At 70.5% G+C, this 55416-nt stretch carries 51 protein-coding genes (1 of these 51 only partly in view); 20 read left to right on the top strand and 31 right to left on the bottom strand.

From position 1 onward, the window contains the following. The 8 genes from AAG801_RS07900 to AAG801_RS07865 form a co-directional block, all read right to left on the bottom strand. Positions 1 to 1578 carry the 5' portion of a DUF1800 domain-containing protein gene (locus AAG801_RS07900; protein WP_341887904.1) on the bottom strand. 249 nt of this gene lie to the left of the window's left edge, so 1578 of the gene's 1827 nt are visible here — the first part of the coding sequence; it begins with the start codon at positions 1576 to 1578; the stop codon falls past the left edge of the window. A gap of 222 nt (positions 1579 to 1800) precedes the next feature. After that, complete coding sequence (locus AAG801_RS07895) at positions 1801 to 3288, bottom strand: VWA domain-containing protein (protein WP_341887897.1); 1488 nt, start codon at positions 3286 to 3288, stop codon at positions 1801 to 1803. Positions 3289 to 3307: 19 nt separating this feature from the next. After that, on the bottom strand, positions 3308 to 4699 hold the full coding sequence (locus AAG801_RS07890) for an AAA family ATPase (protein WP_341887896.1): 1392 nt from the start codon (positions 4697 to 4699) through the stop codon (positions 3308 to 3310). Between the two features lie 51 nt (positions 4700 to 4750). Then, a complete protein-coding gene (locus tag AAG801_RS07885) occupies positions 4751 to 4912 on the bottom strand; it encodes a hypothetical protein (protein WP_341887895.1) in 162 nt (53 codons plus the stop codon). A 28-nt stretch (positions 4913 to 4940) separates the two neighbouring features. Continuing rightward, positions 4941 to 6290, bottom strand: a complete 1350-nt coding sequence (locus tag AAG801_RS07880) for an amidase (RefSeq protein ID WP_341887894.1) — start codon at positions 6288 to 6290, stop codon at positions 4941 to 4943. A 3-nt stretch (positions 6291 to 6293) separates the two neighbouring features. After that, complete coding sequence (locus AAG801_RS07875) at positions 6294 to 7640, bottom strand: TRAP transporter large permease subunit (protein WP_341887893.1); 1347 nt, start codon at positions 7638 to 7640, stop codon at positions 6294 to 6296. Further along, positions 7637 to 8230 (bottom strand): TRAP transporter small permease subunit, encoded by a 594-nt coding sequence (locus AAG801_RS07870; protein ID WP_341887892.1) that lies wholly within the window; start codon positions 8228 to 8230, stop codon positions 7637 to 7639. The genes AAG801_RS07875 and AAG801_RS07870 overlap by 4 nt, the downstream gene beginning before the upstream one ends. Positions 8231 to 8316: 86 nt before the next feature. Further along, on the bottom strand, positions 8317 to 9483 hold the full coding sequence (locus AAG801_RS07865; protein ID WP_341887891.1) for a TRAP transporter substrate-binding protein: 1167 nt from the start codon (positions 9481 to 9483) through the stop codon (positions 8317 to 8319). Between the two features lie 315 nt (positions 9484 to 9798). Between AAG801_RS07865 and AAG801_RS07860 the strand changes: the two genes are divergently transcribed. Then, positions 9799 to 10416 (top strand): 2-dehydro-3-deoxy-6-phosphogalactonate aldolase, encoded by a 618-nt coding sequence (locus tag AAG801_RS07860; RefSeq protein ID WP_341887890.1) that lies wholly within the window; start codon positions 9799 to 9801, stop codon positions 10414 to 10416. Positions 10417 to 10423: 7 nt separating this feature from the next. Here AAG801_RS07860 and AAG801_RS07855 read toward each other — a convergent pair whose 3' ends face one another. Next, complete coding sequence (locus AAG801_RS07855) at positions 10424 to 10993, bottom strand: YceI family protein (RefSeq protein WP_341887889.1); 570 nt, start codon at positions 10991 to 10993, stop codon at positions 10424 to 10426. Between the two features lie 66 nt (positions 10994 to 11059). On the opposite strand from AAG801_RS07855, the gene AAG801_RS07850 reads away from it, so the two are divergent. Beyond that, positions 11060 to 12856 (top strand): response regulator, encoded by a 1797-nt coding sequence (locus tag AAG801_RS07850; RefSeq protein WP_341887888.1) that lies wholly within the window; start codon positions 11060 to 11062, stop codon positions 12854 to 12856. A 96-nt stretch (positions 12857 to 12952) separates the two neighbouring features. Here AAG801_RS07850 and AAG801_RS07845 read toward each other — a convergent pair whose 3' ends face one another. The 4 genes from AAG801_RS07845 to AAG801_RS07830 form a co-directional block, all read right to left on the bottom strand. Further along, positions 12953 to 13519 (bottom strand): YceI family protein, encoded by a 567-nt coding sequence (locus AAG801_RS07845; RefSeq protein WP_341887887.1) that lies wholly within the window; start codon positions 13517 to 13519, stop codon positions 12953 to 12955. 47 nt (positions 13520 to 13566) lie between these two features. Then, positions 13567 to 14130, bottom strand: coding sequence for a YceI family protein (locus AAG801_RS07840; RefSeq protein WP_341887886.1), 564 nt, complete (start codon positions 14128 to 14130; stop codon positions 13567 to 13569). Positions 14131 to 14146: 16 nt separating this feature from the next. Then, positions 14147 to 14686 (bottom strand): cytochrome b, encoded by a 540-nt coding sequence (locus AAG801_RS07835; RefSeq protein WP_341887885.1) that lies wholly within the window; start codon positions 14684 to 14686, stop codon positions 14147 to 14149. 146 nt (positions 14687 to 14832) lie between these two features. Next, positions 14833 to 18381 (bottom strand): indolepyruvate ferredoxin oxidoreductase family protein, encoded by a 3549-nt coding sequence (locus AAG801_RS07830; RefSeq protein ID WP_341887884.1) that lies wholly within the window; start codon positions 18379 to 18381, stop codon positions 14833 to 14835. 136 nt (positions 18382 to 18517) lie between these two features. On the opposite strand from AAG801_RS07830, the gene AAG801_RS07825 reads away from it, so the two are divergent. The 3 genes from AAG801_RS07825 to AAG801_RS07815 are packed head-to-tail and all read left to right on the top strand — an operon-like array spanning position 18518 to position 21340. Then, a complete protein-coding gene (locus tag AAG801_RS07825; RefSeq protein ID WP_341887883.1) occupies positions 18518 to 19066 on the top strand; it encodes an Lrp/AsnC family transcriptional regulator in 549 nt (182 codons plus the stop codon). Further along, the gene (locus tag AAG801_RS07820; RefSeq protein WP_341887882.1) at positions 19063 to 20181 is read left to right on the top strand and encodes a diguanylate cyclase; all 1119 of its coding nucleotides are present in this window, start codon (positions 19063 to 19065) and stop codon (positions 20179 to 20181) included. The genes AAG801_RS07825 and AAG801_RS07820 overlap by 4 nt, the downstream gene beginning before the upstream one ends. Before the next feature lie 52 nt (positions 20182 to 20233). Then, on the top strand, positions 20234 to 21340 hold the full coding sequence (locus tag AAG801_RS07815; protein WP_341887881.1) for a GGDEF domain-containing protein: 1107 nt from the start codon (positions 20234 to 20236) through the stop codon (positions 21338 to 21340). A 39-nt stretch (positions 21341 to 21379) separates the two neighbouring features. Here the strand turns inward: AAG801_RS07815 and AAG801_RS07810 are convergent, their stop codons facing one another. The 3 genes from AAG801_RS07810 to apaG all read right to left on the bottom strand — a co-directional run bounded on the left by AAG801_RS07810 (position 21380) and on the right by apaG (position 25009). Further along, positions 21380 to 22513 carry an MltA domain-containing protein gene (locus AAG801_RS07810; RefSeq protein WP_341887880.1) on the bottom strand — a complete coding sequence of 378 codons (1134 nt, stop codon included), beginning with the start codon at positions 22511 to 22513 and terminating at the stop codon, positions 21380 to 21382. A gap of 106 nt (positions 22514 to 22619) precedes the next feature. Further along, complete coding sequence (locus AAG801_RS07805) at positions 22620 to 24626, bottom strand: site-specific recombinase (RefSeq protein WP_341887879.1); 2007 nt, start codon at positions 24624 to 24626, stop codon at positions 22620 to 22622. Between the two features lie 8 nt (positions 24627 to 24634). After that, positions 24635 to 25009, bottom strand: a complete 375-nt coding sequence (gene apaG, locus AAG801_RS07800; RefSeq protein WP_341887878.1) for a Co2+/Mg2+ efflux protein ApaG — start codon at positions 25007 to 25009, stop codon at positions 24635 to 24637. Positions 25010 to 25065: 56 nt separating this feature from the next. On the opposite strand from apaG, the gene rpe reads away from it, so the two are divergent. The 7 genes from rpe to AAG801_RS07765 all read left to right on the top strand — a co-directional run bounded on the left by rpe (position 25066) and on the right by AAG801_RS07765 (position 30458). Beyond that, on the top strand, positions 25066 to 25749 hold the full coding sequence (gene rpe, locus AAG801_RS07795; RefSeq protein WP_341887877.1) for a ribulose-phosphate 3-epimerase: 684 nt from the start codon (positions 25066 to 25068) through the stop codon (positions 25747 to 25749). Positions 25750 to 25818: 69 nt separating this feature from the next. Further along, on the top strand, positions 25819 to 26256 hold the full coding sequence (locus tag AAG801_RS07790; RefSeq protein WP_341887876.1) for a response regulator: 438 nt from the start codon (positions 25819 to 25821) through the stop codon (positions 26254 to 26256). A gap of 109 nt (positions 26257 to 26365) precedes the next feature. After that, positions 26366 to 26836, top strand: coding sequence for a Spy/CpxP family protein refolding chaperone (locus tag AAG801_RS07785; protein ID WP_341887875.1), 471 nt, complete (start codon positions 26366 to 26368; stop codon positions 26834 to 26836). After that, complete coding sequence (locus tag AAG801_RS07780; protein WP_341887874.1) at positions 26820 to 27197, top strand: methyltransferase; 378 nt, start codon at positions 26820 to 26822, stop codon at positions 27195 to 27197. The genes AAG801_RS07785 and AAG801_RS07780 overlap by 17 nt, the downstream gene beginning before the upstream one ends. A gap of 102 nt (positions 27198 to 27299) precedes the next feature. Next, positions 27300 to 27980 carry a response regulator transcription factor gene (locus AAG801_RS07775; RefSeq protein ID WP_341887873.1) on the top strand — a complete coding sequence of 227 codons (681 nt, stop codon included), beginning with the start codon at positions 27300 to 27302 and terminating at the stop codon, positions 27978 to 27980. A gap of 181 nt (positions 27981 to 28161) precedes the next feature. Further along, positions 28162 to 29478: a HAMP domain-containing sensor histidine kinase gene (locus tag AAG801_RS07770; RefSeq protein ID WP_341887872.1), complete on the top strand. Its 1317-nt coding sequence runs from the start codon at positions 28162 to 28164 to the stop codon at positions 29476 to 29478. Beyond that, on the top strand, positions 29475 to 30458 hold the full coding sequence (locus AAG801_RS07765; RefSeq protein WP_341887871.1) for a 2-dehydropantoate 2-reductase: 984 nt from the start codon (positions 29475 to 29477) through the stop codon (positions 30456 to 30458). Before AAG801_RS07770 ends, AAG801_RS07765 begins: the two co-directional genes overlap by 4 nt. A gap of 23 nt (positions 30459 to 30481) precedes the next feature. Here the strand turns inward: AAG801_RS07765 and AAG801_RS07760 are convergent, their stop codons facing one another. After that, entirely contained in the window at positions 30482 to 31483 is a 1002-nt protein-coding gene (locus AAG801_RS07760) for a hypothetical protein (protein WP_341887870.1), read from the bottom strand. 95 nt (positions 31484 to 31578) lie between these two features. On the opposite strand from AAG801_RS07760, the gene AAG801_RS07755 reads away from it, so the two are divergent. Further along, entirely contained in the window at positions 31579 to 32277 is a 699-nt protein-coding gene (locus AAG801_RS07755; RefSeq protein WP_341887869.1) for a hypothetical protein, read from the top strand. A gap of 11 nt (positions 32278 to 32288) precedes the next feature. Here the strand turns inward: AAG801_RS07755 and mobB are convergent, their stop codons facing one another. Beyond that, entirely contained in the window at positions 32289 to 32801 is a 513-nt protein-coding gene (gene mobB, locus AAG801_RS07750; protein WP_341887868.1) for a molybdopterin-guanine dinucleotide biosynthesis protein B, read from the bottom strand. Positions 32802 to 32892: 91 nt separating this feature from the next. After that, entirely contained in the window at positions 32893 to 33213 is a 321-nt protein-coding gene (locus AAG801_RS07745; RefSeq protein WP_341887867.1) for a hypothetical protein, read from the bottom strand. A 134-nt stretch (positions 33214 to 33347) separates the two neighbouring features. Here AAG801_RS07745 and AAG801_RS07740 point away from each other — a divergent pair, with 134 nt between their 5' ends. From AAG801_RS07740 to AAG801_RS07715, 6 genes are all read left to right on the top strand, one after another. Beyond that, the gene (locus AAG801_RS07740) at positions 33348 to 33965 is read left to right on the top strand and encodes a LysE family transporter (protein ID WP_341887866.1); all 618 of its coding nucleotides are present in this window, start codon (positions 33348 to 33350) and stop codon (positions 33963 to 33965) included. Positions 33966 to 34084: 119 nt separating this feature from the next. Next, entirely contained in the window at positions 34085 to 35278 is a 1194-nt protein-coding gene (locus AAG801_RS07735) for a nitronate monooxygenase family protein (protein WP_341887903.1), read from the top strand. A 41-nt stretch (positions 35279 to 35319) separates the two neighbouring features. Next, on the top strand, positions 35320 to 36570 hold the full coding sequence (locus tag AAG801_RS07730; RefSeq protein WP_341887865.1) for an NnrS family protein: 1251 nt from the start codon (positions 35320 to 35322) through the stop codon (positions 36568 to 36570). A 121-nt stretch (positions 36571 to 36691) separates the two neighbouring features. After that, positions 36692 to 38740 (top strand): methyl-accepting chemotaxis protein, encoded by a 2049-nt coding sequence (locus tag AAG801_RS07725; protein WP_341887864.1) that lies wholly within the window; start codon positions 36692 to 36694, stop codon positions 38738 to 38740. A gap of 70 nt (positions 38741 to 38810) precedes the next feature. Beyond that, complete coding sequence (locus AAG801_RS07720) at positions 38811 to 40475, top strand: hypothetical protein (RefSeq protein ID WP_341887863.1); 1665 nt, start codon at positions 38811 to 38813, stop codon at positions 40473 to 40475. 93 nt (positions 40476 to 40568) lie between these two features. Next, positions 40569 to 42251 (top strand): hypothetical protein, encoded by a 1683-nt coding sequence (locus AAG801_RS07715; protein WP_341887862.1) that lies wholly within the window; start codon positions 40569 to 40571, stop codon positions 42249 to 42251. Between the two features lie 18 nt (positions 42252 to 42269). Here AAG801_RS07715 and AAG801_RS07710 read toward each other — a convergent pair whose 3' ends face one another. Genes AAG801_RS07710 through AAG801_RS07670 form a run of 9 tightly spaced genes read right to left on the bottom strand, consistent with a single transcriptional unit; the run spans position 42270 to position 50120 of the window. Further along, the gene (locus AAG801_RS07710) at positions 42270 to 43499 is read right to left on the bottom strand and encodes an FAD-dependent oxidoreductase (protein WP_341887861.1); all 1230 of its coding nucleotides are present in this window, start codon (positions 43497 to 43499) and stop codon (positions 42270 to 42272) included. Continuing rightward, a complete protein-coding gene (locus AAG801_RS07705) occupies positions 43492 to 44064 on the bottom strand; it encodes a MarR family transcriptional regulator (RefSeq protein WP_341887860.1) in 573 nt (190 codons plus the stop codon). The genes AAG801_RS07710 and AAG801_RS07705 overlap by 8 nt, the downstream gene beginning before the upstream one ends. Before the next feature lie 3 nt (positions 44065 to 44067). Further along, on the bottom strand, positions 44068 to 44391 hold the full coding sequence (locus AAG801_RS07700) for a 2Fe-2S iron-sulfur cluster-binding protein (RefSeq protein WP_341887859.1): 324 nt from the start codon (positions 44389 to 44391) through the stop codon (positions 44068 to 44070). A gap of 20 nt (positions 44392 to 44411) precedes the next feature. Further along, a complete protein-coding gene (locus tag AAG801_RS07695; RefSeq protein WP_341887858.1) occupies positions 44412 to 45611 on the bottom strand; it encodes a cytochrome P450 in 1200 nt (399 codons plus the stop codon). A gap of 23 nt (positions 45612 to 45634) precedes the next feature. After that, the gene (locus AAG801_RS07690) at positions 45635 to 46348 is read right to left on the bottom strand and encodes an ABC transporter ATP-binding protein (RefSeq protein WP_341887857.1); all 714 of its coding nucleotides are present in this window, start codon (positions 46346 to 46348) and stop codon (positions 45635 to 45637) included. Position 46349: 1 nt separating this feature from the next. Next, a complete protein-coding gene (locus AAG801_RS07685) occupies positions 46350 to 47093 on the bottom strand; it encodes an ABC transporter ATP-binding protein (protein WP_341887856.1) in 744 nt (247 codons plus the stop codon). After that, positions 47090 to 48025 carry a branched-chain amino acid ABC transporter permease gene (locus tag AAG801_RS07680; RefSeq protein ID WP_341887855.1) on the bottom strand — a complete coding sequence of 312 codons (936 nt, stop codon included), beginning with the start codon at positions 48023 to 48025 and terminating at the stop codon, positions 47090 to 47092. The genes AAG801_RS07685 and AAG801_RS07680 overlap by 4 nt, the downstream gene beginning before the upstream one ends. A gap of 26 nt (positions 48026 to 48051) precedes the next feature. After that, a complete protein-coding gene (locus AAG801_RS07675) occupies positions 48052 to 48909 on the bottom strand; it encodes a branched-chain amino acid ABC transporter permease (protein WP_341887854.1) in 858 nt (285 codons plus the stop codon). A 32-nt stretch (positions 48910 to 48941) separates the two neighbouring features. Next, positions 48942 to 50120 carry an ABC transporter substrate-binding protein gene (locus AAG801_RS07670; protein WP_341887853.1) on the bottom strand — a complete coding sequence of 393 codons (1179 nt, stop codon included), beginning with the start codon at positions 50118 to 50120 and terminating at the stop codon, positions 48942 to 48944. Between the two features lie 263 nt (positions 50121 to 50383). On the opposite strand from AAG801_RS07670, the gene AAG801_RS07665 reads away from it, so the two are divergent. Next, positions 50384 to 53299, top strand: a complete 2916-nt coding sequence (locus AAG801_RS07665; protein ID WP_341887852.1) for an adenosylcobalamin-dependent ribonucleoside-diphosphate reductase — start codon at positions 50384 to 50386, stop codon at positions 53297 to 53299. Between the two features lie 37 nt (positions 53300 to 53336). Here AAG801_RS07665 and AAG801_RS07660 read toward each other — a convergent pair whose 3' ends face one another. The 3 genes from AAG801_RS07660 to AAG801_RS07650 are packed head-to-tail and all read right to left on the bottom strand — an operon-like array spanning position 53337 to position 55402. Beyond that, positions 53337 to 53654 carry a non-heme iron oxygenase ferredoxin subunit gene (locus AAG801_RS07660; protein WP_341887851.1) on the bottom strand — a complete coding sequence of 106 codons (318 nt, stop codon included), beginning with the start codon at positions 53652 to 53654 and terminating at the stop codon, positions 53337 to 53339. A 2-nt stretch (positions 53655 to 53656) separates the two neighbouring features. Continuing rightward, entirely contained in the window at positions 53657 to 54139 is a 483-nt protein-coding gene (locus AAG801_RS07655; RefSeq protein WP_341887850.1) for an aromatic-ring-hydroxylating dioxygenase subunit beta, read from the bottom strand. Between the two features lie 3 nt (positions 54140 to 54142). Continuing rightward, positions 54143 to 55402, bottom strand: a complete 1260-nt coding sequence (locus tag AAG801_RS07650; RefSeq protein ID WP_341887902.1) for an aromatic ring-hydroxylating dioxygenase subunit alpha — start codon at positions 55400 to 55402, stop codon at positions 54143 to 54145. Positions 55403 to 55416 lie beyond the last annotated feature (14 nt).

The following is a 55416-nucleotide window of genomic DNA, read 5'->3' as shown; positions in this document are numbered from 1 at the left end:
CGAGGTCGACGCCGTCGAGCCGCCCCAGTAGAGCAGGTAGGTCAGGAAGTTCAGCCGCTCCAGCGCCGAGTTGGCGTTGTGGATGCCGAACTGCGGGCCGACCATCGTCGCCTTGCCCGGCACTGGGTAGTCGGGCGGGTAGAAGTTGAACACCGAGGGTGGCCGGAACACATGCTGGCGCAGCGTCTCGCCCCACCACCAGGCCAGCGCCTCGCCGTCGCTGCGGCCGTTGAGCGCGCGCAGCACGCCGGTGAACATCAGCGTCGGCTCGCGCAGCTTGCCGGCGGTGCGCGCCGGCGTCGCGGCGCGGGCCTCGCTGTCGAGCAGGATGGCCGCCACCGTGGCGGCCAGGTCGCCGCGCTGCCCGGTGCCGAAGCTGCGGCCCTCGGCGCTGTACGTTCCGGCGATGAAGGCCGCGGCCACACGCTGCACGTAGGCCGGGCTCGGGTTGCTCGAGACCAGATGCTGGATCAGCTGCTTGCTGATGAACGGCGCGGTGTTCGGGTGCTGCATCACGCTGTCGAGCACCAGTTCCAGCGCGCTGGCCGGTGTGCTGCCGGCCGGCTTGCTGCGGCCGCTGAGCAGCGGGCGCACGTTGGCGTCGTGGTAGCTCGCCACCGGCACCATGTCGCCACCGTAGTAGCGGCAGTTGGTGCCGCTCGGCCAGCAGCCATAGGGCGTCGCGCCGCCGGCCGGGTAGGTCCAGCCGGTCAGCGCGTAGGCATAGTTGCGCACCGTCTCGTTGTTGTAGGTCGGCGCGCAGGCGCCGCCCTTGATCGTGCCGTCGGCATTGAGCTCGCAGGTGCCGATCGAGAACAGCTGCAGCAATTCGCGCGCATAGTTCTCGTTCGGCGCTGCCTTGTCGTTGTTGGCGTTGTTGAGGAAGTCGCCCATCACCGGCGACAGCGTGACCTTCTTCAGCACCTGCCGGTAGTTGCCGAAGGCGTTGTCCAGCAGCGTGTTGTGGTAGTTGCGCAGCCCGTAGGTGCCCTCGACGTCGAGGTTGTTGATGACGACGATCTGCTGCAGCGCGAAGGCCACGCGCTGGCGAAGCTGGTCGCTGTTCTGCGTGGCGTTGCGGTAGAAGTCCCACACCAGCGGCTGGCTGGAATACCAGTCGCGCCAGCAGGTCGGCCCCGTGTAGGCGCTCTGGTCGCAGAAGCCGGTGTTGCTGGTGTTCTTGTGGATCGCATCGCCGTTGCCGGCGCTGTAGCGCGAGGCGGAGGCACTCATCTGTGCCGCGATCCAGGGCGCGCGGCCCTGGGCGCGGATGTCGGCGATCAGCGTCTCGGTGGCGCCGAAGCTGGCCTGATCGGCGAGGCGATAGGCGTCCTTGGCGGTGACGGGGGCGGGAGCCGGAGCAGGTGCCGGCGCGGGGGCAGGTGCCGGTGCCGGTGCCGGTGCCGGCGAAGGCGCAGGTGACGGGGCCGGTGACGGTGCTGGCGACGGCGCAGGCGCTGGTGCCGGTGAGGGCGCTGGTGCCGGAGATGGCGCAGGTGACGGGGCGGGTGAAGGTGCGGGCGTTCCTCCGGTGGGCGGCGCGGATGTCTCCGACCCGCCACCGCAGGCCCCGAGCATCGCTGCCGAGCCCACGACTGCAAACAGCGAGCGCAACGCCCTCGCCGAATCGACTGCCTTGCGCATACCGCTCCCTTTGCCGTCATCACGCGGCATGAAGCGTCGACGATGCCCGACGCCGCCCCCCAGGCAGTGACCAAACGTCACGCCAAGGTGCCGGAACGGGCCGGCCCGCTGCAGCTTGTCACCACTGCGCGCGGCACGGGCGGCGCAACAACGGCTTCAGCCGCCGCGGCGGGCCGCCGTCGACGCGGCGCGGGCGTTCAGCGCATTCGGGAAGTACAGGGCCGTCAGGCTCGGCGTGTGCACCGGCACGAAGGCCTCGCGCTGTGGCGTGTCGCCGGCGAAGCGCCGCCAGTCGCGCAGCCAGTGGATGGCGTCGCAGGTCTCGAGCAGTCCGAGCGTCTCGCGGTCGCCGACCAGGATGCCCTGCACGCGCAGGCCGAGTTCCTGCCGCGCATCCTCCAGATGCTGCAGCGTGGCCGGCGTGCAGCCGAACTCGCCGTCGCTGACGATCAGCAGGTCGGCGCTGCGCCAGTGCGACTCGCGCACGCGCTGCACGGCGCGTTCGATCGGCGCCTGAACGTCGGTGCCGCCGTCGAAGCTCTGCCCGAGCAGCTCGAGCAGCGCATCGATGCCCTCGTGCGGGCGCTCGGCCGGGCACAGGTCGCGCTCGATGATCTCGTCCGGGCCGCCGAAGGCGATCAGCAGGCAGCCGCGCTTCTCGCGCTGTGCGCTGCGCAGTGCCTCCAGCACGACCGCCTTGGCGATGTTCTCCGGCGCGCCGCGCATCGAGCCCGAGGTGTCGACGGCCAGGATGATCGGCCCGCGCTCCAGCCGCTCGGGCTGCGGCGTCGCGTGGCGGCGGGCACGGCCGCGCGGGTCGGGCACCGGCTCGATCAGCACCGCCTCGCTCTGGTAGGTGAGCAGCCGGCTCTCCGCCAGCCGGGCGCGCCACAGCTTGTGCAGCACCGGGTGGCGCATCTGCACCGCCTCGCTGCCGAGCATGCGCTCGATGCGGTCGGAGTGGCGGATGCCCATCAGCTCGCCGGGCGCGTCGGGCAGGCGGGTCTCGCGTACGACCAGCGGCAGCGGCGCGTCCTGCAGCGCCGGCTGCGGCGAACGCGCCGGTGGCCGCTGCGGATGATGGTGGGCGCGGCCGAGCGCGCGGATCAGATCGGCCAGCGGCTGCAGGTGCGCCAGCATGGCGCCGATGCGCTGCGCCTCGCGCCACTCGCGCGAGGTCAGCCGGCCACGCAACTCGTCCCAGCGCAGGTGGGCGAGGTCCCCCAGCCCCTGCATCAGCGCGAGCGCTTCCTCCCAGCCGCTCTTCTCGAGGGTCCATTCGGCGCGGAAGTCCTCGGCGCATTGGCGGATGGCAGCCTCGCGGCTCAGCCTCGGCTGCGCATCGACGACGCGGTCGAGGTGCCACAGCATCGTGCGCAGCACCTGCTGGGCCAGCGCCGGCACGCCGCGGGCCAGTGTGGGCAGGTCGAGTTCGCCGATCACCGTGCGCAGCGGCATCACCGCGACGGCATCGCCGAAGTCGTGGCCGGCGTCGGGCAGCGCACCGGCATCCAGCGCCGCCAGCCAGGCGTGCAGGTCGGCCAGCCGCTGGCCGCAGTCGCCGCAGGCGGTCACCAGGCCGGGCAGCCACAGCTCGCGCGGCAGCGCTCCCAGGCGGTCGTAGGGGGCGTCGAGTCCGTTCACGGCCGTCGATCGACCCACTTCAGGCGCCGATGGCGATCGGCTCGGGTTCGACCTGCGGCAGCGCTTCGTCCAGCGGCATCGCGGCGAAGCCCTCGCGCACGGCGGCCAGGCGGGTGTGCAGCGACTCGAGCAGGGCGATGGTGTGCTGCAGGTTGCCGCGCAGCGTGGCGGCCAGCGAGGGCGGCAGCCACAGGCGCCCGTCCAGCGCATGCTGCAGCGCGGCGGCGCGCTCGCGCAGCGCGCCCAGCGGTTCGGTTGCGCGCTGCATCACCGCGTCGACCTGCGCCAGCCGCGCCGCCACGTGCACCGGGCTCCAGCGGCGGCGCATCGCGTCCTCCAGCGCCGAGGAGACGACCCGCAGCATGCCGCTTTCGCCCGCGCCGCCGATCGCACGGGCCAGCGCGAGCTTGCCGGCGCTGTCGTCGCCGCCCTCGGCGGGCATGGACAGCTCGATCTCCAGCTGCTTCTCGAACGCCTCGACGGCGCGCGTCAGCCACGGTGCGTCCTGCGGCGCGGCCCGCGCGATCTCGGCGACGAACCACTCCTGCAGGGCCGGAACCTGCGCCGGCTGCGCTGCCAGCACATAGGGCACCAGCCAGAGGTCGAAGCGGTCGACGGCATCGCGGCCTTCGGTCAGCGCCGCGCTGCGCAGCAGCCCGACGAGCTGGCGCCAGCGGCGGTCGGAGACGGTGATGCCCTGCGACTGCACGAAGGCGCGCAGCGCGGCGAGCGCGTCGATCACAGCCGCAGGCAGCGCAACGCCGTCGCGCTGCGCGATCACCTCGCGCAGCGTCTGGCCGTCGATCGGCGCGGCCGGGGTGGCGGGCCCGGCGGGCGGCGGGCCCAGCGCCAGCAGCGCGCCGAAGGCGGCGTCGCTGACGCCGGCCACCGGCACGCGCACCAGGAAGCGGTCGTGGAAGGCCATCAGCGCCTCCTCGGCCGGCACTTCGTTGGTGGCGCCGACGACGCTGATCAGCGGCGTGTGCAAACGCGCGCTGCCGTTGTCGAACTCGCGCTCGTTGAGCAGGGTCAGCAGCGCATTGAGGATCGCCGAGTTGGCCTTGAACACCTCGTCCAGGAAGGCGATGCTGGCGGTCGGCAGGTAGCCGTCGATCAGGCGCTCGTAGCGGTCGTGCTCGAGCGCCTTCAGCGACAGCGGGCCGAACAGTTCTTCAGGGGTCGAGAAGCGCGTCAGCAGCCGCTCGAAGTAGCGTGCGCCGGCGAAGGCGCCGTGCAGACGCCGCGCCAGTTCGCTCTTGGCGGTGCCCGGCGGGCCGATCAGCAGCACGTGTTCGCCGGCCAGCGCGGCCAGCAGGGCCAGCCGCACGGCGGTGTCGCGCTCCAGCAGGCCGGCTTCGAGCCGGGCCACCAGGGCGGCCAGGCGCGAGCGGTCGGGCAGGGCAGCATCCATGCGCGCATTCTGGCGCGGTTCGCGGGTGCCGCGGCTTCAGCGCGGTCAAGCTCAGGTGTCGGCCTCGTTGCGTGCCTGCCAGAGATCGACCAGCATCATCACGACACCGATCAGCACGACGGCCACCAGCGCGACTTCCTTGATCTTGATGACGATGCTGCCGACGAACAGGATCATCAGCAACGCACCGATCAGTCCGAATACCAGCTTCATCGCCGTCTCCAGTGAATTGAGGGTGTGGTCATGCGCAGGCTTGCTGCACCGCTCGGGTCAGCCAGCGTGCCGTGCGCAGCAGCCGCGCGTCGTCGCCGAGCCGGCCGACGAGCTGCACGCCGATCGGCAGGCCGTTGGCACCGTGCAGCAGCGGCAGGCTGATGCAGGGCAGCCCGAGGAAGGTCCACAAGGTGCACATGATCGGGTCGCCGGTGGCCTCCAGCCCCTCGGGCGCGGTCCCCAGCGCCGCCGGAGTCACGATGGCGTCGAAGCTGTCGAACACCGTGTCGAAGGCCTCGTTGAGCACCGGCACGCGCGCGATCGCGCGGCGATAGTCGACCGCCGTGACCTGGCGGCCGCGTTCGATCTGGGCGCGCAGTGAGGCCGAGAGCTGCTCGCGGCCACGCTCGTACTCGGCCGCGAACGAGCCGGCGAGGTCGGCCTCCATGACCAGCTTGTGCCAGCCGATGGCATCGGCCGCGCTGGCCGGCAGCTCGAACGGCGCGATGCGGCCTTCAAGCAGCGATCGAAGCTCCTCGAAGGCGGCACGCGCGTCCGGCGCCATGCGCTCCCAGAACGGCGTGGCCACCCAGGCCAGGGTGGGCGGCAGGGCCGGGTCGCTGCTGGCGGTGCGCAGCAGCGGCGGCGTGGCGCGCAGCCGCGTCGCCGGGTCGGCCACGTCATGGCCGGCCAGCACCTGCGCGAGCAGCGCTACGTCTTCGACCTGGCGGCCGAACACGCCGATCGCGTCCAGCGGCGGCGACTGCGTCAGCACGCCGCTGCGCGGGATCAGCCCGGCGCTCGGCTTGAATCCGATGACACCGCAGAACGACGCCGGCCGCAGCACCGAGCCGTTGGTCTGCGTGCCGATTGCCAGCGGCACCATGCCGGCGGCAACGGCGGCGGCCGAACCACTGGACGAACCGCCCGGCGTGTGCCTCGGGTCGTGCGGATTGCGTGTCTTGCCGGGCGCATAGGTGGCGAGCTCGGTGGTCACCGTCTTGCCCATCAGCAGCGCGCCGGCGGCGCGCAGCGCGCGCACCACGTAGGCATCGTCGTGCGGCTGGCGCCCGGCGTGCAGCACCGTGCCGTTCTCGGTGGGCAGGTCGGCCGTGTCGATGATGTCCTTCACCCCCACGGGGATGCCGAACAGCGCAGCGTCCGGCTCGCCCAGTGCGTGCCGCTCGTCGGCGCCTTCGGCCTGTGCCAGCACGTGGGCCCGGTCCAGGTGCGCCCAGGCCTGCACCTGCGGGTCGACCTGTTCGATGCGCTGCAGCAGCGCCTGTGCGTAGTCGGTGGCCGAGAACTCGCCGGCCGCCATGCGGCCGGTGGCCTCGACGGCGCTCATGGCGACCAGAGCGGCGGGATCGATCGTCATGGTTCAGCGGCTGTACAGGACGCCCGGCAGCCAGGTCACCAGCTGCGGGAAGATGTACATCAGGGCCATCGCAACGAACACCATCGAGACGAACGGCAGGCAGCCCTTGAAGATGGTCACCAGCTGCACGTGCGCTGGCGCCACGCCCTTCAGGTAGTAGGCCGACATCGCCATCGGTGGCGTGAGGAACGAGGTCTGCAGGTTCAGCGCGACGAGGATGCCGAAGAAGATCGGGTCGACGCCGAAGTGCTCCAGCAGCGGCAGGAAGATCGGCACGAAGATGATGATGATCTCGCTCCACTCCAGCGGCCAGCCGAGCACGAAGATGATCACCTGGGTCAGCAGCAGGAAGGTCACCGTGTTCAGGTCCAGGCCCAGCACGAACTCCTTCACCAGCGCCTCGCCGCCGAGGTAGCTGAAGATCGACGAGAAGGTCCAGGAGCCGATGAACAGGTAGCACACCATCGCCGAGGTGCGCGCTGTGAGGTAGACCGCCTCGCGCAGCTTGCCCCACGACATGGCGCGGTAGGCGATCGCCAGGATCACCGAACCCAGCGCGCCGATCGCCGCGGCTTCGCTCGGCGTGGCCAGCCCGAACAGGATGGCGCCGAGCACCGACATGATCAGCGTGGCCAGCGGCACGAAGGCCTTGAACAGCAGCACGACCACCTGGAAGAAGCCCATGCGCGACTCGTCGTCGGGCAGGCGCGGCATCAGGTTCGAGTTCAGCAGCGCGCGCACCACCACGTAGACCATGTACAGGCCGGCGAGCAGGAAGCCCGGGATCAGCGCGGCGGCGTACAGCTTGACCACCGACACGCCCGCCGTGGCGCCATAGACGATCAGCATGATCGACGGCGGGATCAGGATGCCCAGCGTGCCGCCGGCGCAGATCACCCCCGCGGAAATGCCCTGGTCGTAGCGTGCCTTGAGCATCGCCGGGAAGGCGAGCAGGCCCATCAAGGTGACCACCGCGCCGACGATGCCGGTGGCGGTGGCGAACAGCGCGCAGGTGACCAGCGCGGCGATCGCCATCGCGCCGGGCACGCGCCGGAATGCCACCTGCAGGCTGAGGAACAGCTTGTCGAGGATGTTCGAGCGCTCGATCATGTAGCCCATGAACAGGAACAGCGGGATGGCGACGAGGATGTCGCTGTTCATCACGCTGAAGGTGTTCTGCGTGAACAGGTAGAAGACGCGGTTGTCGAAGAAGGTCTGGTCGGGCTGCCAGTAGGCGTAGAAGCCGAAGGCCACGCCCATCGCCATCAGCGTGAAGGCGATCGGGAAGCCCAGCATGATGATGAAGATGAACAGGCCCAGCATCAGCAGGGCGAGCTGGGGATTGCTCATGACTTCGCTCCAGCGGTGTCGGTCGGCGTGGCGTGGCTCTGGATCAGCTGGCTTTCCAGCTCCTCGACGTCATGCAGCCGCGGCGGCCAGGCGCCCTCCCTCAGGCACAGCAGGCAGCGCAGCACCTCGGCGATACCCTGCAGCGTCAGCAGCACGCCGGCGGCCGGGATCAGCATCTTCAGCGGCCACACCGGCACACCGGCCGGGCTGTTCACGCTGACCTCGCGGATGGCGAACGATTCGTGCCCGTAGCCCCAGCCGGCGATGACCAGCGCCAGCACGCCGGGAAAGTAGAAGATGAAGTACAGCACCAGCTCGACGGTGGCCTGGGTGCGCGGGCGCCAGCGCCGCGAGAACACGTCGGCGCGCACATGGCCGCCGCGGGACAGCGTGTAGGCGCCGGCCATCAGGAACATCGCACCGTACAGGATATAGCTGAGGTCGTAGGCCCAGCTGGTCGGGTCGCGCAGCACGTAGCGCACGAACACCTCGTAGCTGACGCCCAGGGTCAGGATGACGATGCACCAGGCGAACGCATGGCCTACCGACTTGTTCAGCAGGTCGATCGTGCGAATGACACCGCGGATCATGGGAACTCCTCACGAAGAAGGGAGGCTCGACGGCCTCCCTTCGTGGAACCGGGGTGAGCCGCCCATCGCGGCTCCCCGAAGCAGGGTCAGGACAGACCCGGGATCTTGCCGTGGATGTGCTCGTAGCCGAGCTGGTAGTCGGCCTCGTTGAGGAACATGTACTTGGCCACGCGCTTGGACCAGGCGCGCTGGCTGTCGACCACCTTCTTGAAGAACGGATCCTCGTCGGACAGGCGCTTGGTGACCGTGTCCCAGGCCTTGAGCTGCTCGGCGAAGATCGACTTCGGCGTGCGGATCACGTTGACCTTGTCCTTGTTGATCAGCTCGTCGAGGTCCTTCGAGTAGTTGTCCATCGCCGTCCACCAGTTGGACGAGGACGCCGCCTCGGCGGCGTAGCGAAGGATGGCCTGCAGATCCTTGGGCAGCGAGTCGTGCTTCTTCTTGTTGAAGGCGATCTCGAAGAACTCCATCGCCTGGTGGAAGCTGCCCATCATGTAGTTCTTGGCCACGTCCTGGGCGCCGAAGCGGCGGTCCGAGGTCGGGTTGTTGAACTCGAAGGCCTCGATGACGCCGCGGTCCATCGCCGGCACGATCTCGCCGCCCGGCAGCTGCGTGACCTTGACGCCCATTTCCTGCATCAGGTCGGCGGCCAGGCCGACGGTGCGGTACTTCAGGCCCTTCAGGTCCGCCGCGCTGGCCAGCGGCTTCTTGAACCAGCCCAGCGGCTGGGTCGGCATCGGCATCGCGAAGTAGCCGACCACGTCGAGGTTGATCTTCTTGAGCAGCTCGTTGTAGAGGTCCAGGCCGCCGCCGCGGTAGATCCACGCCAGCGTCTGCGGAGCATCGCAGCCGTTGATCGGGCCGGAGCCGAACAGCGACGCGACCTTGCTCTTGCCGTACCAGTAGACCGGCACGCTGTGGCAGGCATCGAGCACGCCCTTGCTGGTGGCGTCCATCACCTCGAACGGCTTGACGACTGCGCCGCCCACGAGGTAGTCGATGCGAAGGCGCCCGCCGGACATCTCGTTGACACGCTTGACGTACTCCTCGGCCATCTCGTTGAAGATGTCCTTGGCGCCCCAGGCGCCCTGCATCTTCAGCACCACCGGCGACTGGGCAACAGCCACCATCGGCGCCGTCAGGGCCGCAGCGCCGGCCACGCCGGCCGCCGCCGATCCCAGGAAGCGGCGACGGGACGGGGGCGTGGCGGTCGGCGCCGGCGTGTTCGTCGCGTGAGAGGTCTTGTCGGTCATCCTTGTCTCCATGTCGTAGGGTGGACGGGTGCGCGCCGTGCTGGCCGCGCGCGTCGTTCGGCTATGCGCGTTCGCGCACCGCACATCGACGGCTCATGCTGCAACCATACCGATCGGGCCCCGGAACGGTTCCGGGGGTAACCCGACATGTGGGTTCTACGTACCCGGTGATGGGTGGTGAGCGCGGCGCCGTGCACGCAGCGCCACGCGTGCCGCGGCGAGGCGCTCCAACCTGCCAGTCAAAGCTGTTTGAACTGGAATGGCGTGCCGGAAGCCCGGCGAGGCACGACCGGCCCCGCGGTTACCATCCGGGCCATGGCGACTCGCGATGCACGGCTACCCCTGGTGGCGATCCTGCGCGGCCTGGAGCCCGAACGCGCCGCCGATGTCGCGAGCGCACTGTTCGATGCCGGCTTTCGCATCGTCGAGGTGCCGCTGAACCGGCCCGGCGCGCTGCAGGGCATCGCCACGATCGCGCGCAACGCGCCGGCCGATGCGCTGGTCGGCGGCGGCACGATGCTGACGCCGGCCGATGTCGACGCGGTGCACGCCGCCGGTGGCCGCCTGATGGTCTCGCCGAACTTCGATGCCGCCGTGATCGCGCGCGCGCGCCAGCTCGGCCTGTTCGTGGCGCCCGGCGTGGCCACGCCGACCGAGGCCTTCGCGGCGCTGGCCGCCGGTGCGAATGTGCTGAAGCTGTTTCCGGCCGAGGTGATCGGCACGGCGGGGCTGAAGGCGATGGCCTCGGTGCTGCCGGCGGGCACCGGGCTGTGGCCGGTCGGCGGCATCACGCCAGCGAGCCTGGCCGGGTGGGTGAAGGCCGGCGCCAGCGGCTTCGGCATCGGCAGCCAGCTCTTCAAGCCGGGCATGGCGATTACAGAGATCGCTGCCGTCGCGCGCGAGTTCGTCGCGGCCTGGCAGGCCGCGCGTTGACGACGGTCTATTGATCGGCGATCGCCTCGACCTGCACCAGCAGGCGCACGCGGTTGGCCACCAGCGGCAGGCCGAAGCTCATGCCGAAGTCGCTGCGCTGCAGCTCGGCCTCGAAGTCGCCGCCGCACCAGGGGCGTTTGAGGATCGGGTGCGTGCCGCAGGAGAAGCGCTGCGCGCGCAGCGCCAGTGGGCGGTTGATGCCGCGCAGCGTGATCTCGCCGCGCACTTCCTGCAGCCTGTCGCCGTCGAACACGAAACGCTCGGCGACGAAGAAGGCTTCGGGCTGGGCCTCGCTGTCGAACAGGTCGGCCTGGCGCAGCCGGCTGTCGAGCACCGGCAGCCCGGTGCTGACGATCTTCGTCGGCACGCGCAGCGACACGCTGCCGTGGCGAGCGCTCGCATCCAGCGTCGCGTAGCCCTCGAGCGGGCCGAAGCGGCCGCGCAGCGTCGCGGTGCCGAAGTGCATGACCTCGAAGTGCACGAAGCTGTGCGTCGGGTCGAAGCGGTAGCCCACGGGCTGGGCGGTGGCGGTCGCCGCCGCGGCCACGCTGAGGGCGAGAACGATTCGGCGCTTCATTGATGTCATTGTGGGTGCGCGGCCGCCCGGCGATGTGAGAATTCGCGACCGGCATCCCGTCGCACGATGCGTACCCCCACCGACACCCGCGCCACAGGTGCCACCGACACCGGTGACCCGGACTGGGGCGATCTCGAGCGCCGCGTCGAGCGTGCGCAGATCGGGCTGCTGTTCGAACGCACGCGCATCTCCAACCTGCTGGGCGTGCCGATCGGCCTGCTGCTGTGCAGCCTGCTGTGGAACGTGGTGGCGCACACGACGCTGCTGGCCTGGCTGGCGCTGAAGCTGCTCGTCTGCGCCGCCCGCGTCGTGATCGCCTGGCGCCACGCGCGCAGCGGGCTCGCGGGCGAGCCGCGCTGGGGGCGCCTGTACGAGGGGGCCGTCGCCATCGACGGCGTCGTCTATGGCCTGATCGGAACGTGGCTGCTGCCGCTGCAGTCGCCCGAGGCCGCGGCACTGATGATCGCGACGGTGATCGGCATCGCGGCGGTCGGGCTGATCGTGCTGTCGTCGCGGTTCGTGGCCTGCATGGCGTTCTGCGTGCCGGTGCTGGCGCCGCCGATCGTCTACCAGCTGACGCTGGGCACGCGGCTGTCGTTCTACGCGGCCACTGCGATGGCGATCTTCCTCGGCCTGATCGTCTCCGAGGGGCGGCGCGCCGCGCGGGCCACGCGCACGATGCTGCGCCTGCGCTTCGAGACGGCCATCCTCGCGGCGCAGCGCCAGCAGGCGCTGGACCTGGCCGAGCGGCACAGCGCCGCCAAGGGCCAGTTCCTCGCCACCATGAGCCACGAGATGCGCACGCCGCTGCACGGCATGCTCAGCCTGGCCGCACTGGCGCGAGAGGGGGCGCCGCAGGCCGAGCGCTACCTCGGCATGCTCGAGAGCACCGGCCGGCACCTGCTCGGGCTGATCAACGACGTGCTCGACTACTCGAAGATCGAGAGCGGCCATCTGACGCTGGCGCCAGCGCCGTTCGACCTGGCTGAACTGGTGTCCGGGGTGGCCGAGCTGACGCATGTGTCGGCGGCAGAGAAAGGCCTGAGCTTCACGTCGACCTACACGCTGGCGCGGCCCTGCTGGGTCCGCGGCGACGCGGCGCGGCTGCGCCAGGTGCTGCTGAATCTGACCGGCAATGCGGTCAAGTTCACCGCGCAGGGGCACATCGAACTGTGCGTGCGTGGCGACGGCGCCGCCGCCGGCCCGATCGTGTTCGACCTGATCGACAGCGGCGAGGGGGTTCCGCCCGACGAGCGCGAGCGCATCTTCGAGCCCTTTCGCCAGGGCGACGGATCGTTCGGCCGCAAGCACGGGGGCACCGGGCTCGGGCTGGCCATCTCGCGCGAGCTGGCGCGTGCGATGGGTGGCGAGCTGACGTGCCACGACCACCCGACCGGCGCCGGCGCGCGCTTCGTGCTGCGGGTGCCTCTGCCGCCCAGCGAGCCGGCCTCGCCCGCGCCGCCGCCGGCCGTGGGCGAGCGGCTGCGCGGCGAGGTGCTGCTGGTCGAGGACAACCCGGTCAACGCGCTGGTCGCCGAGGCCATCCTCACACGCGCCGGGCTGGTGGTGCACACCGTCGACGACGGCGCGCAGGCCGTGGCGCGCCTGGCCGAACGCCGCTACGACCTGGTGCTGATGGACTGCCAGATGCCAGGCATGGACGGCTTCGAGGCCACCCGCCGCATTCGTGCCCGCGAGCAGCACAGTGGCCAGGCACCGCAGCGCATCGTCGCGCTCACCGCCAATGCGCTGGAGGGCGATCGGCAACGCAGCCTCGAGGCCGGCATGGATGACCACCTCGCCAAGCCCTTCGGCGAGACCGAGCTCGCCGAGTTGCTGCAGCGCCACCTCGGCGACCGTTGAGGGCGGCGCAGCGGGCCGAGCGCCGGGCCGCTCCCAAGCCGGCCCGCGCGCCCCCTCGGGGGCGGGCCGACGTAGCCGTCGGCCGGGGGCTGACGTTTACTGCTTGACCGCCTCGATCTGGATCAGCAGGCGGATGTTGTCCGGGATGCCCGGCAGGCCGTAGGTGATGCCGTACTGGCTGCGCACCAGCGTGGTCTCGAAGTCGCCGCCGCAGACCTCGCGCTTGAGCATCGGGTTCTGGTAGCAGTTGAAGTTGCTGGCCTTCAGCACGACCGGGTTGGTCTTGCCGGACATCGTCAGCGTGCCGGCGACTTCCGTCACCTTGTCGCCGTTGAAGGCGAACTTGTCGGCGACGAACTTGGCGGTGGGGTTGTTGGCAGCGTCGAAGAAATCCTTGCTCTTCAGGTGGCCGTCCAGCGGGCCGACGCCGGTGCTCACCGACGTCAGGTCGATGGTGATCTCGGCCTTGCCGCTCTTGCCCGCGCGATCGAACTGGACCGTGCCTTCCTTGCGGTCGAAGCGGCCGCGCAGCGTCGAGGTGCCGAAGTGCGTGGCCTCGAAATTCACGAAGGTGTGCGTCGGGTCGATGGCGTAGGTCGCGCTCTGCGCCTGGGCGAAGCCGGCGGCGGCCAGCAGGGCGGTGGCGAGCAGGGTCTTGGTCATGGGAAAGCCTCTCCTGAGGGTGTTGAAGGGGAAATGAATGCGGGAGCTCAGAGCGCGCCGACGCCGGTCAGCGCCAGCTTGAACTTGACCTGCACGTCGTTGGCGACCATCGAGGTGTCCTTCCAGTCGCCGTCGCCGATGCGGAAGTCCAGCCGCTTGATGACGAAGGCGCCGGTGGCAGTGGTGGTGCCGCCGGCCTGGGCGAGCGCGACCGGCACGATCACGTTCTGCGTCGCGCCCTTGATCGTCAGCTTGCCGGCGACCTCGTACTTGCCGGCGCCGGCGGCCTTCACCGCGCTGCTCTGGAAGGTGGCCTGCGGAAACTTCTTGGTGTCGAACCAGTCCGGCTTGACCACCTCGGCCTCGGTTTCGGCGGCGCCGAGCGACACGCTCGCCAGGTCGATGGTGAAGCCGATGTTCGCCGCCTCGGGCTTCTTCGGGTCGAAGGCGACCTTGGCGTCGAACTTGCGGAACTTGCCGTCCACCGGCACGCCCATCTGCTTGCTGGTGAAGGCGATCTCGCTGCCGGCGGAGACCACTTGCTGGGCACAGGCCGGCGCGGCGAACGTGGCGAGGACGGCGAGCGTGCTGATGGCGAGGTAGGTTTTCATGAAGGTGGCGTGGGAGTCAGGCGCGGCCGGGACGCATGCGGTCGAGCAGGCCGTCGCGGTCGACGAAGTGGTGCTTGAAGGCCGCCGCCACATGGCCGAGCACCAGCGCGGCCATCGTGTAGGCGAGGATCTTGTGAAGAGGCTTGATCGCCTCGGCGAGTTCCTTGTCCGGTGAGACGAAGTCGGGCAGCGGGATCACGCCGAAGACGACGATCGGAAAGCCGGCCGCCGAGCTGTAGGCCCAGCCGGCCAGCGGCACAGCGAAGAACAGCCCATACAGCGCGAGGTGCACGGCGTGCGAGGTCTTGCGCTGCCAGCCCGGCATCGGCACGTCGGCGGGCGGGCGGTGCGTCAGGCGCCACAGCAGGCGGATCGCCGACAGCGTCAGGATCACGATGCCGGCCCACTTGTGCCAGTTGTAGAGCTTCAGGCGCTGCGGCGACATCGGCAGCTCGGTCATGTACAGGCCGACCACGAAGGAACCGAGAATGGCCAGCGCCAGCAGCCAATGCAGGGCGATCGCGGTGCCGGTGTAGCGCTTGGAGGATGTGGTCATGGCCGGGCGTTCGGTGAAGCCGAAGGTCCGCACTGTAGGCGGCGACCATTCAAATTGGCTTCACGTCGCTTGACGTGACCGTTCAAAAGAACTGCCGGTTCCCTCGCCGGGAACCGGCTTTGTGAGGCGATGTGTCGAGCCGGGGCTCAGCCCGCGCGCCACTGCGCCATCAGCGTCGCCCATTTGGCCCGCGCCGCCGCCAGGTGGCGGGCCTTGACGTGGCCGTAGCCGCGGATCTCCTCGGGGATGCGGGCGATCTCCACCGCCGCCGGCAGCCGCGCCGCATTCAGGCCGCGCAGCAGTTCCTCGATGCAGGTGCGGTACTCGCCGATCAGCGCGCGTTCGGTCCTGCGCTCCTCGGTGCGGCCGAAGGGGTCGAGCGCGCCGCCGCGCAGGCCCTTGAACTTCGCCAGCAGGCCGAAGGCCGTGCGCATCCACGGGCCGAAGGGCTGCTTGACCAGCTCGCCCTTGTCGTTCGTCTTCGCCAGCATCGGCGGGGCTAGGTGGTGGACCAGCTTGATGTCGCCCTCGAACATGTCGGCGATCTTCTTCGTGAAGGCGGCGTCGGTGTGCAGGCGGGCGACCTCGTACTCGTCCTTGTAGGCCATCAGCTTGAACAGGTAGCGGGCCACCGCTTCGCTCAGCTTCGTGCTCGCCAGCGGCGCTTCGGCGGCGCGGACCTTGTCGACGAAGGCCTTGTACTGTGCCGCGTAGGCGCCGTCCTGGTAGCCGGTGAGGAAGTCGACCCGCTTGGCCACCACCTCGTCGAGCGAGGGCTTCCTGACGAACTCGATCACCGCCGCGGCCTGGTACAGCGCCTGCACCGAGGCCAGGTCGTGCGCGCAGCGCCGGCCCCATTCGAAGGCCGCCTTGTTGTTGTCGACCTGCACACCGTTGAGCTCGAAGGCGCGCATCAGCGCGGCGTGCCTCAGCGGCACGCGGCCCTTCTGCCAGGCGTAGCCGAGCAGCAGCGGGTTGGTGTAGATCGAGTCGCCGACCAACTGCACCGAGGCCTGCTCGGCGTCGAAGGCGCCGACCATCGCGGTGCCCACCGCGGTGGCCACGGCCGCCTCGCAATTGCCGCCGGGGAACTGCCAGTCCGGGTTGCGCACGAAGGCCGCGGTCGGCGTGCCGTGGGTGTTCAGCGCGACGAAGGTGCGGCCCTCGCGCATCACGCTCATCGTGTATTTGCTGGCCGCCACGATGGCGTCGCAGGCGATCACCAGGTCGGCCTTGGCGGTGTCGACCTTGGTCGTGAAGATGGCATCGGGCCGGTTGGCGATCTGGATGTGGCTCCAGGTCGCGCCGCCCTTCTGCGCCAGGCCGCCAGCGTCCTGGGTGACCACGCCGCGGCCTTCCAGATGGGCCGCCACGCCGAGCAGTTGCCCGATGGTGATGACGCCGGTGCCGCCGACACCGCCGACCACGATGCCCCAGGCAGTTTCCGCCAGCGGCAGGCTCGGCTCGGGCAGCGGCGGCAGGGCCGACAGGTCGCCCTTCTTCTGCTTCTGAGCCTTCTTCAGCGTGCCGCCCTCGACCGTGACGAAGCTCGGGCAGAAGCCCTTCACGCAGGAGTAGTCCTTGTTGCAGGTGTTCTGGTTGATGCGGCGCTTGCGGCCGAACTCGGTCTCGACCGGCTCGACGCTCAGGCAGTTGCTCTGCACCGAGCAGTCGCCGCAGCCCTCGCAGACCAGTTCGTTGATGACCACGGTCTTGGCAGGCGTGGCCAGCTTGCCGCGCTTGCGGCGGCGGCGCTTCTCGGTGGCGCAGGTCTGGTCGTAGATCAGCGCGGTGCAGCCGGGGATCTCGCGGAACTGGCGCTGGATGGTGTCGAGCTCGTCGCGGTGGTGCACCGTGACGCCGGCTTCGAGCGTGACGCCGGAATACTTCTCCGGCTCGTCGGTGACGATCACCAGCTTCTTCACGCCCTCGGCGATCAGGCTCTTCTGGATCTGCAGCACCGAGTGGCCCTCGGGGCGTTCACCGACCTGCTGGCCGCCGGTCATCGCGACGGCGTCGTTGTAGAGCACCTTGTAGGTGATATTCACGCCGGCGGCGATGCTCTGGCGGATGGCGAGCAGGCCGCTGTGGAAGTAGGTGCCGTCGCCGAGGTTGGCGAACACATGCGTGTCGGTCGTGAACGGCGCCTGGCCGACCCAGGCCACACCTTCGCCGCCCATCTGGCTGAAGGTGCTGGTGCTGCGGTCCATCCAGATCGACATGAAGTGGCAGCCGATGCCGGCCAGCGCGCGCGAGCCTTCCGGCACGCGGGTGCTGGTGTTGTGCGGGCAGCCGCTGCAGAACCAGGGCGCACGTTCGCCGGTGTCGGACTTCATCGTCAGCATCGCGCGCTCGCGCTGCGCGAGCACGTCCAGCCGCTGGTCCATGCGCGCGGCAACCTCGCTGCCGTCCGGCGCAAAGCCGAGCTTCTTCAGCCGCTTGGCGATCGCCTTGGCGATGATCGCCGGCGTCAGGTCGGCCTTGGCGCGCAGCAGCCAGTTCTCGCTCGGGTTGGGCATGGCCCATTCGCCGCCGGAGAAGTCGCCCTCCGGCTCGTCGAACTTGCCCAGCACGTTCGGGCGCACGTCGGGGCGCCAGTTGTAGAGCTCTTCCTTGATCTGGTATTCGATGACCTGGCGCTTCTCCTCGACGACCAGGATCTCCTGCAGCCCCTGCGCGAACTCGCGCGTGATGGTCGCGTCCAGCGGCCACACCACGTTGACCTTGTGCAGGCGAATGCCGAGGCGCCGGCAGGTGCTGTCGTCCAGGCCGAGATCGGCCAGCGCCTGGCGGGTGTCGTTGTAGGCCTTGCCGCTGGCGATGATGCCGAAGCGGTCGTTCGGGCCCTCGACCACGTTGTAGTTCAGCCTGTTGGCGCGCACGTAGGCCAGCGCGGCGTACCACTTGTGGTCGAACAGCCGGGCCTCCTGCTCGAGCGCGGCGTCGGGCCAGCGGATGTGCAGGCCGCCCGGCGGCATGGTGAAGTCCTCGGGCAGCACGATCTTCACGCGGTCGGGGTCGACGCTCACCGACGCCGACGATTCCACCACCTCCTGGATCGTCTTCATGCCCGACCAGACGCCGGCGTAGCGGCTCATCGCGAAGGCGTGCAGGCCCATGTCGAGGATGTCCTGCACGCTGGACGGGAAGAACACCGGCAGGCCGCAGGCCTTGAAGATGTGGTCGCTCTGGTGCGCGGCGGTCGAGCTCTTGGCCACGTGGTCGTCGCCGGCGATGGCGATCACGCCGCCGTGCTTGGCGGTGCCGGCCATGTTGGCGTGCTTGAAGACGTCGGAGCAGCGGTCCACGCCCGGGCCCTTGCCGTACCAGATGCCGAACACGCCGTCGTACTTCTTCGATTGCGGATACAGGTCGAGCTGCTGCGTGCCCCACACCGCGGTGGCGCCGAGTTCCTCGTTGACGCCGGGCTGGAAGACGACGTGGTGGGCGTCGAGGTGCTTCTTCGCCGCCATCAGTGCCTGGTCGTAGCCGCCCAGCGGGCTGCCGCGGTAGCCGCTGACGAAGCCACCGGTGTTCAGCCCCGCGGCCAGGTCGCGCTGGCGCTGCAGCATCGGCAGGCGCACCAGCGCCTGCACGCCGCTCATGAAGGCACGGCCATGGTCGAGGTTGTACTTGTCGTCGAGCGAGGCGCTTTCCAGTGCCTTGCGGATCGCCTCGGGAAGGGGTGCGTTCATGGCCAGCTCCGTGTTGGGGCGAGCACGAGTGTAGAGATTCGGGGGCTGCAGGTGCTTTCTTTCGTTGCCCTGATAAGGCCTGATTGGGAAAGACTCTTGCTCGAATAGCTCGTATGAAGTCAGAATCACGCTCGATATGGCCACTTCAGGGAAAACCCCAGAGGCGACCGCCGAGGCCATCGAGCCGCACGGCGCGCAGCTCGACCGCTACGACATAGCGATCCTGCGCGCGCTGCAGCAAGACGCACGCCTGTCGAACGCCGAACTGGCCTCGCGCATCGGCCTGTCCGCTGCGCCGACCTGGCGGCGCGTGCGCTGGCTGGAGGAGCAGGGATTCATCATCGGCTACCGCGCCGAGATCGACCGGCGCAAGATCGGCCTGGGCGTGCTGGCCTTCGTGCGCATCGACGCCGACCGCAACAACGCCGCCGCCACGCGCGTGCTGGAGGAGGCGATCCGCCGCATTCCCGAGGTGATCGCCTGCCACTACATCAGCGGCTCGGGCACCTTCGAGCTGCAGGTGATGGCCACCGACCTCGACGCCTTCTCGCGCTTCGCGCTCGACGTGCTGCTCAACCTGCCGCACGTGAAGGACATCCACACCAGCTTCTCGCTCGGCGAGGTGAAGTCCGGCGGCGCGCTGCCGCTGGGCCACCTGCGCGGCGCGGCGGAGGTGGTGCGATGAATCACCGCATGGAGTCACTGGTCGACTGGCTGCTCGGCGACGACCCGCGCCAGCGTGTGCGCGCGGCACGCTGCGGCCTGGCCTGCGGCCTGATGCTGTACAGCGCTGCCGGCATGACCTACCTCGTGCTGATGGGCATGGCGCCGCCGTGGCCGGTGGCGGCACTGGTCGTGGTCGGACTCGGCGGCATGGCCGGCTTCTACGCGGCGATCCGCAGCGGCGCCAACCTGCGCTGCGCCGACCCCTCGCTGACCGTGCCGCAGATGGCCTTCGCGCTGGCCATCGGCGCCGTCGCCTACATGCTGGCCGGGCGCGGCCGCGGCGCGGTGTTCCCGATCATGATGGTGATCCTGATGTTCGGCCTGTACTCGCTGACGCCGCGCCAGGTGCGCCGGCTCAGTCTGCTGGCGCTGCTGCTGTTCGGCAGCGCAATGGCGCTGATGGTGCAACTCTCGCCGGCCATCTACCGCCCCGAGGTCGAGTTCGCGCACTTCCTGGTCATCGCGATCATGCTGCCGGCGGTGTCCATGCTTGCCGGCCAGCTCAGCCGGCTGCGCGACCGGCTGCGAAGCCAGAAGGCCGAGCTGCAGGACGCGCTGGCGCGCATCCAGGAGCTGGCCCACCGCGACGAGCTGACCGGCCTGGCGAACCGCCGCCACATGGCCGCGCTGATCGAGGCCGAGCGCGAGCGCTGCGAACGCCTCGGCGGCCGCCTCTGCCTGGCGGTGCTCGACATCGACCGCTTCAAGCGCATCAACGACACCCACGGTCACCCGACCGGCGACCGCGTGCTCGGCGCCTTCGCGAAGGAAGCGCAGGCGGCGCTGCGCAGCACCGACGTGCTGGCGCGCTGGGGCGGCGAGGAGTTCATGCTGCTGATGCCCGACACGCCGATCACGGCCGCCCGGCTCAGCGTCGAGCGGCTGCGCACGCGGGTGGAAGCGATGCGGATCGAGCATGGCGCTGGCCGCGACAACGCGCCGCTGGCCTTCACGCTGTCCGCCGGCGTCGTCGAGCTGCAGCGCGGCGAGCGGCCGGTGGAGGCGATCGCCCGCGCCGACCGTGCGCTCTACCAGGCCAAGCAGCAGGGGCGCAACAAGGTGGTGTCGGGCTGAGCGCGGCGCGAAGTGCCTCAAGGCTCGCCGCGACCGGCCGATACCTGACGGCATGAGCGGCTCCGTCTCCTCGATCAACGACCTTCTGCTCGGCCCGGCCGGGCATCGGCGCGTGCGCGTGTCCCAGGTTCTGGTGGCCCTGGTGGTCTACGTGCTGTTCGCGATCGTGCAACAGGCCGAGGTCGAACTGGGGCTGATCGATGCGCAGGCCTCGAACCTGCTGACGCTGTTCAACCTGGCCGGCACCTTCGGCTTCTACCTGTTGGTCCGCTCGGGCATGAGCGAGGCGCTGGCCGACCCGGCGATGACCGTGCCGCAGATGGTCTGGGGCGTGCTCTCGATGGTCGGCTCCTACGCCATCACCGGCCCGGCGCGCGGCGCGGTGATGACGCTGCTGGTGCTGATCCTGGTGTTCGGCATGTTCGCGCTGCGGCCGGCGCATGCGCGCAGCCTGGTGCTGCTCGCCTTCGTGCTGCTCAGCGCCGTGATGTTGTGGAAGAGCCGCGTCGATCCGCAGCGCTACCCGCCGCTGATCGAGGCGGTGCACTTCGCCTTCGCGGTGATCGTGCTGGCCGGCGTCGGCGTGCTGTCGCTGCGCATGGGCGCGCTGCGTGCGCGGCTCAAGCAGCAGAAGGACGAACTCGCCGAGGCGCTGGCGCAGATCCGCCTGCTGGCCACGCAGGACGAACTGACCGGGCTGTTCAACCGCCGCCACATGACGAGCCTGATCCGCGATGCGCAGGCCCGCGCACAGCGCAGCGGCGAGCCGCTCAGCCTGGTGCTGATGGACCTGGACCACTTCAAGCGCATCAACGACGGCCATGGCCACCATGCCGGCGACGCCGTGCTCAGGGGCTTCGCCGAGGCCGGGCGCACGGCGCTGCGCAGCACCGACGTGCTGGCGCGCTGGGGTGGCGAGGAGTTCCTGCTGATGCTCGAAGGCACTGCGCCCGAGCAGGCGGCGATGGTGGTCGAGCGCATCCGCGCACAGCTGGCCCGGGCCTCGTTCGAGACGGTGGCGCCGGGGCTGGCGGTGACCTTCTCTGCCGGCCTCGTCGCGTTCGCCCCCGACCAGACGCTGGAGCAGGTGGTCGAGCAGGCCGACCAGGCCATGTACCGCGCCAAGACCGGTGGGCGCAACCGCACGGTGATGGCCTGAGCCGCGCCCGGCGCGGCAGAACTGCACGAGCAGCCGCGCTCAGCGCGGCCAGAGCACCCACATGCGCAGCGGCTGCTTCATGCGCCCGGCCTGCGCCTCGGCGTCGTCGCCCCAGCCCCAGAAGTAGTCGGCACGCACGGCGCCGGTGATCGCGCTGCCGGTGTCCTGCGCCATCACCAGGCGGCGCAGCGGCGTGCTCGACAAGGGCTCGGTGGTGTCCAGCCAGACCGGCGTGCCGTAGGGCACCGATTGCGGGTCGACGGCGATCGAACGCCCCGGCGTCAGCGGCACGGCCTGCGCGCCCTTCGGGCCGACGGCCGGGTCGGGCAGCGCCTCCTCGCGGAAGAACACGTAGCGCGGGTTGCTCCACAGCAGTTCGTTCAGGCGCTTCGGGTTGGCGCGTGCCCAGGCCTTGATCGCCGGCCAGGAGGCTTGCTCGGGCTTCAGTTCGCCCTGCTCGATCAGCCAGCGGCCGACCGACTTGTAGGGCTGGTCGTTGTGCCCCGCGTAGGCCACGCGCAGCTGCCGGCGTGCGCCGTTGTCGCTCAGCATCAGCCGGCCCGAGCCCTGCACCTGCAGCAGCAAGGCGTCGAGCGGGTCGGCCACGTAGGCCAGCTCGCGGCCGCGCAGCGCCGCCTGTGCGGCGGGCAGGGTCTCGATCTGCTGGCGCGTCCACCAGGGCTTGCGGGTGGCCAGGTCGTCGGGCAGCGCATGCAGCGGCACGCGGAAGGCACCCCGCGGCTGGCGCTGGGCCTCGATCAGCGGCTCGAAGTAGCCGGTGGCCAGGCCTTCGGTCGCGCCGTCCAGCGCCTCGACGCGGTAGGGCCGCAGGCGCATCTGCAGCCAGGCGCGCGCGTCGGCATCGGTGGCCGGTACGTGGCCGCGCGCGGCGACGCAGACGCCTTCCCAACCCGGCGCCGGCTTGTCGCAGCCGCGCTGCAGGGCAGGCCACAGCTCGCGTGTCGTGTCGCTGTTCCAGCCCGGCAGCTCCGTCCAGTCGACCGGCAGCCAGCGCGACTTCGTGCGCACGATGGGTTGGCCGGGGAGCACCGGTGTGGCGGCGGTGGGCGGCGGGGTGGCCGGGGGCGTCGTGGCTTCAGGCACCACCGCGCAGGCGGCCAGCCCTCCTAGAATCGCCGCGCCCATCCATCCGCGGCATCGGAACATCGTCATGTGGTTGATTCTGCTGGAAGCGCTCGGCGCGCTCGTGATCCTGCTGCTCATCGTGTGGTGGACGATGTTCTCCGGCCGCCGCAAGGGCGAGCGCCGGCGCGACGATTCAGAGTGACTCCTTCGGCGGCAGCACGAAAGACAGCGGCTGGCGGCGCATGCGCGCGCGGATGGCGCGGTAGATGCGGCTGCGGTCGGCCAGGCGGATGCCGCGCGAGCGCAGCGCCACCTTGAAGGCGAGCACGAAGCTGACCGTCAGGTTGAGCACGCCGGTGACGGCGATGCCGGCGGCACACCACCAGAACGCCGCCTCGTGCAGCACGCCGGTGCCCAGGGCGCCCAGCGCCGCGGCCAGCTGGCCGGTGGACAGCGTGACGTGGCGCACCTCGATCGGCAGCGCGAAGAAGCTGGCCAGCGCAGGCACCAGGCCGAGCATCAGGCCGAGCGAGATGTTCGCGGCCAGGCCGGAGATGTTGGCGCGCCACCAGGCGCCCCAGCGCCGGGCGCGTGCCGCGCCGAGCAGTGCGATCGAGCGCGGATTCCAGGCGATCGCGCTGTCCAGGCGGTGCCAGACGAACCAGTTCTCCGCCCAGCCGGCGATCAGCGAGCTGGCGAACAGCAGCACGCCGGTGAAGGCGGCGTAGAGCGCGGTGGGGCCGAGCAGGGTCAGCGAGTGCAGCACGTACTCGGCGGACTCGGTGCCGACCAGCGGCTGGCCGAACAGCGCCTGCGTGCCGAGCTGCACCGCCAGCACCCCCGGCCCGGCGACCATCAGGTTGCCGAAGATGCCGGCCGCCTGCGAGCGGATCAGGTGCGCCACCTCGTTGACGAAGGCCTCGACGCGGCTGTCGTCGGACACGTCCGACAGCTTCTCGGCCATCGCCGGCGCGGTCATCGCCGGCTGCTTGGTCGCCACCGTCCAGTGCAGCAGGTGGATGATCACGAAGCTCGCCGCGTAGTTGATGCCGGCGAGCAAGCCGGCCCAGAAGGCCGCGAAGCCGAGCGCGCCGACGAGGAACTTGACGAAGGTGGTGGCGACGATCACCGCGCCGCCGCCCGCGGCAGCGCGCAGCATGGCGCCGTACTCGGTGCGGTCGCGGGTGATGTAGTGCTCGCCGGTCTCGGCGCCGCGCTCGGCCACCTTGCGCGCCAGCAGCGAGTAGTGGCGTGCGAACAGGCTGCGGATGCCGCGCCGCGCCTCGGCCTGCTGGGCCAGGCTGGCGATCAGGTGCAGCAGCTCGCGCGCGGGCTGCGGCGCCAGCAGCGTGTTGAGCAGCGCCTCGATGCGCTCGCAGCGTGCGCGCAGCTGGTCGACCTCGAAGACCACGTCGATCGACACGCCGAACTGCTCGAGGTGGGCCCGCACGCTGCTCGCACAGCGTCGGCAGGCATCGAGCAAGGCGCGCAGGTAGCTCGCCTCCTGCAGCAGCGCCGTCGGCTCGGCGTCGCGCGCACGTTCGGCCAGCCGTTCGGCGGCGCTGGCGAGCTGGCGGAACGGGTCGTCGGCGAGCAGTTCCGCGCTCATGCGCTGGCGCAGCGCGCCGGCATGGCCGGAGGCGCGCACCGCGGCGGCGAGGTAGGCGATGCTGTCGAGCAGCGGGGTGCGCCAGTCGTTCGCCGCGCCCTGCCAGCCGGCCAGCATCGGCGCAAGCAACTCGGTCAGGCGCGCGAGTGTCTCGTCGTCGATCGCCGCCAGCCAGTGCGCGTCGCGCTCGCGCGGGAACAGCAGGGCGAACAGCTCGCCCAGGTCCTGCGTCTCCGGCGTGATCGGCAGCAGGCGCAGGCGCAGCCGCTGGCCGAGCTCGCCGAAGAAGTTCATGCGCGGCGAGAAGCCGAAGTCGGCGAGCAACGCGACGGTATCGACCTCGCGCCAGAAGCGCGCCAGCACCGCGCCGACCGCGTCGCGTTGCGGCTGGTTGCGCTGCAGCACGTTGAGCAGGTGCTTCAGGCGCAGCACCGGCAGCGGCGTGTTGCGCGCCGCCTCGCCTTCCACCGGCGCGCGGCGCAGCCACTCCATCAGCCGCACCAGCCACAGCTGGCGCTCGGCCAGCGGCGCCTTCGGGTCGGCTGCGTTGAGCAGCGCGGTCAGGTCCCAGCCCGAGCCGGTGCGCGCCATCGAGGCGCTCAATGCAGCGCCGACGCCGTGGTCAGCCCGAACTCGGGCACCGGCGCGTCGAACGGGCGGGCGTCCTCGGTCATGCAGTAGAAGGTGCCGCGCATCGTGCCGTGCGGCGTGGGGATGCGCGTCCAGCTGGTGTACTCGAAGCTCTCGCCGGGCTTGAGCAGCGGCTGGTGGCCGACCACCGCGAGCCCGCGCACCTCCTCGACCTGGCCTTCGGCGTCGGTGATGATCCAGTGGCGGGCGATCAACTGCGCGGTCACGTCGCCGCTGTTGCGGATGGTGATCGTGTAGGCGAAGGCGTGCACGCCTTCGGCCGGGTCCGACTGCTCGGGCAGCGGTCGCACCACGACGGTGTTGGTGAACTCGGGTCGGGCCATGCGGCGCATTCTAGGAGCGCACCTAGAATTCCCTCGATCCCCAGGGCCCATCTGCCATGACGACCACATTTCGAATTGCTCCGAGCATTCTTTCCGCCGACTTCGCCCGCCTCGGCGAGGAGGTGCGCGACGTGCTGGCCGCCGGCGCCGACTGGATCCACTTCGACGTGATGGACAACCACTACGTGCCCAACCTGACCTTCGGCCCGATGGTCTGCGAGGCGTTGCGCAAGCACGCCGTCACGCCGGCCGGCCAGCGCGCGCCGATCGACGTGCACCTGATGGTGCAGCCGGTCGACGCACTGGCGCAGGCCTTCGCCAAGGCCGGCGCCGACCTGGTCAGCTTCCACCCGGAGGCCAGCGCGCATGTCGACCGCACGCTGCAGCTGATCAAGGCCGAAGGCTGCCAGGCCGGCCTGGTGTTCAACCCGGCCACGCCGCTGGACGTGCTGGAGTGGGTGATCGACAAGGTCGACCTGGTGCTGATCATGAGCGTCAACCCGGGCTTCGGCGGGCAGAGCTTCATCCCGGCGGCGCTGAAGAAGGTGGCCCAGGCGCGCAAGCTGATCGACGCCAGCGGCCGCGACATCCGTCTCGAGGTCGACGGCGGCATCAAGATCGACAACATCCGTGCGGTGGCCGACGCCGGCGCCGACACCTTCGTGGCCGGCAGCGCGATCTTCGGCCAGCGCGACTACAAGGCGGTGGTCGACGCGATGCGCGAACGGCTGGCGCGCTGACCCCACCGTCGACGCGGCGGCTGTGCGGGTCCAGAATCGGGCGCTCGCGCTGAACACCGGGTGGCTGGCATGACCCTCGACCCCTTCACCCCGTTGCCGGATGGCCCGGCCGGGAGCGTGCTGTGCATCGAGGACGATCCGATCTGCCGGCAACTGGTCGAAGGGGTGCTGGCCGCCAAGCCGCGCGTGCGCCTGCTGCAGGCGGCGTCGGGCCGCGAAGGCGTCGCCGCCGCGCAGCGCGACATGCCCGACGTGGTGCTGCTCGACATGCACCTGCCCGATATCGGCGGCCTCGAGGTGGTGCGCGCGCTCAGCGAGCCGATCTCGCAGAACCGGCTGCACGTGATCCTGCTGACGGCCGACTCCTTCTCGATCGACGTCGTCAAGGCGATGAGCCTGGGGGCGAAGGACTACTGGCCCAAGCCGATCGATGCCGCGCGCCTGCTCGCCGGCGTCGACCGCGCCCTCGCCGAGGTGGCCGCGCGCCGCGCCCGCAGCGGCGCGTGACAAGAAACGTTACGCGACGATACCGCGCCGAAAGGACGTGGCCGGGGTCGGCCCGCACCATCGCTTCATCACAACCCGGGCCCGAGCGGCCCATCGATGGAGCGCGATGATGAAGACCTGGATCAAACGAACCCTGATCGGCGTGTTCGGCGCCAGCGTGCTGTTCGGCAGCCTGGCGGCCTGCTCGCACGGCCCGCGCCACGGCCACGGCTGGCAGGCGATGAGCGAGGAAGACGCGGCGAAGATGAAGTCGCGCATGGTCGAGAAAGCTGCGAGCAAGCTCGAGCTCGACGAGGCGCAGAAGGCGAAGCTGGGTGTCGTCGCCGACAAGCTGCGCGAACAGCGCAATGCGCTGGTGGCCGGCGGCAACCCGCGCGCGGAACTGCAGTCGCTGGTCGCCGGGACGACCTTCGACCGCGCCAAGGCGAAGGCGCTGGTCGATGCGAAGACGGCGGCGATCAACACCAAGAGCCCCGAGCTGATCGCCGCCTTCGGCGACTTCTACGACAGCCTGCGCCCCGAGCAGCAGGCCAAGCTGCGCGAGTTCATGAGCCGGGGCCGCCATGGCTGGCGCGGCTGAGGCGCTGAGCCTTGCCGCCGCCGGGCTCGGCCTGGGGATGGCCGGCGCCGGCCTCGCCTGGGCGGCCTGGGCCGCCTGGTGCCTGGTTCGGGCGCCCGCGCCATTGACCGAGGCCGGGCCGGCGCGCGTGCTGGTCGACCACGGCCCGTTTGCGCTCGGCCGCCACCCGATGTACCTGGGTGCTGCCGTGGCGCTGCTCGGCCTCGGCCTGGCGCTGGCCTCGACGGCCTGGATGGCCGCCGCGCTGCTCGGCTTCGCGGCGGTGGACCGCTGGCTGCTGCCGGTCGAAGAGGCGCAACTGCGCCGCCGCTACGGCGGTTGGTACAGTGACTACGCGGCCGAGGTGCCGCGCTGGTTCTGAAATGACAACCCCCCGTCCGACGAGTACATCGGCCAGCCCCCCGAGGGGGCGCGGTCCGGCTTGGGAGCGGCCCGGCGCCGGCCCGCTACGCCTCACTTGTTCATGCCCCGACTGCTGCTGATCGACGACGACGAAGCCCTGGGCGCGCCGCTGGCCACCTACTTCGCGCGCTCGGGCTTCGAGCTGACCCATGCCACGCGGCCGAGCCAGGGCCTGGCGCTGCTGCGTGCCGGTGGCTTCGATGCCGCGATCCTCGACGTCATGCTGCCGGAGATGGACGGCTTCGAGCTGTGCCGCACCATCCGCAAGGACAGCAGCCTGCCGATCGTCATGCTGACCGCACGCGGCGACGTGATGGACCGCGTCGTCGGCCTCGAGCTCGGCGCCGACGACTACCTGCCCAAGCCCTTCGAGCCGCGCGAACTGCTGGCGCGCATCCAGACCGTGCTGCGGCGTGTGCCTGCCGCGGCACCGTCCAACGGCCGCGTCTGGCGCTTCGAGGGTCTGGTCATCGACCTCGACCGGCGCAGCGTGCAGCGCGAGGGCGAGCCGGTCGAGCTCACCGGCACCGAGTTCGAGCTGCTGACGCTGCTGGCCGGCGCGCCGAACAAGGTGTTCCACCGCGACGACATCCTCGAGCGCCTGCGCGGCCAGGCGGCCGAGGACATCCACACCCGCGCGGTCGACATCCTGGTCAGCCGGCTGCGCCGCAAGCTCGAGCCGCTGCAGTTCATCAAGACCCTGCGCAACGCCGGCTACACCTTCGCCGGGGCTCGCGAGTGAGGCGCCTTGTGTCGACGCGCGGCCAGCAGGCCGAGCGCAGGGCCGCTCCCAAGCCGGCCTGCGCCAGCCCCGAGACGGGGCTGGCACTCCGGCCGTCCATGCTCGCGCAGGCGAGCATGGAGCCGCGGCCGTCGTTCCCCACGGGGGATCGGCCGACGTACCCGTCGGACGAGGGGTGGTCATGAAGCGTTGGAAGGAAGCGCACAAGCGCTGGCGCCATTCGCTGAGGTGGCGGCTGGTCACGCTGTTCCTGTTGCTCGCGCTGGCGACCACGGCGGTGTTCATGTTCGGCACGCAGCGCGCGCTGCAGTCGGGCTGGCAAGGCTGGGTCAAGCCGATCATTGCTGACTACGCCGACCGGCTGGTCGCCGAGATCGGCTCGCCGCCCGACCCGGCGCGCGCCGCGGCGATCGTGGCGCGGCTGCCGGTCACGATCCGCATCGACGGGCCGCAGGTGCAGTACGACTCGCACCCGCGCGACGAGTCGCTGCGCGAGCGCCGTTTCGACCCCACGCACTGGGGGCTGGTGCGCAGCAGCGCCGACGGCCACCGCATCGGTTTCGGCCTGGCCGGGCCGTCGCCGGAGTCGCGGCCGCGCCTGTTCGGCTGGTTCACGCTGGCCGGGCTGCTGCTGCTGACCGCACTGGCCTATGCCTACGTGCGCCACCTGCTGCGTCCGCTGGAGGCGATCGGCGAGGGCGTGGCGCGCTTCGGCCGCGGCGAGTTCGGGCAGCCGATCGTCACGGCTCACAACGACGAGCTGGCCGACCTGGCCGAGCGCATCAACCGCATGGCCGGCAGCCTGCAGGGCATGCTCGACGCCAAGCGCGCGTTGCTGCTGGCCATCAGCCACGAGCTGCGCAGCCCGTTGACACGCGCGCGGGTCAACGCCGAGCTGGTGCCCGAGGGCGAGCACCGCGACGCGCTGCTGCGCGACCTCGGCGAGATGCGCGACCTGATCACCGACCTGCTCGAAAGCGAACGCCTCGCCGCCGGCCACGCGGCGCTGCAGACGGAGCGTGTGGACCTGGCCGCGCTGGCGCACGAGCTGGCCGAGGCCTCGTTCGCCGGCCGCGACCTGCGTTTCGACATCGCCGAGGCCCTCGCCCCGGTGACGGCCGACCCGACGCGGCTGCGCCTGCTGCTGCGCAACCTGATCGACAACGCCCTGCGCCACAGCGCCGGTGCGGCCGAAGCGCCGACGGTGTTCCTCTCGCGCGGCGACGACGGCATGCTCACGCTCGGCGTGCGCGATCACGGCCCCGGCGTCAGCGACGAGCAGCTGCAGCGACTGGCCGAACCCTTCTACCGCGCCGACAGCGCGCGCACGCGCAGCGCCGGCGGTGTCGGCCTGGGCCTGTACCTGTGCCGGCTGGTGGCGCAGGCGCATGGCGGCGAGCTGCGCATCGAGCGCGCGGTGCCGGGGCTGCGCGTGGCGATGCGCTGGCGGCCGGTGGATCAGAATGCCGGCCCATCGAATCGGAAGGACACGCGATGAAGGTCTGCATCGTCGGCGCCGGGGCCATCGGCGGTTTCATCGGCACGAAGCTCGCGGCGGCGGGGCGGGCAGAGGTCAGCGCGCTGGCGCGTGGCGCCACGCTGGCGGCGCTGCGCGGGCAGGGCTGGCGTTTGAACACGGCAGGCGGCCTCGTCACGGCGCCGGCCCGCGCCAGCGACAGCGCGGCCGAGCTCGGCGCGCAGGACCTGGTGGTCATCGCGGTGAAGGGTCCGGCGCTGACCGCCGTCGCGCGCAGCATCGCCCCGCTGCTCGGGCCGCAGACGATCGTGCTGCCGGCGATGAACGGCGTGCCCTGGTGGTTTTGTGCCGGCGTGCCCGGCTTCGAGGGCGTGATCCTTTCCAGCGTCGACCCCGGCGGCGAGATCGCCGCGGCGATTCCCTTCGAGCGTGTGCTCGGCTGCGTGGTGCACGCCAGCACCTCCGCGCCCGAGCCTGGTCTCGTGCAGCACAGGATGGGCCAGGGCCTGATCGTCGGCGAGCCGCGCGGCGGCCGCAGCGAGCGTGCGCAGCGCGTGGTGGACCTGCTCGCCCACGCCGGCTTCGACGCGACACATGCCGAGAACGTTCGCTACGACGCCTGGTACAAGCTGTGGGGCAACCTGACGATGAACCCGGTCAGCGCGATCACCGGCGCGACCATCGACGGCATCCTCGGCGACCCGCTGGTGCGTGAGTTCTGCTCGGCGGCAATGCAGGAGGCCGCGGCGATCGGTGCGCGCATCGGCTGCGCGATCTCGCAGTCAGCGGAAGAGCGCCACGCGGTCACCGCGAAGCTCGGCGCCTTCAAGACCTCGATGCTGCAGGACGTGGAGGCCGGCCGCGCGATCGAGCTCGATGCGATCGTCGGCGCGGTGCACGAGATCGGCACTCGCCTGGGCGAGCCGATGCCGGCCATCGGTGCGCTGCTCGGCCTGACGCGGCTGTTCGGCCGCGTGCACGGGCTGTACCCGGCGCGCTGACGCTGCTGCCTGCGGCGTCGGGCTCAGGCGGCCCAGCCGATGCGCCCGGCGCAGTCGGCCAGCCCCACCGGCAGCGCATGCCGTTCGCTGTCGACCGTGACCTTGAGGCCGCGCTCGAAAGGCATCACGTGCGGTGACGGGCCCAGCAGGTCACGCGCCAGGATGGCGAGGTGCCTGCCGTCGGGCGACAGCGTGGGCGAGTGCGTGCTGCTGGTGCCGTCCTCCGCGGCCACCCAGGTGCCGCCGTCGCTGCGGTCGAAGACCACCACGTGGTTGCCGTCCTCGGTGAGCACGTAGCGGCCGTCGGGCGAGGCGCTCCATCCGCCGGTCAGCGGGCTCACCACCAGGCCCGGCACGAAGCCCTGGTCGACCAGCGCGGCGCTGAACAGCCGCACGCGGCCGCTTTGCGGGTCGCGCAGCAGCAGGTCGTCGGCCGGCCCGGCCCAGACCGGCGCCTCCAGCCCGTCGATCTGCGCCACCGGGGCGCCACTGGGCCAGTCGAAGACCAGCGTGCGCGCCGCGCGGGCGCCGTTGCTCGGCGAGAGGGGCTCGTCGACGCTGAAGGCAATGCGCGTGGAGCGGGCGTTGAACACGGCGCAGCTGGTCTGGAACGACAGTTCGCGCTCGACGCTGTAGAGCGACTGCAGGCCGCCGGCGAGGCTGAAGAAGGCGATCTCGAAGCTGCGGTTTGCCACGCCTTCGCGGGCCGCGGAGATCAGCCCCGCGCGCGACACCGACAGCCCCGGATCGACGAAGGGCTCGGTGCCGGGGTCGAACTGCAGCTCGCTGCCGCTGCGCAGATCGAAGACGGCGGCCACGCCGCTGTTGCGGTAGACGAGTCGGCCGGTGGGTGCGCCTGGCGAGCCGCCGCCACCGGGGCTGGGGACCGATGGCCCGCCGTTGCCGCCGCCACCACCACCGCAGCCGGCCAGTGCCGTGGTGGCGAGCCCGAGGCCGCCGAGCAGCAGGCGGCGGCGGTCGGTGGAGGGCGGGCCTTGGTGCAGGAGAGGGCGAAGTGAATTCATCGGGGCAGCAGCGTGCAGGGTGTGTCGATGCCGCCGCAGGCTAGGGCGCCCATCGTTCAAATACCATGGCCCGAACTGAACGACCCGCAGCACCCATGCCCGCATCCGCCCGCACGTCGCCCGCTGCCGCCGACTGGACCGCAGTGCCCGAGTTGACGGTGACCGACCGCGCCGCCGTCGAGGTGCTGTGGCACCCCGCCAAGCGGGTTCACCTCAAGCCCTTCATCGGCCGCAGCGCCGGGCTGGCCGAGGCCGCGCAGGCACTGGGCGTCAAGAAGACGGCAATGAGCTACTGGATCGGCCGGCTGCTCGAGGTCGGCCTGATCCGCCACAGCGGCATCGACCGCAGCACGCGGCACAAGGTGCCTCGCTACCGCTGCGTGGCCGACCGCCTGCGTGTGCGCCTGGTCGATGCGCCGCTGTCCAGCCACGAAGGCGTGTTCGACGACGTCGATGCGCGCTGGCATCCGCAGGCGCGCCAGGCGCTGGCGCGTTCACTGGCGAAGCAGGCCCCGCACCTGGACCTCGTCGTCGAGGCGCGCGGCCCCGGCGGCGTGACCACCGAGCTTCAACCGCGCGGCGCGCCGCCGGCGGACGACTTCATCTACTTCTGGGGCCGCCTGTGGCTGACGGCGCCCGAGCGTGATGCGCTGCGCGGCGAGCTCGACGCGCTGTGGAACAGGTACGCGGCGCTCAGCGACGAATCCGCCAAGCGCCACGCCATGCTCGTGCACCTGGTCGCCGTGCCGGAGAGCGGTCGCCAGGGTCCGCCGAGTTCGGCAGCCTGGCGCTGACGGGTTCGCCATCAGTCCACGCGCGCCTGCGCGTGGGCGAGCACGAAGTCGGTGAGGGCGGCGGTGTCGTGCAGGTCCAGCCAGGGCAGCGCGCCAGCGGCATCGGCCGGGCGAGGCGCATCGCTGGCGATGCCGACGATGCCCGGCCAGCGGGGCCACAGCATGTCGCGCTCCATCGCCGGGCGCCAGACCTCGAGCTTCGGGAAGTCGCCCTGCTTGAACCCCTCGATCAACACCAGGTCGCAGTGCTGCAGGCGGCTGAGCAGGTAGGGCAGTGGCGGCTCTTCGGCACCGCGCAGTTCGTGCATCAGCGCCCAGCGGCCGTCGCCGAGCAGCAGCACCTCCTGGCAGCCGGCCTCGCGCAGGCGCCAGGAGTCCTTGCCGGGGCGGTCGATCTCGATCGCCTTGTGGCTGTGCTTGACGAGGGACACCGCCAGGCCGCGCGCCGTCAGTGCCGGCACCAGGCGCTCGAGCAGCGTGGTCTTGCCCATGCCGGAATGGCCGGCGATTCCGAAGACGTTCATGCGGCGATTGTCGCGTCGCCTGTCCTGTCGTCGCCAGAACGACAACGGCGGCAGGTCGCCCTGCCGCCGCGTCCGTCGCGGAAGAAGCGGATTACTTCTTCTGCTTCTCCATCGCGTCGCTCTTGGACATCTCGCCGGACTTGACGGCCTCCTTGACTTCCTTCTTCACCTCGGCACGGCTCTTCTCCGACTTTGCCGCCGCCGCCGGGCTGGCGTCGCACTCCTTGCTGCCGGCCTTGGCCGTGGCCTTCACATCGGCGCGGCTCTTCTCGGACGACGCCTTCGGCATCTCGGCGGCCTCGGCGCACTCGCCGGCCTTGGCGACCTTCTTCTTGTCGTCGGCGGCATAGGCACCCTGGGCGACGAACGCGGCCAGCACCGCAACGATCAACGAGGTTTTCTTCAGACTCATACCCATCTCCTTCTGGTGGTTTGCATCGGCACAACTGCGCGCCCTGCCGAAGCATTTTTCGTCATACCCCATGCGGCATGTTGATCCATCACAAGATTCGCATCGACCGCTGGCCATCCCCTAGAGTCGGCGCCATGCCCTCGATCGAGCTCTTCCTCGCCTCGCTGCTGATCGGCCTGTCGATCGCCGCACCCGTCGGCCCGATCGGACTGCTGACCATTCAGCGCAGCCTGGAGCACGGCCCGCGCGCCGGCCTGGCCACCGGCCTGGGCGCGGCGGCGGCCGACGCGGTGTACGGCGCGGTCGGTGCCTACGGCGTGCGCTGGCTGGTCGATGCGCTGGTGGCGGCGCGGGTGCCGCTGGCGCTGTTCGGCGGCGGCTTCCTGCTGTGGATGGCCTGGGGGCTGCTGCGCGCGCCGGTGGCCGAGCGCGCCGCCAGCACCGCGCCGGCGCGCGGCCCGCTGCAGTACTTCGCCGGCACCTTCGTGCTGACGCTGTCGAATCCGGCGACGATCTTCTCCTTCATCGCCATCTTCGGCTCGATGGCCGGCCGCGCCAGCGGCTCACCGGCGCTAATGGTGCTGGGCGTGCTGCTCGGCTCGGCGCTGTGGTGGCTGGCGCTGAGCAGCGCGGTGGGGCGCCTGCGCGAGCGCTTCGACGCCCGCTGGCGGCGGCGTGTCAATCTGGCCAGCGCCGCGGTGCTGGCCGGCTTCGCGCTGTGGCAACTGTCGTCGCTTCTCGGCACGGCGTGAGCGGCGATTGAGCCGGCCTTGACCCCCGTCAACACGGCGGCGGCGGCGGCACACGACAGTCGCCCGCTGGAGGATTGTCCATGCTGCTCAGAACCGACGCCGATGCCATCGACCCGCGCATGCGGCCGCTCTTCGAGCACAGCGGCTTGGGCGCGTTGCGCCTGCGCGGCCGTGCGCTGCTGCCCATCGTGCAGGGCGGCATGGGCGTGGGTGTGTCGGCGCACCAGCTGGCCGGCAGCGTGGCCGCACTCGGCGGCGTGGGCACGATCTCGTCGGTCGACCTGCGCCGCCACCACCCCGACCTGATGGAGCGCACTCAGGGCCTGGCCTCGCGGCCCGGCATGGATGCCGATACCAAGGCGGTCATCGACGCGGCCAACCTCGAGGCCATCGAGCGCGAGATCGTCGCCGCGCGCAAGCTCGCGCAGGGCCGTGGGCTGCTGGCGATCAACGTGATGCGCGCGGTGGCCGAGTACGCGTCATCGGTCAAGCGCTCGCTCGAGGCCGGCATCGACGCGGTGGTGGTCGGCGCAGGCCTGCCGCTGGACCTGCCGGACCTCGCCGCCGATCACCCGGACGCGCTGCTCGTGCCCATCCTGTCCGACGCGCGCGGCGTGCAGCTGATCGTCAAGAAGTGGGAGCGCAAGAAGCGCCTGCCCGACGCGATCGTCATCGAGCACCCGCGGCTGGCCGGCGGCCACCTCGGCGCGGCCAAGATCGCCGACCTGAACAACCCGCGCTTCGACTTCGAGAACGTCATTCCGGCCTCGCGCGAGTTCCTCAAGAGCGCCGGCATCGAGCGCGACATCCCGCTGATCGCCGCCGGCGGCATCCGCACGTTCGAGGACATCTCGCGCCTGCAGTCGCTCGGCGCGGCGGCGGTGCAGCTCGGCACGCCCTTCGCCGTCACCACCGAAGGCGATGCGAGCGACGAGTTCAAGCGCATCCTCGCCGGTGCCACCGATGCGGACATGGTGGAGTTCACCAGCGTCGCCGGCCTGCCGGCGCGCGCGGTGGCCACGCCCTGGCTGCGCGCCTACCTGAAGATCGAGGACAAGCTGCAGGCGGTGGCGCACGCCAAGACACGCTGCACCAAGGCCTTCGACTGCCTGGCGCAGTGCGGCCTGCGCGACGGCCTCAAGGGCTGGGGGCAGTTCTGCATCGACAACCAGCTCGCCGCCGCGCTGCGCGGCGACACCAAGAAGGGCCTGTTCTTCCGCGGCGTCGGCGCGCTGCCTTTCGGGGACCAGATCAAGAGCGTGCGCGAGCTGATGGAGCGGCTGCTGACCCGCGCCGAGGTGGCCGCCGCCTAGGGTTGACGTAGCGTGGCCCGGCCCGGCATGCCGATGCCCTGATGGCGCGCGAACGCTGGCAGGCGCGCTGGCTGCTCGCCGCGCCGCACCGGCTCGGGTTCTTCGCGGCGGCCTGCCTGCTGGCCTGCTCCGCCCTGTGGTGGCTGGCCTGGATGCTGTCGCGGCATGCACTGGGCATCGCCTGGTTCTGGGCGGTGTCGCCCGGGCTGGCGCACGGCCTGTGGTTCGCCTTCGGCTTCATGCCGCTGTTCTTCACCGGCTTCGTGTTCACCGCGGGGCCGAAGTGGCTGCGCCTGCCGCCGGTCGATGCGCGTTCACTCGCGCCCGCGGTGGCGTCGATGGTGGCGGGCTGGGGGCTGTTCGTCGCCGGCGTTCACATGCAGCCGCTGCTCGCCGCACTCGCCCTGGTGGTGGTGGCCATGGGCTGGACCGCGATCCTGCGGCGGCTCGCGCGCCTGCTGGGGGCGAGCACCGTAGGCGATCGCAGCCACCTGCGGGTGATCCTGGGCGCCGGCGGCGTCGGCGCGCTGGCGCTGCTCGCCAGTGCCGCCTGCCTGGTGGCCGGCCGCGAGGACGCCGCCCGCGCTGCCGTGCAGGCAGGCCTGTGGGGCTTCATTGCACCGGTCTTCGTCGCGGCAGCACACCGCCTGGTGCCCTTCTTCGGTGACTTGGCCTCGCCGAGGCTGGCCGCGTGGTGGCCACAGTGGCTGCTCTGGACGCTGATCGGGCTGTGCGCCGCGCGGTGGCCGTTCGCGCTCGCCGATCTGTGGTGGTGGCCGCAGTCCGCGGCGTGGCGCGCACTGCAGATGAGCGTCGACGGCTCCGGCGCGCTGCTGGTGGTCACGCTGTGCTGGCGCTGGGCGCGCCTGCAGGGCCTGCGCACGCGCATGGTCACCATGCTGTACATCGGCTTCGCCTGGCTGGGCCTGTGCTTCGCGCTCTCGGCACTGTCGCAGGCGCTGCTGTGGGCGAGCCAGGGCACGCGGGCGCTGGGCCTGGCCGCCCCGCATGCCTTCACGATGGGCTTCCTGGGCAGCACGATGCTGGCGATGACCACCCGCGTGGCCAGCGGCCAGGCGGGCCGCTCGCTGGCGGCGGACCGTCCCGCCTGGGCGCTGTTCCTCGTGCTGCAGCTCGCAGTGCTGCTGCGCATCGGCGCGGCGCTGTGGCCGGCGGTCGAGCCCGCGTTGCTGATCGTCGCCGCGCTGGCCTGGTCGGGCGCGGTGGGCGGCTGGGCACTGCGCTATGGCGCCTGGTTCGGGCGGCCGCGCTTCGACGGCCGGCCGGGTTGAGCCGCAGTCATTTTGTGACAAGCATCAAGTTGGTGCGTCGGCTGTCGAAATAGATGACGCAATCTGACGATGCCGAGAACGGCTGGTCGGGTAGTAACAACCAACGATAGGTGCGTCACCAATGACAGCAGTTCCAGCCACCGGCGTGCACACCACCGCTCCTGTTCGAGGCACCCCGACGGACGCCGGCTTCTTCGCCCACCACGGCCTGTGGGCCCCCGGGGTGCGTCTGTTCCGCCGGCTGCGTTTCAGTGCCAAGGCGGCGATCATCTCGCTGGCCTTCGTCGTCCCGCTGCTCGGCCTGCTCGGCTGGCAGCTCCAGCACCAGGCGGACCTGTCGTTGAAGGCGCGGCAGGATGCGACGCGCCAGCACGTCGAGATCGCGCACGGCATCGTCGCCCGCGCACAGGCCCAGGAGGCGGCGGGCAGGATGAGCCGCGAGCAGGCGCAGCAGCTCGCCCGTGACACCCTGGCCGCACTGCGCTACGAGGGCAGCGAGTACTTCTGGATCAACGACATGCACCCGCGCATGGTCATGCATCCGATCAAGCCGGAGCTCGACGGCAAGGACGTGTCGGAGAGCAAGGATCCGAACGGCCAGTACCTGTTCAAGGCCTTCGTCGCCAAGGTGCGCGAGAGCGGCAAGGGTTTCGTCGCCTACCAGTGGCCCAAGCCAGGCAGCGACAAGCCGGTCGACAAGATCTCCTACGTGCAGGGTTTCGAGCCCTGGGGCTGGGTGATCGGCTCGGGCATCTACATCGGCGACCTGCGCGATGCCCTGCAGCGCCAGCTGCTGACGGATGCAGCCATCGTCGGCGTATCGCTGCTGCTGGCCGGCTACCTGTTCCTGAGCTTCTACCGCGTGATGGATGGCGGCCTGAAGGAGACGCGCCGCCACCTGCGTGCGATGACCGAGGGTGACCTGACCACCTCGCCGTCCCCCTGGGGCAACGACGAGGCGGCACAGCTGATGCTGGAGCTGCGCCTGATGCAGGACTCGCTGCGCGGCATGGTGCTGAGGGTGCGCCGCTCGAGCGACGAGATCGTGCACTCGAGCAGCGAGATCGCCAGCGGCGCGATGGACCTGTCGGCGCGCACCGAGCAGGCGGCGGCCAACCTGGAGCAGTCGGCGGCGTCGATGGAGCAGATCTCCTCGACGGTGAAGAGCAGCGCCGACAGTACCGCCGAAGCCGCGCGCGTGGCCGGCCAGAACGCCGAGATCGCCGGCCAGGGCGGCCAGGTGATGCAGGAGGTGGTGCAGACCATGGACAGCATCCGCGACTCGTCGGCGCGCATCGCCGACATCATCGGCACGATCGACGGCATCGCCTTCCAGACCAACATCCTCGCGCTCAACGCCGCGGTGGAGGCAGCGCGTGCCGGCGAGCAGGGCCGCGGCTTCGCGGTCGTCGCCGCCGAGGTGCGCACGCTGGCGCAACGTTCGGCCGCGGCGGCGCGCGAGATCAAGGAGCTCATCGGGCGCAGCGTCGAGCAGGTCGAGGCCGGCAGCGGCATCGTCGGCCAGGCCGGCAAGACCATGGCCGAGATCGTCGCCGCATCGCAGCGTGTCAATCAGTTGCTTGGCGAAGTGGCCAACGGCGCACGCGAGCAGAGCCTGGGCATTGCGCAGATCGGTTCGGCGGTGCAGGACCTGGACCGCATGACGCAGCAGAATGCCGCGCTGGTGGAGCAGACCGCCGCAGCCTCCGGTGCGATGAAGGACCAGGCGCAGTCGCTGGCCCACGAGGTCGACCGCTTCCGGCTGCCCGCCGGTGCCGCGCTGGCAGAGTCGAGCGCCGTGGCCGCCGAACCAGGCGCCGACTTCGACTTCGACAAGGCCATCGATGCACACCGCCAATGGAAGGTGAAACTGCGCAAGGCGATTGCCGACAAGGCCAGTCTCGACGCCGAGACGATCTGCCGCGACGACCGCTGCCCGCTCGGCCAGTGGATCCACGGCGCGGGCGGGCGGCGCTGGAGCGGCCAGCCCGGTTTCGTTGCGCTGCTGGAGAAGCACGCCGAATTCCACGCCGCGGCCGGTGCCGCAGCGCGCCAGATCAACGCGGGCGCCTATGCCGACGCCGAGCGCCTGATCGGCTCGGGCTCGGTGTTTGCGCTGGCGTCCAACGAGGTCAGCACGCTGCTCACGCGCGCCAAGCGCGGGCTGTAGTTCACGCCGTGCGCGGTGCCGGCTGATGCAGATCGCCCGGCGCCCGCGCGGCCGTCGCTACGATGCCTGCATGCGTCGTCTGCTGCCGCCTCACCATCTCGTCTTTCTCGCCGCGGCATCGTGGGCCGCGGCGCCGCTGGCCGCTGCACCGGTGCAGACGGTCTGCACCATCACCGTCAACTCCGCCGACGAGAAGGAGACCTTCCGCCGGCACCTGCCCGAGGCGAAGTACCGCTTCGTCGAGCTGGTCGAGCGCGGCCGGCCTGACTGGCTGGCCTCGTCGTGCCGCGAGGCGGTGTCGTGCGACGTGCTGGTCATCTCCGGCCACTACGACGGCGGCAACGAGTTCTTCTCCGACCAGCTCGATGTGCGCGAATTCCTGCCCGTCTCCGAGCTGGAACGCGCCTCCTGCAGCGGATCGTGCCCGGGGCTGTTCTCGCAGCTCAAGGAGGTCTACCTGTTCGGCTGCAACACGCTGAACCCGCAGCCGCAGAGCAGCGCCTCCTCGGAGATCGTGCGCGGCCTGGTGCGCGAGGGCCTCCCGCCGAAGGAAGCCAAGCGCCAGCTGCAGTCGCTCGCTGCCGCGCACGGCGAGAGCAGCCGCGACCGCATGCGGCAGATCTTCAAGGACGTGCCGGTGATCTACGGCTTCTCGTCGTCGGCGCCGCTCGGGCCGATCGCGGCGTCCACGCTGGAGCGTTACCTGCGCAGCAGCGGCGAGCGCGAGATCGCACGTGGCCACCCCAGCGGCCGGCTGCTCGGCTACTTCGCGCCGTTCTCGATGGCCGTGGCCCAGGGCATGACTGACACCGACCCGCACCTGCAGGCACGGCGCGACATGTGCCAGTTCGCCGACGACCGCCGGCCGGTGGCCGAGAAGCTCGACTTCGTCCACCAGCTGCTGCAGCGGCACGCAGCGGAGGCACGGCTCTACCTCGACCGCATTCAGCGCCTGACGACCACGCTCGACGCACCGGCGCGGCAGGAGCCTGCCGTGGCGCGGGCGCTGCAGGCCATCGCGGGCGATGCCGCGGCGCGCGAGCGCTTCCTCGACGACGCGCGAGGCGCCGAGCAGGCGACGGTTCGCGTGCGCCTGATCGACGTCGCACGCGACCTGGGCTGGCTGACGGAAGACAAGCGCTGGGAGGAACTCGCGCTGATGCTGGGCGAACTGCTGGCCCGCCCCGAGATCGGCGTGCCGGAAGTCGGGCTGGCCTGCAGCCTGAACGCGCAGGGCGACCTCGATGGCGCCTTCAACCGGCGCGTGGTGCCGGGCAGCGCGGCCGACGACGTGCCGCATGCGGCCGTGCGCGCCTGCCTGGGCAGCGCCGAAGGCCGTGCGCGCACGCTGCAGGCGCTGCTCAGTGCCAACGAAGCGGACGTCGTGATCGCGCAGGCCTACCTGCGCCATCGGCCGATCAGCGACGACGCGGAGCTGCGCGGCGTCGTCGCCGGCATCGCCGCGATGGCGCCCGGCGATGCGCAGGTTCGTGCGCTCGAGTCGCTCGGCCGCCACTATCTGTCCGACGAAGAAGCGCTGCACATGCTGACCGACCTGTTCGCGCGCACGCCGTCGTGGGACGTGCAGAACGCCATCGCCGGCATCCTGATCCGCGCCGATCGGCAGTCGCTCGGCCGCACACGACTGCTGCTCACGCTGCTCGAGCAGCGCCGCTCCTTGGCGTCCGGCAGCAACATGGTCGACGCGCTGATCCTGCGCTTGCAGACGCCCTGAACGGCCCCAGACATGACCGAGGTCAAGCGGCAGGCCAGTGCCGGGCGTTACATGCCCTTTCCACACCGCCGGCGCTTGTGGAACACTTACCCCATGGTGTATCGAAGCCGCCTCACCCGCATCGCACCGCGCCTGTCGGCCGTGGTGCTGGCCTGTCTGGGATCGGCCTGGTCGCTTGGCGCCCAGGCCGCACCGAAGACGGTGTGCACCGTCACCATCAACTCGGCCGACGAGCGGGAATCCTTCCAGCGCCACCTGCCGGCGGGCGACTACCAGTTCGTCGAACTGGTGCAGCGCGGGCAGCCGGACTGGCTGGCCTCGGCGCGCCGGCGCGGCGTGAGCTGCGACGTGCTGGTCATCTCGGGGCACTTCGACGACGGCACCGAGTTCTACACCGACCGCCACGACGACCGCGAATTCCTCACCGTTCATGAAATGCAGCACGAGTCGTGCAGCACGTCGGGTAACGGTTTGTTCTCGAAGCTCAAGGAGGTGTACCTGTTCGGGTGCAACACCTTGAAGTCGGACCCGCGCCACGTGGCTGCCGGCGAGATCCTGCGCAGCCTGACCCGCGCCGGCCAGACGCCGGCCGAGGCCGAGCGCACCGCCGCGCAACTGAGCGCGCGCTACGGCCAGAGCAACCGCGACCGGCTGCGCCACATCTTCAAGGATGTGCCGGTGCTCTACGGCTTCTCGTCGAAGGCGCCGCTCGGGCGCTATGCCGGCCCCTTGATGGAGCGGTACTTCAAGACTGCGCCGGCGGGCGAGGTCGCCAGTGGCCGGCCGAGCCAGACGCTGCTGGGCCTGTTCGGGCCGACGTCGATGATCGCCGTGCCGGGACTGACCGATGCGGACCCGCACGCCGCTTTCCGACAGGACATGTGCCGCCTGGTCGACGACCGGACCACCGATGCCCAGAAGGTGGCCTTCATGCACGAGGTGCTGCAGCGCGACGTCACCGAAGTGCGCATGTTCTTCGACCACCTCGAGCGTTACGCCGCCTCGCTGACGCCTTCGCAGCGGCTGGTGCCCGCGGTGGCCTCGGCGCTGCGCGAGATCGAAGGCGACAGCCAGGCGCGCGCGCGCTACCTGCAGTTCGCGCGCGATGCCGACCAGGCGTCGGTGCAGACGCGCATGATGGCGCTGGCGCGCCAGTTCGGCTGGCTGACGCCCGCGCAGGAGCAGGCCGAGTTCGTGCAGATGATCGCCCAGCGCATGGCCCGCGGCAGCGTGGGCCGGCACGAGGTGGACCTGGTCTGCTCGACGCAGAAGGAGCGCGACGGCAGCCTGGCGACGCAACTGCTCGCGCTCGGCCCGAGCCGGCCCGACACGGTGGCGCACTCGGCCGTGCTCGCCTGCCTGGGCAGCCCCGAGGCCCACGAGCGCACCGTGCATGCGCTGACCAGCGCGCAGGACGAGGACGTCGCGATCGCGCAGGTCTACCTGCGCCACCGCCCGCTGGCCGACGTGGCCGAAGTGCGTGCCGTCACCACTGGCATCGGGCGCATGACCGCCGCCGGCGCGCAGGTGCGCGCCCTCGAGACGCTGGCACGCCAGCGCTTGGCCGATGCGCAGAGCCTGCAGGCGATCGCCAGCCTGTTCCCGCGGGCGCGCTCGCTCGACGTGCAGCGAGCCATCGCCGGCATCCTGATCCGCGCCGACCACAAGATGCTGTCGCGCGCCGACCTGGCCCGCTCGCTGCGCCAGCACCGCCTGCGCTCACCCGACGGCCACGACGTGATCGACGCGCTGATCCGCGTGCTGCAATCGGCCTGATCGAGGCACGCCGCGCGGTCAGGCGTGCGACTTGAGCGGCACCGCCGGGTCGCAGGCCACGGCCGGCGCCGGGCTCTTTCCGGTCTCGAGCAACTTGCGCGCCGCGATGTGGTCCATCGGCGCGTTGACGCTCTCGACGCAGACCAGCCGTTCGCCGACGTAGTGCAGCAGCGAAAAACTCGCCGGTGTCGCTCCTGGGCGGCGGTGGCGCACGCCGTCGGCCGGCATCAGCCCGGCCATCTGCAGGCGCATGCCGCCCTGCTCCGACCAGAACCAGGGCAGCGCGCGGTAGGGCTCGGGCGCGCCGGTGATCGTGGCCAGCGCGGTGCGCGCCTGGTCATTGGCGTTCTGCACCGACTCCAGCCGCAGGCGGCGTGAGCTGCCGTGCTCGGGGAAGTTGGCGCAGTCGCCGATGGCGAGGATGGCGGGGTCCGAACTGCGCAGCGAGGCGTCGACGACGACGCCGCCGGCCTGCAGATCGCAGTCGAGGCCGGCTGCCTGCGCCAGCGAGGTTTCGGGCGTCGCACCGATGCCCATCACCAGCAGCTCGACCGGCTCGCGCTGGCCGTTCACCGACAGCGCCGCCAGTCGGTCGCCCTCGATGACGAAGTCGCTGACCTTGACACCGAGGCGAACGTCGATGCCGCCGGCGCGATGCGCGGCCAGCACATGCTCGGCGAGTTCCGGCGAGACCGAGCGCTGCAGCAGCCGCGGCGCGGCTTCCAGCACGGTGACCCGCTTGCCCAGCATCGCGGCGGTGGCCGCAATCTCCAGGCCGATGAATCCGCCGCCCAGCACCGTCACACGCTGCGCGGCCTCGAGCAGGCCGCGCAGGCGCAGTGCGTCGGCGGCACTGCGCAGCGCCGCCACATTGGCCAGCGTGGTCGGCAGCGCAGGCAGCGTGCGCGCCGCCGCACCGGTGGCCAGCACCAGCCAGCCATAGGGCAGCACCGCGCCGGAGCGCAGCGTCAGCGTCTTCGCTGCACGGTCGATCGCCACCGCTGCATCCCCGCTGTGCAGCGTGATGCCGGCCTCGGCAAACCAGGCTTCGCCGCGATGCAGCTGCAGCGCCTCGCTCGGGCTCTTCAGGAAGGCCTTGGACAGCGGTGGACGCTGGTAGGGCAGCTCGGTTTCGTCACAGACCAGGTGCGTGCTCGGGCCCAGCCCGGCTGCGGCGAGCGCGTTGCACAGCTGCACGCCGGCATGGCCGCCACCGACGATCACGATCGGGGTGCTGTTCTCACTCATCGTTGTTCTCCTCGTCGCCCGCGCTGCGCGCACGCCGCTTCGCCGCCGCCTTCGGGAAGCGCTGCGCGACGTAGCGCGCAGTGGCCACTTCGACCTCCGGCAGGTTCTCGTGCAGCCGCTGCAGCAGGCCGATTAAGGTTTCGACCTCGGCTGGCTTCAGCACCGAGAGGAAGGCGCGCTCGCGCTCCAGCGCCACGCCGAGGATGCGGTCGTGCAGATCGCGGCCCTTCTTCGTCAGCGTGGCGATGCGCAGCCGGCCGTCGTCGGCGTCCAGCCCGATGGTGACCAGGCCGCGCGACTGCATGCCCTTGAAGCAGCGGCTGACCGAGGCCTTGTCCATGCCGATCACGCGCGAGACCTGCTGCGCGGAGATCGAGCCGTGGATGGCCAGCAGCACCAGGCAGCGCCAGGTCTCGATGCCGACGTCGAAGACGGCGAGGTAGTGCTGTGAAGCGCCGCGCGACAGCTTGTTGGCGATCCAGGTCAGGAAGGCCGGCACGTAGCGCTCCAGGTCGACGACCTCGGAGCCGATCTCGGGGGTGGCCTGGCGCCGCGAGGTGGCCATTGCCTACTGCTGCCGCTCCGGGACGCGCACCACCAGGCCCTGCAGCGCGGCGGTGAGCTTGATCTGGCACGAGAGCCGGCTGGTCGGGCCGCGCTCGGCGGCGGTGCACTCGAGCATCTCGAGCTCGTTGGCCAGCGGGGCGGGGAGCTTGTCCGCCCAGGCCTCGTCGACATAGACGTGGCAGGTGGCGCACATCGCCGAACCGCCGCACTCGGCGACGATGCCGGGCACGCCGGCACCGGTGGCCGCGGCCATGACGCTGACGCCCTCGGGCGCCTCGAGGCCGCGCTCGCTGCCGTCGGCCAGGATGAAGGTGATGTCGGGCATGGTCGTGGACTTTGCAGGAATCAGGCAGCGATGAAGTTCAGCGGCAGGGTGTCGAGCGCACGCAGCGTGTTGTTCAGGCGGCGCGTGTGCGGCCCGGCGATCTCGATGCGCTTCACGCGCTTCGCGATCGCCGTCAGCACCACTTCGCCCTCGAGTCGCGCCACCGCCTGGCCCACGCAGCCGTGGATGCCGGCACCGAAGGCTACGTGGCCGCTCGGGCGCCGCTCGATATCGTAGCGGTCCGGCTCCGGCCACTTGCGCGGGTCGCGGTTGGCGGCGGCGAGCATGCACAGCACCTTGGTGTTCTCGGCCACCGGCAGGCCGGCGATCTCGCAGTCGCGCACTGCCGTGCGGTAGAAGGTCTGCGCGGTCGATTCCCAGCGCAGCGCCTCCTCGAAAGCCGGGCGGGCGAGCGACGCGTCGGCATGCAGCTTCGCGTAGTGCTCGGGGTGATGAGCGAGCGCGAACAGCGCGTTGCCCAGGCCGTTGATGGTGGTGTCCACGCCAGCCGACAGGAAGCTGCGCACCAGCAGCGGCGCCTGCTCGTGGCTGATCTCGCCAGCGTCGGCGGCCTGGTAGATCTGGTCGCCGAAGCCGCCGGGGCGCAGGTGTTCGCGCTGGCAGTGGTCCATGATCCATTGCGTCACCGGCCCCATGCGTTCGGCCGCCTTGGCCAGCAGCGCGTTGCGCGGGCCCATCGAGTTGAAGATCAGGTCGCCGTAGACCAGCAGGTTCTCGCGGCCCTCGTCTTCCACGCCCACCGCATCGGGGAAGACCTTCAGCGGGTAGATCTGCGCCAGGTCGTGGATGCCGCAGATGGAGCCCTTCTCCAAGCAGCGCTCGACCATCTGCTCGGCCACCGCGGTGAAGGTCGCGCGGATCTGCATCACCGCCTTCGGGCTGAGGATGCGCGAGAGCACGGCGCGCGTCTGCGTGTGCAGCGGTGGGTCGGCCTCGAGGATCAGGCTCTTCGGGCGGAACGGCGTCTCGAGGTTGAAGTTCGACAGGCCGACGCCGGCGCCGGAGATGAAGGTGGCGTGGTCGTTGAACACCGCGTGCACCTGCTCGTGGCGCGCGCAGGCCACCAGGCTGGGGTAGGGCGTCAGCTTGACCACCGGCCCGGCCTCGCGCATGCGCTGGTGCATCGGGTAGGGGTCGATCAGGTTCTCGGCCGAGTACGGGTCGATGTCCAGCTCGGGGAGGTTCGCGGTCTCGTTCATCGTTCTTCCTTTCAGTGCGCGCTTCAATGCGCGGCCATGCCGACCAGGCGTTCGAGCGTGGCGGTGTCTTCACGGAGCTGGGCGGCGCGGGCTTCGTGGACCACGGCGCCGCGCTCGAGCACGAGCGCGCGATCGGCGTAGCCCAGGGCTTCGCGTACCTGCTGCTCGACGATCACCACCGTGATGCCGCTGTCGTGGCTCAAACGCGTGAAGGCGGCGAGCAGTTCCTGGCGGATCAGCGGCGCCAGGCCCTCGAGCGGTTCGTCGAGCAACAGCAGGCGCGGTTGGCCCAGCAGCGCACGCGCCACCGACAGCATCTGCTGCTCGCCGCCGCTGAGCTGGTGGCCGCCGTTGCGGCGCCGTTCGGCCAGGCGCGGGAAGAGTGCGTAGGCCTCGTCGAGCGCGCTCTTCGGCCGCCGCTTGAGGCCGGCGATCAGGTTCTCCTCGACGGTGAGCGAGGGAAAGATGTCGCGCGTCTGCGGCACCAGGCCGAGGCCGCGGGCGGCGCGCTGGTGCGGTGCAAGGCCGGCGAGATCCTCGCCGTCGAAGACGATGCGGCCGCGCGTCAGTTGCGCCAGGCCCATGATCGCCGACAGCGTGGTCGTCTTGCCCACGCCGTTGCGGCCGATCAGCGCCAGCTTCTCCTGCGGCGCGACCGTGAGGCTCAGGCCGTTGAGCACGGTGATCGGGCCGTAGCCGGCGACCACGTCGTGGAGTTCAAGCAGGGCGGCCGCCATCTCAATGCCCCAGGTAGGCAGTGCGCACGCGCGGGTCGTTGCGGATCGCCTCGGGCGTGCCGTCGGCGATCACCGCGCCTTCGGCGAGCACGACGATGCGCTTCGCGAAGCGGAACACGAGGTCCATGTCGTGTTCGATGATCAGCACGGCAAGCTCGCTCGGCAGCGCATCGAGTGCGGCAAGCAGGCGGGCGCCCTCGCCCTGCGGCACGCCGGCCATCGGTTCGTCGAGCAGCAGCACCTTGGGGCGCAGCGCGAGGGCCAGCGCCATTTCGACAAGCCGCTGCTCGCCATAGGCCAGGCGCTCGGTCGGCCAGCCGGCGTGTTCGCCGAGGCCCAGATCGCGCAGCAGCGCCTGCGCTTCGGCAGCCAGCGCCGGGTAGCCATCGATCGAGCGCCAGAAGCGGCCGGTCAGACCCTCGCGCTCGAACAGCGCCAGTTCGACCTGCCGCTGGACCGGCAGGTGCGGGGCCAGGGTGGTGATCTGGAAGGTGCGTGCCAGGCCCGCGCGCACACGCTGCGCCTGCGAGCGGCGCGTCACGTCCTCGCCGTTCAGCCACACGCTGCCCGAGCTCGGCGCCACCGTGCCGCTGAGCTGGTTCACGAGCGTGGTCTTGCCGGCGCCGTTCGGGCCGATCAGCGCGAGGCGATCGCCGGCGTGCAGTTGCAGCGAGACCTGGCGGGTGACGTGCAGGCCACCGTAGCGCTTGTCCAGTTCGCGCGTCTCCAGCAACAGCCTGCTCATGCACGTGCCCCCAGCCGCGCACGCAGCCAGCCCCAGGCCTTCTGCGGCGGCACCAGCACCACCGCCATCAGCGCGGCGCCGATGACGAACAGCCAGTGGTACGGGTTGATCGACGCCGCCGTGTGATGCAGCAGCGTGAACACCACGGCACCGATCAGCGCGCCGCGCAGCCGCCCGGCGCCGCCGAGGATCAGCATCACCAGCGCCTCGGCCGAGACGGCGAAGGACAGGCTGTCCAGCCCGACGATCGCGTTGGTCTGTGCCGACAGTGCACCCGCTGCGCCAGCCATGGCACCGGCCAGCGTGTACATCGCCAGCAGCCGGGGGATCACCGGCGTGCCCAGCGCCGCCATGCGGGCGCGGTTCTCGTGGATGCCGCGCACGGCCAGGCCGAAGGGCGAATCGACCACGCGGCGTGCGACGTACAGGCCCAGCGCCAATGCGACCAGCGCGTACAGCGCGGCGGTGCGGCCTTCGAGGTCGAAGGCGAAGCGGCCGAAGATCGGGGCCATGCTGAAGCCGGTCAGGCCGTCGTCGCCGCCGGTCCAGTCGCGCGCCTTCTGCGCCAGGCTGGCGGCGATCTGCGCCACGGCCACGGTGAGCATCAGGAAAGTGAAGCCGTGGTAGCGCAGCAGGAAGGCGCCTGAGGCCAGCGCGAGCAAGGCGCCCGCACCGATGCCGACGGCCAGGCCGAGCAGCGGGTCGGGGTGCGTGTGCAGCGCGAAGATGCCGGCCGCGTAGGCGCCGGCGCCGAACAGCGCGGCATGGCCGAGCGTCGCCAGGCCGGCGATGCCGACGACCAGGTCGAGCGACAGCACGAACAGCGCGGTGATGGCGATGCGCGTCAGCAGGCCGAGCTGGTCGGGCAGCGCCCACCAGGCGACCAGGCCGAGGGCGAGCACGATCAGCGGCTCGCGCCAGGGTAGTGCCACGCGCGCTGCTTGAGAGTCGATGGCACTCATCGCTTCAACAGCCCATTCGGCCGCCAGGCCAGCAGCACGGCCATGGCGAGGAAGAAGAACAGGCTGCCCCAGTCGGACGCGAGGTACTTGCTTGCTGTCTCGACGATGCCCAGCGCCACCGCGGCGAGCAGCGAGCCCGGCAGGCTGCCCATGCCGCCGACCGCAACCACAACCAGCACGAGCACGAGGTACTTCAGCGCGTAGTAGGGCTCGAGCGGCATCAGCTCGGCGCCGAGCACGCCGCCCAGGCCGGCCAGCGCCGCCCCGGCCGCGAAGCTGGCGCACTGCACGGTTCGGATCGGAATGCCCAATGTCGCCGCCGTGTCCGGATGGTCGACCGCCGCGCGCAGCCAGACGCCGAAGCGCGTGCGCGTCACCGTCCAGGCAGCCACAGCGGCGACGACCAGGCCGGTGCCGATGACCAGCAACCGTTGCGCCGGCAGCGTGCGAAAGCCCAGGTCGACCGACTGCGCGATCAGCGGCGGCAGCACGATCAACTGCACCTGCGGGCCTGCCAGCGCGTTGGTCAAGGCGATCAGGAAGAAGCTCAGCCCGATGGTGAACAGCACCTGCTCGAGCTCGCTGCGCCGGTAGAGGTGGCGCAGCACCAGGGCCTCGAGCAGCGCGCCGAGCGCGGCGACGAGCAGCAGCGCCACCGGCACCGCGATCCAGAAGCTCCACTGCGCCTCGCGGGTGAGCAGCGCGGCCGCGTAGCCGCCGATCATCGCGAAGGCGCCGTGCGCGAGATTCACGAAGCGCATCAGCCCCAGCGTGACCGACAGGCCCACGGCGATGATGAACAGCACCATGCCGTAGGCCAGGCCGTCGATCAGCACATTGGCCAGCAGTTGCATCGCAGCGCCTAGTTTCTCGACGGGTCGCCGGCTTACTTGTCCAGGCCGAAGTCGACCTGCGGGCCGAAGCTCTGGACCTCCTTGTTGACCAGCAGCGAGCCGGCCTTCTCGACCTTGCGCAGGTAGACGTTCTGCACGATGTGGCGCGTCTTCGGGTCGATGCGCACCGGGCCGCGCGGGCTCTCCCATTGCAATGTGCGCGCCGCGGCGATCGCCTTCAGGCCGTCCTTCTGGCCACCGGTGGCCTCGATCATCTTGTGGATCACGTGCATGCCGTCCCAGGCGCCGACCGACGCGTAGTTGGCGATCGCGTTCGGATCCTTCTTCTTCAGCGCGTCGACGAAGGCCTTGTTGGCCGGCGACTCGTGCGCCGCCGAATAGTGGAAGGCGGTGGTCAGGCCGAGCGCCGAATCGCCGAACTTCTGCAGGTCGAACTCGTCGGTCTCGGCGGTGCCGAGGAACTGGATACCGGCCTTGGCCAGGCCGTTCTCGTTGTAGGCCTTGACGAAGCCGAGGTTGGGCGGGCCGCCGGGCAGGAAGGTGTAGACCGCCTGCGCGCCGCTGGCCTTGATGCGCTGCACGAAGGGCGCGAAGTCGGTGGTCGCGATCGGCATGCGGATCGACTCGACCACCGTGCCGCCCTGCTTGGTGAATTCGCTCTTCCAGGCCGTCTCGGCGTCGATGCCGGGGCCGTAGTCGGTCACCGCGGTGACGACCTTCTTGATGTTGTTCTTCGCTGCCCACTGCGCCAGCGGCACCGTCACCTGCCACAGCGTGTAGCTGGTGCGGATGAAGAACTCGCTCTTGTCGGTGATCGCCGAGGTGGCGGCGTTGAAGATCACCGTCGGCGTCTGGCTCTGCTGGATCAGCGGCGCCACCGCGAAGGCGTTCGGCGTGAAGACGAAGCCGCCGAGGTAGTCGACCTTGTCCTTGACGATCAGCTCCTGCGCCAGCGTCTTGGTCTGGCCCGGGTTGGGGCCGCCGGTGTCGCGGTAGATCAGCTCGACGTCCTTGCCGGCCAGCTTGCCGCCCTGCGAGGCGATGTAGGCCTCGGCGCCGTTCTTGAACAGCGTGCCGTAGTGGGCGAAGGGGCCCGAGAACGGGCCGACGATGCCGACCTTGACCGTCTGCGCCGCGGCGCCGAAGGCAGCGAACGAGGCGATGAGGGCGGCGCTCGAAGCGACCGCGCGGCGGCGGGTGCACAGGTTCATGGGGTGTCTCCGGGTGGGTGCGCCGCAGAAAGGCCCGGGCGCGTGTTGATCTGCCGCAATGGTCGGCCGAAATAGTTGGTAAGTCAACTAGTTGGTATGGCAACCAAATGCGGGTTTCACCCGATGTGCCTTCCGCCAGTGGGGCTTTGCCCAGGGTCAAGGGATGACGCATCGGGCACCATGCACCCTGTCTTTTCATCCAGGTCAAACGCACGCGGAATCGACCCCGCTACCGTGCGCCCTCGCACCCGGAGACACACAACATGCAAGAGACCCGCAAGCCCGCCGACCCGACGCACACGCCGCACAACCTGCCGGCCCAGCCGATCAGCGAGGAGGTGCTGATCGAGAAGTACGCCAAGGGCGACGAGCGTTCCGTCGCCGCCGTGCATGCCCGCGTGGCGCGTGCGCTGGCGCAGGCCGAGCCGGCCGAGCAGCGCAAGCAGTGGGAAGAGCGTTTCGCCGCCGCGCTCGATGCCGGCTTCGTGCCGGCCGGGCGCATCCAGTCGGCGGCCGGCACCGACCTATCGGCCACGCTGATCAACTGCTTCGTGCAGCCGGTCGGCGACTCGATCGCCCAGGACGACGAAGGCCACCCCGGCATCTACACCGCGCTGACCGAAGCTGCCGAGACCATGCGCCGTGGCGGTGGCGTGGGTTACGACTTCTCGCGCATTCGCCCGCGCGGCGCCTGGGTGGGCAGCACGCAGAGCAGCGCCTCCGGCCCGGTCAGCTACATGCGCGTGTTCGACCGCAGCTGCGAGACGGTGGAGAGCGCCGGCGCACGCCGTGGCGCGCAAATGGGCGTGCTGCGCTGCGACCACCCGGACATCGAGGAGTTCATCCACGCCAAGGACGGCGGCGACCTGAAGAACTTCAACATCTCGGTGGGCGTGACCGATGCCTTCATGGAGGCGGTGCAGGCCGATGCCGACTTCGAGCTGGTGCACCGCGCCGAGCCCGGCACGGCGCAGAAGGCTGCCGGTGCCTACCAGAAGGAAGCCGCCAGCCAGGGCGCGCATGGCAGCTGGGTGTACCGCAAGCTGCGCGCGCGCGACCTGTGGGAACAGATCATGCGGTCGACCTACGACCACGCCGAACCCGGCGTGCTGTTCCTCGACCACATCAACCGCGACAACAACCTGTCGTACTGCGAGACGATCGCGAGTACCAACCCCTGTGCCGAGCAACCGCTGCCGCCCTACGGCTGCTGCTGCCTCGGCTCGATCGACCTGACACGCTTCGTGCGCGACCCCTTCGAGCCGAACGCCTCGTTCGACGAGGCCGCGTTCGCGAAGGTCGCCAAGGTGGCTACGCGCATGCTCGACAACGTGCTCGACGTGACGGTCTGGCCGCTGCCGCAGCAGCAGCAGGAAGCGCGCAACAAGCGCCGCATCGGCCTGGGCTTCACCGGCCTGGGCGACGCGCTGGTGATGCTGAACCTGCGCTACGACACGCAGGAGGCGCGCGCGATGGCACGCCGCATCAGCGAGGCGATGCGCGATGCGGCCTACGAGGCCTCCAGCGATCTGGCGCGCGAGCGCGGCGCCTTCCCGCTGTTCAACGCCGACCTGTACCTCAGCGGCAGCACCTTCGCCTCGCGCCTGCCGCAGGCGCTGAAGGACCGCATCCGTGCCAACGGCCTGCGCAATTCGCACCTGCTGTCGATCGCGCCGACTGGCACCATCAGCCTGGCCTTTGCCGACAACGCCAGCAACGGCATCGAGCCGGCGTTCAGCTGGACCTACACGCGCAAGAAGCGCATGCCCGACGGTGGCTTCAAGGAGTACGCCGTCGAGGACCACGCCTGGCGCATGTACCGCCACCTGAAGGGCGAGCGTGCGCCGCTGACCAACGCCTTCGTCACCGCGCTGGAGATGAGCGCGAAGGCGCACGAGGCGATGGTCGCTGCGGTCGCGCCGTGCATCGACACCGCGATCAGCAAGACCGTCAACGTGCCGGCCGACTATCCGTACGAGGATTTCCAGCACCTCTACCTCGAGGCATGGCAGTCGGGGCTGAAGGGGCTGGCGACCTACCGGCCGAACGCGGTGCTCGGCTCGGTGCTGAGCGTGACGCCGACGGCCGCCGCGCCGCTGCAGATCGAGGACAAGAACCGCCGCCTCGCGCTCGACCGCCTGCCGGCGCCGGTGCTGTCGTCGCTGCGCTGGCCGGGCCGGCCGGAATTGCCCGGCGGCAACCCGGCCTGGACCTTCATGATCAACCACCCGTTCGGCAGCTTCGCGCTGTTCGTCGGGGAACTGGCGCCGGAGGGCGGCGGCTCGCCGCAACCGTTCGAGGTCTGGGTCAACGGTGCGGAACAGCCGCGCGGCCTGGGCGCGATGGCCAAGACCTTGTCGATGGACCTGCGCGCCAACGACCCGGCCTGGCTGCAACTCAAGCTCGATGCGCTGACCACCGTGGCCGAGGAGCGTTCCTTCGAGATGCCTTTCCCGCCGCACGGCGAGAAGCGGCTGTTCCCCGGTGTCGTGGCGGCCACTGCGGCGGTGGTGCGCTGGCGCTGCGAGCAGCTGAAGGCGCTGCCGCGGCTTGGCCAGAAGGTTGCCACGCCGGTGATCGACGCGATGTTCAGCCGCGACGAGCCGCACACCGGCCCGTCGGGCACGCTGGCCTGGGCGGTCGATGTCGACAACCCGGCCACCGGCGAACGCTTCACGCTGACGCTCAAGGAAGTGACGCTGCCCGGCCCCGACGGCGGCACCGTGACGCGCCCGTGCGCGGTCGGTTTCAGCGGCAACTACCCGCGCGCGCTCGATGGCCTGGCGCGGTTGCTGTCACTCGACATGCGCGTTATCGACCCGGCCTGGATCGGCATGAAGCTGCGCAAGCTGCTCAACTACGCCGAGCCGCTGGGCCACTTCATGGCCTTCGTGCCGGGGCTGCCGCACGGCGAACGCCGCCAGCAGACCTGGCCGTCGACGGTGGCCTATCTGGCGCGGCTGATCATCCACCGCTACGCGATGCTTGGCGTGCTCGACGAGCAGGGCTTCCCGCTGCGCGACATGGGCGTACTCGAGTCGCCCAAGGGCGGCAGCGCCGCCATCACGCCGGCACTGCAGGCGGGTTCGGTCTGCCCCGAGTGCGGCAACCCGACGGTGATCCACAAGGACGGCTGCGACTTCTGCACCGCCTGCGGGTACGTGGGGCAGTGTGGGTGAGGTCCGCGAGGGCGTAGCGGACAAAAGGGTGCGGGGCTCAGCCCAGACGCAGCAACACGCGGCGCCCCTCCACTTTCACCGGATAGCTGCGCAACGCCTCGGCGACCGGTGCGCAGGTGGGCCGGCCGTCGCGCACGTCGAACTTGCCCTGGTGCAGCGGGCATTCGATCTCATGGCCGTCGAGGAAGCCGTCGCACAGCCGCGCATGGCCATGGGTGCACAGGTTGTCGGTGGCGTAGACCGCGTCGCCGACGGTGTAGAGGGCGATGTCCTGCCCCGCAACGACCACGCCGATCACGTCGTCGGCGGGCAGTTCGTCGGCCGAGAGGGCGTCGATCCAGTTCGTGTCGCTCATGGTCAGATCGGGTAGATGATGGAGTTGGGGATCATCTCGCTGTCGTAGATGCACTCGCGGCGGGCGAACTTCAGCCCGGCCGGCGTGTGCACGATCACGTCGAGGTAGCGGCCGACGTTGAACACCGTCGACGGTTCCGACAGCTTGGTGCGGAACACCGCGTAGTTCGACTCGCACTCGATGCGCCCCGGCTCGGCGTGGCGGATCCGCGGCGGGCCGATCACGTGGCGCTGGTAGTAGGGGTCGTGGAACAGCGTCTCGCGGATGCCGTAGACGCGGTCCTTCAGCATGCCCTTGCTGCTGAAGGCCAGCGTCGCCAGCGGGAAGCCGCGCTCGTGGTTCTCGCGCGGCTGCAGCCGGTAGACGCAGTCGTCGGTGAAGAACTCGGGCCAGAGGTCCCAGTTGCCCGAGTCGACCGCGCTGGCGTAGTCGGCATGGAGCTGGGTCAGTGCCAGCCAGTCCTCGAGGGTGATGGTCGTGCTCATCGCTCAGGCCTCCATCACGTCGCGCCAGTAGCGGTACATGCCGCGGATCAGCGTCTCGGTCACCATGTGCTCGGTGTCCTCCACCTCGTGGCCGCCGAGTTCGGCCAGCGCGCGGTGGAAGGGCTTGCTCTCGAAGGCCTGCTGCGAGAACTCGATCACCTCGCCGTCGTCGGCCGAGACGAAGCCGGCCGGGCCGAACAGGTTGGCCTGGCGCAGGCGGCGCTGCGTCATCTCCTCGCTGTCGTCGTCGAAGCCGAAGTGCGTCCAGACGAAGTCGAAGCTGCCGTGGCCGTTCGGCTGGATGTGCCGCGTCGACACGCTGTTGACCTGCTGCTGCAGGATCACGCTCGGGAAGAGCGTCGTCATCACCGCCGTCGGCCCGCCCCACCAGGGCTCGGGCACGATGTCGAGGAAGCTCGGGTCGTGCAGCTGCATGCCCTGCTTGAAGCTCGACACCTGCGTTACCGCGCCGGCCTGGCCGCTGCTGCCGCGGGTGGAGATCATCGCGGCATGCCGGTGCCTGGCGTCCATGCGCAGCTGTGACTTGTTGTCGGCACGCCAGAGCCCGAAGGTGACGAACCAGGTGTGCAGCAGGCCTGGGTGGTAGGGGTCCTTGATGTTCTCCTGCATCAGCTTCCAGTTGCCCGGGATGCGCTGGCGGTTGTAGCCGAGGATCTTCAGCGTGCGGCCGTTGAACAGGCGGTCGAAGTAGCCGAGGATGGTCGGGCCGAGGTCGTCCTCGAACGACTCCACCCCGGCGTCGAAGGAAGCGAAGACCACGCCGCCGCGTGCGGCCACCTTCAGCTTCGTGAGGCCGTGCTCGCTGGTCTTGAAGTCCGCCGGCATGCCGCCGAGCACCTGCCCGTCCTGCTTGACGCCGCGGCGCAGCGGTACGCCCTGAAGGTCACCCTGCAGCGTGTAGCTCCACTGGTGGTAGGGGCAGACGAAGTCGCGGCGGTTGCCGTGGCGCTCGCGGCAGAAGCGCATGCCGCGGTGCGCGCAGACGTTCTCGATCACGTTGATCGTGCCGTCGGCGTCGCGCACCATGATCACCGAACGTTCGCCGACCACCGTGCGCTTGAAGTCGCCCGGCTTCGGGATCTCGGCCTCCAGGCCGACGTAACACCAGTGGCCCTTGTAGAAGAAGCGCTCGAGCTCGCACCGGTGCAGCTCGTCGCTGGTGTAGGCCGCGAAGGGGATGCGGTGCGTGCCCTCGCCCTCCCAGTGCGGTGCGGTGGGAAACAGCGTCGCTGCCTCGTTCATGCCGGTCTCCTTCA

Source organism: Variovorax sp. YR752 (assembly GCF_943372545.1).
The sequence above is the reverse complement of the archived record's forward strand: the minus strand, read 5'-3'. Positions and strand labels throughout refer to the sequence as shown.

Coding starts and splice junctions, on each gene's coding strand:
- AAG801_RS07890 (WP_341887896.1), bottom strand. CDS start 4,699: ATGGATGCTGCCCTGCCCGACCGCTCGCGCCTGGCCGCCCTGGTGGCC.
- AAG801_RS07885 (WP_341887895.1), bottom strand. CDS start 4,912: ATGAAGCTGGTATTCGGACTGATCGGTGCGTTGCTGATGATCCTGTTC.
- AAG801_RS07880 (WP_341887894.1), bottom strand. CDS start 6,290: ATGACGATCGATCCCGCCGCTCTGGTCGCCATGAGCGCCGTCGAGGCC.
- AAG801_RS07875 (WP_341887893.1), bottom strand. CDS start 7,640: ATGAGCAATCCCCAGCTCGCCCTGCTGATGCTGGGCCTGTTCATCTTC.
- AAG801_RS07870 (WP_341887892.1), bottom strand. CDS start 8,230: ATGATCCGCGGTGTCATTCGCACGATCGACCTGCTGAACAAGTCGGTA.
- AAG801_RS07865 (WP_341887891.1), bottom strand. CDS start 9,483: ATGACCGACAAGACCTCTCACGCGACGAACACGCCGGCGCCGACCGCC.
- AAG801_RS07860 (WP_341887890.1), top strand. CDS start 9,799: ATGGCGACTCGCGATGCACGGCTACCCCTGGTGGCGATCCTGCGCGGC.
- AAG801_RS07855 (WP_341887889.1), bottom strand. CDS start 10,993: ATGAAGCGCCGAATCGTTCTCGCCCTCAGCGTGGCCGCGGCGGCGACC.
- AAG801_RS07850 (WP_341887888.1), top strand. CDS start 11,060: ATGCGTACCCCCACCGACACCCGCGCCACAGGTGCCACCGACACCGGT.
- AAG801_RS07845 (WP_341887887.1), bottom strand. CDS start 13,519: ATGACCAAGACCCTGCTCGCCACCGCCCTGCTGGCCGCCGCCGGCTTC.
- AAG801_RS07840 (WP_341887886.1), bottom strand. CDS start 14,130: ATGAAAACCTACCTCGCCATCAGCACGCTCGCCGTCCTCGCCACGTTC.
- AAG801_RS07835 (WP_341887885.1), bottom strand. CDS start 14,686: ATGACCACATCCTCCAAGCGCTACACCGGCACCGCGATCGCCCTGCAT.
- AAG801_RS07830 (WP_341887884.1), bottom strand. CDS start 18,381: ATGAACGCACCCCTTCCCGAGGCGATCCGCAAGGCACTGGAAAGCGCC.
- AAG801_RS07825 (WP_341887883.1), top strand. CDS start 18,518: ATGGCCACTTCAGGGAAAACCCCAGAGGCGACCGCCGAGGCCATCGAG.
- AAG801_RS07820 (WP_341887882.1), top strand. CDS start 19,063: ATGAATCACCGCATGGAGTCACTGGTCGACTGGCTGCTCGGCGACGAC.
- AAG801_RS07815 (WP_341887881.1), top strand. CDS start 20,234: ATGAGCGGCTCCGTCTCCTCGATCAACGACCTTCTGCTCGGCCCGGCC.
- AAG801_RS07810 (WP_341887880.1), bottom strand. CDS start 22,513: ATGACGATGTTCCGATGCCGCGGATGGATGGGCGCGGCGATTCTAGGA.
- AAG801_RS07805 (WP_341887879.1), bottom strand. CDS start 24,626: ATGGCGCGCACCGGCTCGGGCTGGGACCTGACCGCGCTGCTCAACGCA.
- apaG (WP_341887878.1), bottom strand. CDS start 25,009: ATGGCCCGACCCGAGTTCACCAACACCGTCGTGGTGCGACCGCTGCCC.
- rpe (WP_341887877.1), top strand. CDS start 25,066: ATGACGACCACATTTCGAATTGCTCCGAGCATTCTTTCCGCCGACTTC.
- AAG801_RS07790 (WP_341887876.1), top strand. CDS start 25,819: ATGACCCTCGACCCCTTCACCCCGTTGCCGGATGGCCCGGCCGGGAGC.
- AAG801_RS07785 (WP_341887875.1), top strand. CDS start 26,366: ATGAAGACCTGGATCAAACGAACCCTGATCGGCGTGTTCGGCGCCAGC.
- AAG801_RS07780 (WP_341887874.1), top strand. CDS start 26,820: ATGGCTGGCGCGGCTGAGGCGCTGAGCCTTGCCGCCGCCGGGCTCGGC.
- AAG801_RS07775 (WP_341887873.1), top strand. CDS start 27,300: ATGCCCCGACTGCTGCTGATCGACGACGACGAAGCCCTGGGCGCGCCG.
- AAG801_RS07770 (WP_341887872.1), top strand. CDS start 28,162: ATGAAGCGTTGGAAGGAAGCGCACAAGCGCTGGCGCCATTCGCTGAGG.
- AAG801_RS07765 (WP_341887871.1), top strand. CDS start 29,475: ATGAAGGTCTGCATCGTCGGCGCCGGGGCCATCGGCGGTTTCATCGGC.
- AAG801_RS07760 (WP_341887870.1), bottom strand. CDS start 31,483: ATGAATTCACTTCGCCCTCTCCTGCACCAAGGCCCGCCCTCCACCGAC.
- AAG801_RS07755 (WP_341887869.1), top strand. CDS start 31,579: ATGCCCGCATCCGCCCGCACGTCGCCCGCTGCCGCCGACTGGACCGCA.
- mobB (WP_341887868.1), bottom strand. CDS start 32,801: ATGAACGTCTTCGGAATCGCCGGCCATTCCGGCATGGGCAAGACCACG.
- AAG801_RS07745 (WP_341887867.1), bottom strand. CDS start 33,213: ATGAGTCTGAAGAAAACCTCGTTGATCGTTGCGGTGCTGGCCGCGTTC.
- AAG801_RS07740 (WP_341887866.1), top strand. CDS start 33,348: ATGCCCTCGATCGAGCTCTTCCTCGCCTCGCTGCTGATCGGCCTGTCG.
- AAG801_RS07735 (WP_341887903.1), top strand. CDS start 34,085: ATGCGGCCGCTCTTCGAGCACAGCGGCTTGGGCGCGTTGCGCCTGCGC.
- AAG801_RS07730 (WP_341887865.1), top strand. CDS start 35,320: ATGGCGCGCGAACGCTGGCAGGCGCGCTGGCTGCTCGCCGCGCCGCAC.
- AAG801_RS07725 (WP_341887864.1), top strand. CDS start 36,692: ATGACAGCAGTTCCAGCCACCGGCGTGCACACCACCGCTCCTGTTCGA.
- AAG801_RS07720 (WP_341887863.1), top strand. CDS start 38,811: ATGCGTCGTCTGCTGCCGCCTCACCATCTCGTCTTTCTCGCCGCGGCA.
- AAG801_RS07715 (WP_341887862.1), top strand. CDS start 40,569: ATGGTGTATCGAAGCCGCCTCACCCGCATCGCACCGCGCCTGTCGGCC.
- AAG801_RS07710 (WP_341887861.1), bottom strand. CDS start 43,499: ATGAGTGAGAACAGCACCCCGATCGTGATCGTCGGTGGCGGCCATGCC.
- AAG801_RS07705 (WP_341887860.1), bottom strand. CDS start 44,064: ATGGCCACCTCGCGGCGCCAGGCCACCCCCGAGATCGGCTCCGAGGTC.
- AAG801_RS07700 (WP_341887859.1), bottom strand. CDS start 44,391: ATGCCCGACATCACCTTCATCCTGGCCGACGGCAGCGAGCGCGGCCTC.
- AAG801_RS07695 (WP_341887858.1), bottom strand. CDS start 45,611: ATGAACGAGACCGCGAACCTCCCCGAGCTGGACATCGACCCGTACTCG.
- AAG801_RS07690 (WP_341887857.1), bottom strand. CDS start 46,348: ATGGCGGCCGCCCTGCTTGAACTCCACGACGTGGTCGCCGGCTACGGC.
- AAG801_RS07685 (WP_341887856.1), bottom strand. CDS start 47,093: ATGAGCAGGCTGTTGCTGGAGACGCGCGAACTGGACAAGCGCTACGGT.
- AAG801_RS07675 (WP_341887854.1), bottom strand. CDS start 48,909: ATGCAACTGCTGGCCAATGTGCTGATCGACGGCCTGGCCTACGGCATG.
- AAG801_RS07670 (WP_341887853.1), bottom strand. CDS start 50,120: ATGAACCTGTGCACCCGCCGCCGCGCGGTCGCTTCGAGCGCCGCCCTC.
- AAG801_RS07665 (WP_341887852.1), top strand. CDS start 50,384: ATGCAAGAGACCCGCAAGCCCGCCGACCCGACGCACACGCCGCACAAC.
- AAG801_RS07660 (WP_341887851.1), bottom strand. CDS start 53,654: ATGAGCGACACGAACTGGATCGACGCCCTCTCGGCCGACGAACTGCCC.
- AAG801_RS07655 (WP_341887850.1), bottom strand. CDS start 54,139: ATGAGCACGACCATCACCCTCGAGGACTGGCTGGCACTGACCCAGCTC.
- AAG801_RS07650 (WP_341887902.1), bottom strand. CDS start 55,402: ATGAACGAGGCAGCGACGCTGTTTCCCACCGCACCGCACTGGGAGGGC.